This is a genomic window from Serratia sp. PAMC26656, from assembly GCF_016469055.2.
Taxonomy (GTDB): Bacteria; Pseudomonadota; Gammaproteobacteria; order Enterobacterales; family Enterobacteriaceae; genus Serratia; species Serratia plymuthica.
On record NZ_CP150486.1, the window covers coordinates 3,529,846 to 3,586,927 of the forward strand.

Genomic DNA, 57,082 nt, shown 5'->3' on the forward strand with positions numbered 1-57,082 from the left:
GGCCGGCTGGAAGCTTCACAGCCAGTCAGGCAACAGCTACTGGAACGCCAGGGTGTATCGGCTTGCCGACCCCTTAACGACATCCGCCTGAATGGCTGCCAACAAATAGCCATAGCAGCCTTGGGGCCACAGGTACAACACCTGCTACGGTTTTTGCTATCTCACCGCCAGCGGCAACGTGCCTTCCCCCTTCAATACCCGCGCCTTGCCGCTCAGGGCAAAGGCCGAGATCAGGGTAAACAGCAACGCAATGCAGCCAAGGATCAGGTAAGAGGTTTTGAAGCCGTAATTGACGTACATCATCCCCGCCGCATAGGACATGCCGATGGCCGACAGTTGCTTGAAGAAGCAAAAGCCCCACAGGTAAATCGACGCGGAGAGATTAACGTTAAACTGGGTGGTGATGTATTTGAAGATGCCCACCAGCAGGAACGGCACCTCAAACATATGCAGGGTCTTGAGGAAAATCACCGCGGTCACCGAGTCCGCCTGCGATGAGCCGATGATCCGCACCGACATAATCACCCCGGCAATCAGCAGCGCATTCTTGCCGCCGATGCGGTTGATGATCAACGGCGCAAAGAACATGATAAAAGCGTTAAGAAACTCGCCCAACGTGGTGACATAGCCAAATGCCTGGGTGCCGGCATGCCGATCGCGGAAAAACGAGGTGAAGAAGTTGGCGAACTGCTGGTCGAACACGTCGTACACGCAGGCCACCCCGACAATATACATCACCAGACACCAGAATTTGCGCATCTTCAGCAGCCCCAACGCCGCTTTCAGCTTGATGGGTTTGTGGTTCAGCGCCAAGCCGTCCGCCACCGCCAGCGTGTTGTTCTCTTCCGGTTTGAACAGGTAAAGCAAGCCCGCCAACACCAGCGCGAAGCTCGAGGCCAGCCAAAACGCGAATTGATTGTTAATGGTAAACATGTAGCCGACGATCGAGGCGCAGATCGCCCAGCCGATACAGCCAAACAGCCTGGCACGGCCATATTCGAACTGGCTGCGGCGGCTCACTTTTTCGATATAGGCTTCAATCGCCGGCGAACCGCCGCTGCACACCAAGCCGAGATAAATGCCACACAGCAGTGCGCCCAGCAAAAAGTTGCTTTGCAGCAGCGGCGAGAACACATAGATAAACAGCGGCGCCAGAAACAGCAGCAGGAAGATAATCATCCACAGCAGGTGTTTCTTCAGGCCAAACTTGTCGGTGACGAAGCCAAAAATCGGCTGGAACACCAGGGCAAACAGCGCCATGCCGGCGAACACCAGCCCGGTTTGTTGCTGATCGAGATGATTGACGTCATGCAGCCAGATAGGAAAGAACGGCAGCACCGCGCCCATAATAAAGAAATAGAAAAAACAGAAGGCACCGAAGATCCAAAAGTTCTTGTTTTTCAAATAAAACATGGCTCACCATCCCATTTTTAACGGCGCGGGAAGCCCCGCGCCTTGTGCGTTTTGAGGAGGTATCGGGGTAATGCGGCGATTAATGGTAGGCGGGAAGCCAGTTGCCGTGCGCTTCAATCAGTTCGTCGCACAGCTTGCGGATATCATCGATAGAAAGCTCGGCGGAGGTGTGCGGATCCAGCAGCGCCGCATGGTAGATAGCCTCGCGTTTGTGCGTGACCGCCGCTTCAATGGTCAACAATTGGGTATTGATATTCGTGCGGTTCAGCGCCGCCAATTGCTCCGGCAAGTTGCCGACGTAGCATGGCGTGATCCCCTGCCCATCCACCAGACAAGGCACTTCGACGCAGGCCTCCGCAGGCAGGTTGGTGATCAACCCGGTGTTGAGCACGTTGCCGCCAATCTTGTAGGGCCGATCGGTCTCCATCGCTTCGATGATGTAAGAAGCATATTCATGAGTGCGGCAATGAGTCAGGCTGGCGTCATGGGTCAGCGCCACTTTCTGTTGCTGCCACTGTTCAATTTGCTCAATACACCGGCGCGGGTATTCATCCAGCGGAATATTGAAGCGCTCAATCAGTTCCGGATAATTGCGTTTGATCCAATAAGGCATGTATTCGGCATTGTGCTCTGAAGATTCGGTCACGTAATAGCCGAAGGTTTTCATGATTTCATGGCGCACCATGTCATCATGCTTGCCCTGCAAGGCATTGGCGCGACGCTTGATTTCCGGGTACAGGTCTTCGCCGTGACGACGAACGTCCAGCAGCCAGGCCATATGGTTGATGCCCGCGATGTGGAACTGCACGTCGTCGGTCGGCATATCCACGCTTTTCAGCAGCGTCTCGGCGCAGACCTGAACGCTGTGGCACAACCCCACCGTTTTCACTTCGGTATGGCGCAGCATGGCGCCGGTTATTGCCGCCATCGGATTGGTATAGTTCAGCAGCCAGGCGTCCGGGCAGACCGCTTCGATATCCCGGGCGAAATCAAACAACACCGGAATGGTGCGCAGCGCACGGAAGATACCGCCAATACCCAAGGTATCGGCAATGGTCTGCTGCAAGCCGTATTTTCTGGCAATGGTGAAATCGGTGATGGTGCAAGGATCGTAGCCGCCGACCTGGATGGCATTCACCACGTAATTGGCGTTTTTCAATGCCGCGCGGCGGTTTTCTACGCCGAGGTAAGGGGTAATCTTCGCCCTGCCCGCATTGGTATTGCGGTTGATATTGCTCAACATGGCGAAGGATTCGTTGAGACGGGCACTGTCGATGTCGTACAGCGCAATATCCACCTCTTTCAATGCCGGCGTCGCCATGATGTCGCCGAGTACGTTCTTGGCGAAAATGGTGCTACCCGCGCCCATAAATGTCACTTTAATCATCGTATTTCTCCGCTGCTGCCGTTGTCGATAAGCTGAAATTACCCTGCAACGTCCGCACGAGATATGGATGAATGTGACCTTATTATGGCGAAAAATGACGCACCGCAAAAAGTGTGAGCCAGGTCGGGATCTGACCTCATCCCGGCAGCTCCGCCGCAACTACGCTGATAGAGTGGGGAGAAAATGGAGGCCGTGACGGATGCATAAGAGTTTCACCCTCAATCGCACCGACAATATTGAGCTGAACCTGTACCAATACGGGGAGGAAAATTGTGACAAAGGCCACAGTTTTGGCCCCGCCGTGCGCCAACACTATCTATTCCATTATGTGATAAGCGGGACCGGCGTGCTGCACAGCGAATACGGCTCTTTTCCCGTCGTGGCAGGGGAAGGTTTTCTGATCCACCCGCACGACGTGACCACTTATTGTGCCGACAAAAGAGATCCCTGGCATTATATGTGGCTGGAAGTCGATGGGCTTATCGCCGGCAAGATTTTCGAAGAGTGCCATCTGAGCCGTCAATTCCCAATTTATCGGCCCAACCTACAGGACGATAACGCCGGTGCCCTGGGCTACCTGCGACAGATCGTTGCCCAGGGCGATGAGCATCGGCTGAAGGTGCTCGGGCTGAGCTACCTGTTCTTTTCCGCATTAATCGGCAATAAGCTGCAGGGCACGGCTGCACATCCCGATGACAAGGCGCAGCATCTGCGTAAAGCGGTCAAACAAATTGAAAACCGCTACCATGAACATTTGACGATTGAGAGCCTGGCCGCCTACTGCAATATCAACCGAAGCTACCTGTGCCGGCTGTTCAAAAACGCCTACGGCATCGGCCCCAAGGAGTATTTGCTTAATTTTCGCATGAGTATCGCCGTCAGCCTGTTGAGCAATGGCCCTACGGCGATCAAAGTGGTGGGTATTTCTGTAGGCTATGAAAATCAACTGCACTTTTCCAAAGCCTTCAAGCAGGTGCACGGCGTATCGCCGGCCAAATGGCGGCAGGAAAACCTTCGGGCACCGCAGCCTGACAGGTGACGTTCAGCCCCCCGTTCGTCTGGCGCGGGGGATTGCCTTTTCCGCAACTTCTGCCCGTTTTATACGCGGGTATTTCCACAACCAACGTCCGCTGACCATGCGCCAGTAGAAGAGCGCACCGCGCACCGCCCAATCCATAAACATGCCGAGCCAAACGCCGACCACGCCCATGCCCAACACAATGCCCAGCGTGTAACCCGCCACCACGCGGCAGCCCCACATGCCCAGCATCGACACCCACATGGCAAAGCGGGCGTCGCGCGCACCTTTCAACCCGGCGGGCAGCACCCAGGAGGCGGCCCAGATCGGCATAAAGGCGGCGTTGAGCCAGATAAGCACTTTCACCACCTCTTTAACATCGTCCTGCTGGCTATAAAACGAGGCGAACACCCCGGCCAGCGGCGCCGTTCCCCAGGCGATAACCGTCAGTCCAATCGTCGCCAGCCAGAAAATATGGCGCAGTTGCCGCTCCGCCTGGGCTATCTGCCCCTTCCCCAACCGTTTTCCCACGATAATGGTCGACGCCGATCCCAGGGCGTTGCCCGGCAGGTTAATTAACGAGGCGATGGAAAAGGCGATAAAATTACCGGCAATGACGTTGGTCCCCATGCCGGCGACAAACATCTGGGTCAGCAATTTGCCGCCGTTGAACAACACCGATTCGATGCTGGCGGGGATGCCGATCCCCAGCACTTCCCAGAGGATATTCAGCTTTAACGGCGTAAAGTAGCTTTTCAGCGTGATGTGCAGCGCCGGGGTAAACCCAATCATCAGCACGTAAATAATGGCGATGGCACCGATATAGCGGGAAATGGTCAGCCCCAGCCCAGCGCCGACAAAGCCCAGTCCATGCCAGCCCAGCATGCCGTAGATCAGAATGCTGCTGATGATGATGTTAAGGATATTCATGCCGCCGTTGATCAGCAGCGGGATCTTGGTATTGCCCGCCCCGCGCAGCGCGCCGCTGCCGATCAGCGCAATGGCGGCGGCTGGGTAGCTCCACACCGTGGTTTGCAGATAAGAAAGCGCCAATGCCTTGACCTCCGGGGTGGCGGCGCCGGCGATCACGTCAATAATCTGCTCGCCCGCCAGATGGATGCCCACCGCCAACACCAGGGCAACCAGAGTCATCAACACCAACGACTGGCGCGCCGCCGATCGCGCTCTTTTGCGATCGCGCTTGCCGAGACTGAAGGCCACCACCACCGTGGTGCCCAGGTCCACTGCCGCGAAGAAAGCGATAATCACCATATTGAAGCTGTCCGCCAGCCCCACGCCGGCCATGGCTTCCTTACCGATCCAGCTCACCAGGAAGGTGCTTAGCACCCCCATCAGCAAGACGCAGGCATTCTCCATAAAGATCGGCACCGCCAGCGGCGTGATCTCACGCCAGAACAGGACACGGTAGCTTTTTCGTTTGGCATACCAGGGCGTTTTTTCCACGCGCTGACGCAGGGCGGCAAGTAAATTCAAGATGAACTCGGATGAAAGTGAAACAACATTTCAAAGGATGAATGACAGATCGTTATCCTGCAAAGAATTTTTTGTAAGAGAGGTTTTGAAAAATACGCGGCGGATCAGAGGGGGTTTTATCGCTGCCGTAACCGTCGTATCATGATGGCCGAAAGCCAGGGAGGTTCAATGAAAGTGGTTAATCTTCTACGGGATGCGCCGCATCTGGCCTTAAACCTGAGACGGGTTGTCCTGCCGGGTAAAACTGCGGTTAGCATATCAAGAGCATCAAACCCATGCTAAGTCCTACCTTAATGCGGTACTTTCTGGCCCTGTGCTTAATCATAGCGACCCTCAATCATGTTATCGCCGACGTGAAGTTTGGTTTTCTCTGGGATTATGGCTACGGTGAGCAGGCTTTCCTGGCCAGCCGCCTTTTTTGGGGCAGCCTGACACTTTTGGATCCGCTGGTGGCGTATTTTCTGATCGTCAATCCAAGGATTGGCCTGCCGGCCACATTAGCCCTCATCACCGTTGACGTCATCCACAACGGCTATTACGTTTATCTCAATAACCAATGGCTTGCCCCCTTTTTTCTGTTCCAGTGCGCCTTCCTTGTCATCGCCTGGGCATTTTCATTCAGGATAAAAAAAGGCTGTCCGATCCAGGCAAAATGAGGTCATAACGCGCAAAGCCGCTAAGTATCCGGGGCATTGCGCCCCGCCCAGCGATTTGTTGCCGCCGGTTGGGTTGCAATCAGCCATGGCTCCATTATCTTCACCAATGCTTCGCCTTACAGCAATAATAAGCCGCCAAACTGATTCCGTTTGAGCCGATATACCGTTCTGACTGACCTGCACATTTCCGCTCGCGTTAGACATACTCTTTCTTTCATTATTATTATCCACAAACATTAAATACGTTCATCATTTAAAATAATCGCTATTTTTACATGTGAAAGTTAACGATATTCACTTTGTAAACCCGACCGGCGCCCGATTTCATTCTGAAAAACGTATATATCCCCCTATTGTGTTGTTCATCAAGAAACTATCGTGGTGAAACACGTGACGTTACCCGATGCATAAAGCCACAGGTTACCCAGCTTGGTCATACTGAAATTTGAGATTCAATCGCCGTTATTTCAATACCGCATCATTTTCTCTTGATTAATATGCGTTTAATACCTAATTTGCCTATTGATCATTGTGTCAAACAAGACGATTGGGAAGAAAAATGCCGGATATGTCGCGTGAGGTGGCAGAACGTTTGATCTGTGAAAGAGGCTGGTTGTCTCATATGCCCGAGCCATTCAGGATCCGATTGCTGCAAAATGCAGTGCTTTTGAAATTTGAAGCTGGGCAGGTGATCTTTAGAAGAGGTGAGCCGGCTGGTGGGATCTACGGGTTGGTCACAGGCACAGTGATTGTCAATTCGGCGCCCCCTGATTCCACCCCACGGTTGATTCACATCGCTCGCCCCGGAGGCTGGACAGGCGAAGACAGTTTTATGACAGGCCAACCGCGACGGATTGAATTGGTCACGCAGAGTGATACCTGGGTCATGCACGTACCGATTAAAACAATGGAACAAATGGTGGCATTAAACCCCAATGATATTCGCGCTTTTGGTACGATCTCTATTCTGGCATCGGATTCACTGCTCAGGATTGTGCATGATCTACAGAAAAAAGATGTCAGCGCCAGGATCGCCTCCGCATTACACCGTATGTCCTGGGCGACAGATTCCCCGGTGACTGTTTCTCAGGAAAACCTCAGTATCATCACCAATACCTCCCGTAAACAGGTTAACAGCGTTATTCAACGTTTTGTCGAAGAGGGTTGGGTGGAGACGAGTTATCGCGCCATCACGGTCACCAACCCTGCCGCTTTACGGCAATACTCGGAAAAAAGGTAACGGAATAATTTATAGCGAACGGGACAATAGCCGAAACCTCGTTTACCGCTAGCGAACGTGAAGCAAGATAAGTTTATATGGGGCACCTTGGGGATAAATCATGGGACAGATGTCGCGAAAAAACGCAGAAAGCATAATGAGTCAACGAGGCTGGCTGTCTCACATGCCCGAATCCTTCAGGCACAGACTTTTTCAGCATGCGTTGTTGGTGAAATGCGCCCCCGGGCAAGTCATCTTCAGCCCGGGCGATCCTGCGGAGGGGATCTACGGTTTTATCAAAGGAATGGTAATCATCAAGACAGCTCCTCGCGACTCAACGCCGCGGCTGATTGACCTTGCCGTGCCAGGTGACTGGACGGGTGACGACGGTTTTATGACCGGACAGCCGCGGAGGTTTCAACTTGTTGCGCAGAGTGGGTCCTGGATGATGCATGTTCCCCTGGTTGCAATGGAACAGATGGCCGCGCAAAACCCCAATGACATGCGTGCCTTCGGCGTGATTTCTATTCTGGGGTCAGACTCACTGCTCAGAGTCGTGAATGACTTGCAGAAAAAAGATGTCAGCGCCAGGGTTGCATCGGTGCTGCACCGCATGTCCTGGGCAACAAACTCTCCGGTTAGCCTTTCTCAGGAAAATATCAGCATTATTGCCAATACCTCCCGCAAACAGGTCAACAACGTTATTCAACGCTTTGTGGAGGAAGGGTGGATCGGGGCGGGTTACCGTTCCATCACTGTCACCAACCCTGTGGCGTTACGGCAACACGCAGAGCAGGACATCGATGACTGAAAGGAGCTGAACGGGCGCTCGTTTGACCAATTTCATTCGTATTGCCCTGTACCGTTCTATAGTTGAAGCAAGGGGGTTTTCCTCCCTCACCCGCAACTTGTCACTCCGGCAAATATCGGCGACACGACTTAATACCTGCGGAAACCTGCTGCAGAACGTTCAAATCTCCGGGTTTAGTTCACAAAATGAATAACTTAATTGCAAAACACTATCCGATAGTGCTGCCGGGGTTATAATGCGTGAGGAGAGAGAGTCGTCCAGAGGTAAGCTAAGTCAAACGCAAGCGAGCCTGAGCCTGATGGCATATCGAATAACATACCGGAAAAGTGAATATCATAATAATCACTTTTAAATCAAAAAATTGAAATAATTAAGTGGCGGAGAGAGGGGGATTTGAACCCCCGGTAGAGTTGCCCCTACTCCAGTTTTCGAGACTGGTCCGTTCAGCCGCTCCGGCATCTCTCCTGATAGTGCTTGTCATCATGCCCCTTTTTGCGGCATTTTTACAGAGTTAGCCTCCAGCCGAATGTTCAAGTGACCACTTTACGAGCAACGCGATGATTAAATGGCCGTGGAAAACGCATCAACCGCAGGCGGAAACGCTTGCTCAGTGGCAGGACGCGCTGGCAATCCCCCTGCTCTCTCCGCTGGATGAGCAGGAACAACAGCGCCTGATCGTCGTTGCCGGGCAGATTTTGCAGCAAAAGCGCATCGTGCCGCTGCAGGGGCTTGAGTTGACGTCGCAAATGCAGGCACGCATCGCCCTGCTGTTCGCCCTGCCGGTGCTGGAACTGGGGGCGGAATGCCTGGACGGCTTCAATGAGATCCTGCTCTACCCTTCGCCGTTCGTGGTGGAGGATGAATGGCAGGACGACATCGGCCTGGTCCACTCCGGGCCGGTGGTTCAGTCCGGACAGAGCTGGGAACAAGGGCCGATTGTGCTCAACTGGCAGGACGTGCAGGACTCTTTCGATCTCTCCGGCTTTAACCTGGTGATCCACGAAGCGGTACACAAGCTGGATATGCGCAATGGCGGCAGCGCCACCGGGATACCGCCGATCCCGCTGCGCGATATTGCCGCCTGGGAGCATGACCTGCACGCCGCAATGGAAAACCTGCAAGACGAGATCGACATGGTCGGCGAAGAGGCCGCCAGCATGGACGCCTATGCCGCCACCGATCCCGCCGAGTGCTTTGCCGTGCTGTCGGAGTATTTTTTCAGCGCCCCCGAATTGCTGGCCAACCGTTTTCCACTGTTGTACCAGCATTTTTGCCATTTCTATAAACAAGATACGTTGGCGCGCTTGCAGCGTTGGCAAGCCGAAGGCGGCGTAGAAACGCCATAGCCGACCGCGCATTGCTCGCATACTGAGCAGTCGCACCGAATCGGCGAATTTAGCGTTGACACACTCTGGGTGGCTGGATATGATGTGCCCCGTTCACACGATTCCTCTGTAGTTCAGTCGGTAGAACGGCGGACTGTTAATCCGTATGTCACTGGTTCGAGTCCAGTCAGAGGAGCCATATTAGAAAAGCCCGCTTAAGGAAACTTAAGCGGGCTTTTTGCTTTTGTGGCACTAATAACCAAGTCTGGGTGCATGAGGTACCGCACGCAAGAACATCGCGCAGGGCATTGCCACGTTCTTAACGATTATGCCCCATCACAGACTTGCACCCTGGTTGTTAACTGAAAGGGTTTACTCCTGCATCTTGACGACAACTTTTCCCTTCGCATGCCCTTGGTCAAGGTAGGCAAGCGCATCCTCTGTGTCTACAAAGGCGAAGACCTTGTCGATCACGGGTTTGATTTTTTCAGTTTCCAGCAGTTTGCCTATTTGGCTGAGTTGATCACCCTCAGGGCGGACAAACAGAAATGAATAGGTGATACCTCGCTTTTTCGAAAGACGCATAATCTTGCGGCTCATCAACCCAAAGACAAAAGTCAGAAAGAAGTTTAACCGCCGAACCCGTGCAAACGCGGCATCTAACGGCCCGATGAGAGAAACGATCATTCCTCCGGGCTTAAGAATTTTGGTGGATTTTTCAATCGCATCGCCTCTGATAGTGCCAAGTACGATATCGTAGCCACTCAGCACGTTTTCGAATTCCTGCTTTTTATAGTCAACCACTTCGTCTGCGCCAAGATGGCTGACCCATTCGACATTGCCCGTACTCGTGGTCGTTCCCACCGTTGCGCCAAGGTACTTCGCCAGTTGAATCGCAAACGTGCCAATCCCCCCCGACCCTGCGGGAATGAAAACCTTCTGGCCAGGCCGAAGCTCGGCACGCTCTTTCAACGCTTGCCAGGACGTGAGGCTCACCATCGGGAGAGATGCCGCTTGCACGAAATCCAGGTTCGCGGGTTTCATTGCAGCGGCGTTCTCAGGCACCACTGCAAATTCGGCAAGCGATCCCCTACCCATATCGAAAATGCTGGCGAAGATGGCATCGCCGGGCTTGAAACGTGTCACGCGACTTCCCACCGCGGTGACGACGCCAGACAGGTCACTGCCAAGGGTGGCAGGTAACTGAAAATTGAGGACCGGCTTAAATATTCCTGTTGGGATCATATTGTCGATAGGGTTCAGACCCGCAGCGTAAACCTTTACAAGGATTTCATTAGCGTTGAGTGAAGGAAAATCCACGTCATCGAAACCTAAGTCAGGCGACTTGCCATAGCGTTTGAAAGTGAAGGCTTTCATCGTCTTCTTGTTCATTTGTTGTTTACCCTATCGTGTTTGTCGATAAAACGTTCATTTAGCCGCCCTATTGGTCAGAAAAAGGCCACGCCCAGGAGGACCTCGATAGATACGGCAAACAGGATCTGCCCATTAAAAAAACAAGATAGAAGCCAAAATAGCCAATCGAGAAAATTTCATTCTTTTTATTCTTTCGTATCAAGCTGAAGATTGTTGCGTACCACCTTATCCAGGAGTTTTGCCGGCGCAAATCTGAGCAAAAAATTCAATCTGCCAGCCAATTTCCCCGCCGTGTAGCGCAACTTTGGATGTAAAGTCTGAGCCGCTTTAACGACCACATCCGCCACCACTTCCGGACTTTCCGCTTCAGCCATCGCCTTGCTCACCACTTTCGCCAGCTTGGCCCGAATAATCTCATACTCTTCCAGCTTGGCATCCGGCTCTATATTATTGGCTTCAAACTGCGTTTTTGTGTAGGCAGGTTCGATAACAGAGACTCTGATGCCCTGCGTGCGCAGTTCATGATCCAGCGATCCCGAATACCCTTCAATCGCATGCTTACTGGCAGCATAAAGTGCCACATACGGCAACGGAACGATGCCCAGTATCGAACCGATGTTGATGATACGGCCGCTGCCCTGACGGCGCATGTGAGGCACGACCGCCCGGGTTAACCGGACTACACCGAGAAAATTCGTGTCGAAAATGTCCTTGGCCTGTTTGATTGAGCTCTCTTCCGCCGCCGCCGGAGCAACACCAAAGCCTGCATTATTCACCAGAATATCGATCCGCCCCTCCAACCTCAGCAACTCATCAATGGCGGCCTGAACAGAAGCGTCGTCCGTCACATCAAGCGCCAACAAAGGAAAGGGATGTTTACCCGCCAGGGCGCCACGGCGGCTTGTGCCGTAGACCGTAAATCCTGCGGCCAACAGTTTGTTGGCCGATGCCTCGCCAATACCTGATGAGGCACCCGTCACGAGCGCTACACGTTTATTTGTCATGCTGAAATAAGACCTTCATAAGCGGTCACCCATGGTGCGATGACAAGCGATACGGAATATATTTGGGGTTAACGCTCTGCAGGAGGGGGCGAAAGATCGTTATCCGTCTCCTGCAGAGCGTCACTCATCGACTAAACGTTTTTATATCGCTCTGCGGCTTCAGCTTGTTTGATGTCCGAAAGCAGAGCCTGTCGCGCGGTATCCAGGGTGTCCCAGCGTGCCGCATTATGCAGTGGCGGAATGGTGACGAGTTCACGGCGATCGAAGCCAACCAGTGCCGCATCAACCAGTTCGCCCACTTCCATCATTTTGGACGAGGTGCTGATGTCGATACCTGCGCGTTCCCAAATTTCGGTGTAAGTTCCGGCAGGAAGTACCGCCTGAACGTAAATGCCCTTGGGCGACAGCTCCAGATTCATACCCTGAGACAAGAAAAGGACAAAGGCTTTGGTTGCGCCATAAACCGACATCATAAATTCAGGGGCCAGGCCAACGATGGAGCTGATGTTGACGATCGATCCTTCACCCGCTTGGACAAATCGGGGAGTCGCCGCACTGGCAAGACGCGTCAGGGCAGTGATGTTAAGCGCAATGAGTCGCTCAATAGAATCAGGCGTCTGCTCAACGAAGCTGCCCGACTGCGCGATACCCGCGTTATTAATAAGAACACCTATCCGCAAGTCGTCGCGAAGACGAGCTTCGACAGTGGCCAAATCACTCGATTGCGTGAGATCCGCCGGCAGAACATCGACAGAAATAGCATTTTCTTGTCGCAGACGTTCTGCAAGGAGATCAAGTTTTGTCTTGTCGCGAGCGACCAGCACAAGGTCGTGGCCCCGGCGCGCGAACCGCTCGGCGTAAACCGCGCCAATACCCGTAGAAGCGCCTGTAATGAGGACTGAAGATTTGGTCATAGGTTGATCTCCTTTATTAATGAGTCAATAGAATCCGCAATGTGCGATATATAGAGAACCGAGCCACCCACAGATCTACTGGCCGCTCGCGGAAAGCGGCGGGTAATCGGTGTACCCTTCTGCACCGCCGCCATAAAGCGTTTCAGGGACAAGCGTGGCCAGAGGCGCTTGCGTTTTCAGTCTTTCGACCAGATCGGGGTTGGCGATGAACGGACGTCCGAAAGCGAAAAGATCCGCTTTACCTTCAGCAAGCTGGTTGGAGGCTAACGCCAGGTCATAGCCGTTGTTGCCAATATAGGTATTTTTAAAGCGCCGACGCAGAGAGCCATAATCGAACGGCGATACGTCACGGGGGCCCCCCGTAGCGCCCTCCACAACATGGAGGTATACGATGCCTAATGCGTCGAGTTGTTCAACGAGATAGTCATATTGTGGCTGTGGATCACTGCTCGAAATCGCATTAGCGGGAGAAACCGGTGAAATGCGGACGCCAGTGCGCTCAACCCCGATCTCATCTTTAACGGCAGCCACGACGTCTAACAGCAGCCGTGCGCGATTCTCGATAGAACCACCGTATTCGTCGGTACGCTGATTGGCACCATCTTTGAGAAACTGTTCCAGCAGATAGCCATTCGCGCCATGGATCTCAACACCATCAAATCCAGCGGCAATGGCGTTGGCGGATGCCTTTCTGAAATCGTCGATAATGTCCTTTATTTCGTCCAGTTCGAGCGCACGAGGCTCAGAGACGTCAGCAAAACCGTTGTTCACAAAGGTTTTCGTCTCGGCACGGATGGCCGAAGGGGCAACGGGCGCTGCGCCGCCAGGCTGTAAGTCGACGTGGGATATACGTCCTACATGCCACAACTGCACAAAGATATGCCCGCCTTTTGCATGCACTGCGTCAGTCACTTTGCGCCAGCCATCAACCTGCGCTGGAGTATAGATCCCCGGGGTATCCTGGTAACCCTGAGCTTGCGCCGAGATCTGCGTGGCTTCAGTAATCAACAGCCCCGCAGTCGCGCGCTGTGCGTAATACGTCGCCGCCAGTTCGCTGGGTACCAGACCCGCTCCGGCACGATTACGCGTTAACGGCGCCATCACAATATGGTTGGTGAGCGAGATTGGCCCAAGATTATAGGGTTGAAATAAAGGTGGGTTCGCCATGCTTGTACCCCTGCTAAGTGATGTGTGAAGCGATGAACACAATGATGATGATCATAATCTAAAAAGTCAAACGGTTTGATTATGATCATCATCAATGTATACTTGCGGCATGCATTTTTAAGAGAGGATCCGGAAACAATGAAAGTTTCGAAAGAGCAAGTACGCGAAAATCGCATGCGCATCGTCGAAACTGCCTCAGTGCTGTTTCGTGAACGGGGCTATGACGGCGTGGGTATCGCTGAGCTCATGTCAGCCGCAGGGTTAACGCATGGCGGGTTTTACAAGCACTTTGGTTCCAAGGCAGATTTGATGTCGGAGGCAATGAGCTGCGGTTTTTCGCACTCTGTAGAAAATACCCTGGGTATGGATATGGCTGGCTTTGTAGAGCAATACCTCTCACGCAAGCACCGTGATGCTATGGGAAATGGCTGCGTGATGTCGGCACTGGGTGTCGATGCCGCGCGCCAGTCGGCGTCAATTAAAGAAAGCTTTGCGGCTGGCATTGAAAGCCAGCTGGCCACATTAGAAAATGAGAATGGATCGGGAGACGAAGCCCGCGCCGAAAGAATCAGCACCATTGCACATCTTGTCGGTGCCCTGGTGCTATCGCGCGCCTGTCCAGATGGCTCTACCCTTGCCGATGAGATTCTGGAGGTTTGCCGCTCCCGTATTCTCGGTCAGGAAATCCATGAGCATTGAATATCCGGGGACTATCGCGGCGGTAACCCCTCCGCAACCATGCCCGTATTAACTCACCGCGTTTTCGGGGCCGGCCTGAGGAACGCCATGTTCCTGGGAGGATGCCCATTCGATTCGGTTCCTGCCCCAATACTTTGCCTGATAGAGCGCGATGTCCACACGCTTGAGCAAGCTTTCCTGGCTTTCATTTTCTCTTTTATTTCCGGCACCTATGCTGACAGTAAGGCGAACCTCATCATTAACCACCAATTCTCTGGCGCGGGTTAATATTTTCTCTGCCATTGACTGCGCCTCTTCAAATACCGACGTTTGCACTATTACGGCAAACTCTTCGCCGCCGATTCTGGCGGTAATGACATTATTTTTATACAGCTCGCCCAGCATCTGCCCAAAAACTCTGAGGACTTCATCGCCAATATCGTGCCCGTATTTGTCATTTATCTTTTTGAACAAGTCGATATCAATAAAAAACACATAATAATTCACGGTCTGCAAATCCAGCAGCACACGTCTAAAATAACGCCGGTTGGGCAAACTCGTCAGTTCGTCTCGATAAGAGTCGATGCTGGCATCGGCATATTTATCATTAACATAGTGCACGATGAAATACACGCCAACGGCGACGCAGAGCATCCCGATGAGCCTGGTGACGTCCTCGATGTAATAGCCTAACCACTGGGGCTGACGGATGATTTCGTCCATAAAATCACACGCCGCGGAGAGGATCCAGACAAGCAGGCCCACGTTAATCCACCGGCGCTGACTGGCTTTTACCGTTAGCCGGTTAAAACTCCATAAGATAAAGTTAAGTATTAACAGCTGAAATAAATCAAATAACCAGCCTGAATTTTGTATCCAGGAATGCCCGATTTCTTTTTCTGGGAAGTACGCCAGGTGAATGATCATCACCAAAATACACAGCGCCCCGGATAATACCAGCGGCATATACAGGGTTTTTCGCGATTCGTTTTTGGTAAAAAGTCCGTTCTCATATTTCACGAATGGCATATTAGCCCCCTGACACGAACTGAAATAAAAATCATTCTCATGTGGATTTAGTGGTCTACCCCTCTCTTAATTTACACGCCTGTGGCGGCGCCGGAAAGAAATCCAATGCGTCTGGCTGAAAACGTTATTTCGGTTGGATGCCACGCTGCGGGCATGGCCGGAGAAAGTCCGCACGGCGTTTGTGATGGCGCAGATTCGTGGGCTGACTTACGCGGAGATCGCTACCTGACTATGAGCATGAGCAAACCGAAGACGATGTGTTTGGATGAACCGGCGAACCCGTTGGCGGATGCTCGCCGCCATTCACAAGCCGGCAATGCAGGCGTCCCCCCCAGGAGCCTGCATTGCCGGACGAAACAACCGCATCACGCCGACCAGCGCCTGATGCTGTGGGGAGGATTCGCAGCCTCAGAATCTGCCGTTCATCCCCAATATCGGTCCCTGCTGCACCACGTCATACACAAAGCCGTTATGCCGATAATCGACCCCCATGGCCCGGTATCCCGCCACGGCAGAGAAACCGGGGGTAAACTCCCAACTCAACAGCGCCGCCGCATCCCAGTCCAATCGGGACTGCCCGCCACCGGCCAATCCCCAGGCCGAAAGCCTGACGGTTGGCGTCAGTGCATACTGGCCACGCAGCCCCGCAACGCCATCCACCCAGGTTGCACGGTCACTGCCCGACGCTCCATCGATAATCCCTCCCTGAAAATGCAAGCTGGTGCTGCTGTACCACACCCGAACGCCACCGGTGGCATCAAGACGAGCGCCGCCTTCCTCCAGCAGGGTATATCCGCCACCGAGGAACCCGGATACTGTCCGGCTATCCACTTTCAGGCGTGATGCCGGTGCCCCATCCGGCAGCCCGTTCCGCGTCGTGGTGTCGATGAACATCAGGTCCACCAGCAGGCTGTAAGGCCCTTTACGGGCTTCCCCCATCCCCATCACCGCCACATCGAGGTCACGGGCAATGGCAGAGAAATCCGTTTTCATAAACTGCGTGCCCGTTGACCGATGGCCGACATCTCCGCGAATGCCTGCCGCCCAGAGATAAGGAGAGACGGTGAACTGCCACTCCTCCGCCGGCTGATAGGCCGGTGGTGTCACTTGAGCCGCCTCTGCCGGGAGACTCAAAACGCCCGACGCTAAAAGCGCCGCAGGCAGAACCCGCCAGGCGAGCCTGTTTTGCAGATTGTCACAATTCATCATCGCCATGATCTTCTCAGTGCATACTCAAAGAGAGTGCAACACGTTCAGCCGCGCAGTCCTCGGTGGGTTTCAGGTTCGCGTTGGTGGCGTCCTGCACTTCACGCTTGGCGGCGGCCAAATCTGCCAGGAAAGCCGGGTTATCATGCAGCACGGCGACCGTGGCAGCCCCCATGATGCGCCCTGCATCCACGTCGCTCTGCCAATGCGCATTGCAGACCACACGGCTCTGACCAAACGCCAAGCCGCGTGCCAGCAGCTCGGTCGCCCGTGCCGGCTGCACCTCGGCCAGCACCAATCCCCAGGCCCAGCCTGCCGCCGAGTGGCCCGACGGCCAGGAGCCGTCGGTACGCAGCACCGGCTCCATGTCTTTGCGACAGGTTCCCTCGTCATGCCGCACAAATGGGCGAGTACGGTTATAGGCGTTCTTTCCTGCATAGGTTGAACCACCCGCATCCGTCAGTACGTGCTGCATCATGGCGTAAAGGTGCGGCGTCTTTTTCTCGTTGATATCGGTGCCCAGCGCGCACGAGAACGATTTTGCCGGTGCAGGGAAGGTCAACTCGGCATCCGTTGCGGCCAGTTTTTCACGGGCAGACCCGCGTAACGCCAGTGCCGCCCGCCGCGCCTCTTCATCGCGTGCGAATGCCGCAGAATCCGGCTTCGGCGGTGCCCCGAGCAAGGCTAAACGCACCGGCAGGCTGGCCGGTTCAAGGTAACCCGGCGCCAGCTTAAAATGCGGGTCCGTTACCGTCGGCCCGGTATCGCTCGCCGCCGCCAGGCCGGAACACAACAGACCGGCCAACGGCGCTATCAGGTACAGAGGGTGGCATGATTTTTTCATTAATGATGATCTCCAGAGTCGATTGATGCCGCAGAGGGCAAAGCGCTATCGAAGCACTCAGAATTGGTACACCGCATTCAGGTAGAAGCCCGCCCCCACCGTTTTATCCGTCAGCGGGCTGCGACGCGCATCCGCCGTCAAGGCGTACAGCTTCATCCCACCCTGCAGGGCAATATGAGGCTGTAACTGGACGGTCAGGCCGGTTTTTAACGTCACATTCCGCATGCCGCCGCCGGCATGATATTCGCTGAAGCCGCTACGATCGGCCTGCTCCCCCGTCACACCGAAACGCGCCATCATGTCGTCTCTGTCGCTCCAGGTCCCGTACAGCGCGGAATCCAGCGTCAATGAGGAAGACAGCGGCAGCGAGTAGTCGGCACCGGCTTCAAGGTATGCGGTGTGCCCCAGATCCTCACCGCCGTATTCGCGGCTGCGGGTAGCCTGCCAGCCACGGACGAACAGTCGGCCGGCCGGCAGACGCCAATAGGCTTCCGCACCGATCATCGCGCTGCCGTCCAGATCGCCCATTCCCTTCAGGTGGTTATTGCTGCCTCCCAGGGTACGGATTTTTTCCTTGCGGCCCATGTCATATCCAGCCAGCAGCGCCAGCCCCACGGAAGAAGCCCCCGGCAAGTCCCAGCGCAGACCGTCAGGAAAGCCTGCAGTGAAGGTTCCCCAACTCTGCGTCGGCATCACCGCCTTCGCCACCAGAGAAGGGAAGGCTTCATAACGCGAGGAGCCTTCATACAGCGGGCTCACCGCCACTCCACCGCCCAGCGTTATACTCTGGCCCGTATCGGAGGCGGCCTGAACGGACAACGGCAGTGCCGCCATCAACGCAAAGGCAAGAAGCCCGAACGATTTATGAATCCCATTTTTCTTGCTTGTCATGTCCTTGTTCCTTTCTGTCTATTTTCTTTTCGTTTTTATTCTGATTCATCAGCATGTTTAACCGCTATCCGGGATATATTCCCTTCATCCATTCCCTTGACCGGAAATAGGTTTTGGCTAATTACTTTTTATTTTTTTCAGTCATGGCATAGCCAATCCTATGCCTGTGGATAATCCTCCTGCCCGGAAAAGGGCGCAAAAAACCCCGGTGCGCGAGAGCCTGCTTAAAAGCGCCTGCACAGCTGGAAAAAAGTATTATGTCTTTACGCCGCTTGCCGAAAAGTGTAATTCGACAGGCCAAAGCGTTGATTGAAACAAAAGAGAGAGTGAAAATACGCCCTCACTTCCCGCCCCCACCATGACCGAACGTCATGCCCAAAGACGGCGTTATCCTTGTTGTCCATCCCTATTTCTCCCTGACGTATTTTTAATACAGATTTTTCTTATCCCTAATTGTGTCAAACGGCACAATCAAGGGAGAAAAAGCAAAAAAACAGGTTCAGGAAAATACCCGGCGAATCACTGTGGCTCAGGGAAATGCCATTGACCATTCAGGATTTCGTCACCAGGTTGATAAAGCCTGACCGTGTAGTTCCAACCGGGCATGGTCGGCAGACAATTCGCAATCTTGCCGTCGCAACCCCCAAATTGGATCACAATCGAACCATCATCGCTTTTTTGGGCGGTGAGGTTATTTAGCGAATAGGCGTCATACGGGTTCTTCTCGAAGTAACCGTCGGCGTTATAAACGCTCACGGACCAAAAACTCTTCACCGGAACATGCCCGACCTTGAGCCGATAAATGGTTTTCCCGTCATTCTTCGGCATCACGCCGCCGAGATAAATCGCATCCTTGCTCGGATTTCCTCCCCATCCGGATGCCGTCGCGATCAGATGCTGAATAGGATCGACGGTGCTCTTGGTGCCAAATGCCTGGTTGTAGTTGGGGAGCGTATCCCCGAGAACCAGCAGAGCATCGCGCATCTTTTTCTGACTCGCCGGATCCCATTTCGGTACCACGAACTCCCCTGCCTGAGCCTGGCTAATCTTGATGGCATCTTGTAGCGCATGCACCTGCTCAACGTCTTTGCGATCGGCAGGATCGACGAGCGTACGGATAGCGACAAAGACATAACGCGTGCCGACCTCCTCCTTCGACAACGTATGGCGGCCGGCGCCATAAAAGACGGCGGGAACGTAGTGGTCTTCATTGACCACCTGCATCGACATGAATCGCTTACCGGCCTCCGGCAAAGTGATCGTAACCGGGCCGGCATCGAGATCGAACACCGCACTCGAGTAGAGCGTGTCCCGATTCATGCGGATGACGCTCTGAGCGTCAATGGCAATCGGTTCGCGGCTATGCACAAACCGCCCCAATCCGCCGTCCGCTACCATATTGCCCATGTAAAGATCGGACTCGGCACGGACAAAATTATCGACACCAACCGATATCGTCTCACCGGAAGATGATTGCGCACTGGCGCACCCCAACGCAGCCAACGTCAGTGCGACGATGCGGGCCGTGGATGAATATGACATGTAACCCCCTGATCCTGTTAAAATTACCCCTCACAGCGTCACACTTTCTTGTGCGGATCGCGTCCTTGCGCCGCTAGCGGGGCCTTGGCATTGCCTTTGCAGACGGCAACTGTGGTAGTAAACCAACCTGTCGAACTTCACGCCCACAGACGGTTTTATCCCTGTTATCCATCGCTATTTTTCCTGAACCACTTTTAATACAGATTTTTCTTATATGAAATTGTGTCAAATCACACTATTGGGTGAGAAAAAGTGACACGCATGCCCCGTGCAAACCCCAGACATAGCCTCTGTCAACGCGGCTGGCTGGGTTGATATCGGCTATTGCGCCATCACCGCCGTCGGCCCTTGCGCAGTGCGACAATTTGCCGGGCAGGAGTGACCGGCGTTCCATTGCCCCTTCATTTATTGACGGCCATCAATGGCCGAAGCAGAATGCTACCTGGGTGTCCGTTGGCCCCCTCCCATTGAGGTGGCTATCAATGACAAGGATGAAATGTCTATGTTAAAACTACGAAATTTATTATTTCTTATCCCCTTTTCTTCCGGTGTTCTCCTTTCCCTACCGCAATCCAGTCAGGCCAGAACCTCGGTCGCCATTCAACTCTCCGCCTGCGAAAGCCAAAACGGTCAAAACGGGCAAGCCAACTCCCCTAACGGTCAGAACGGTAAAAATGGCATCCCAGGATCGGGCTGTCTGAACGGGGGAAATGGCGGTAACGGTGCCTCCGGCGACGGCATGGGTGGCATTGGCGGCAACGATGCAAATGGTGGAAACGGAGGAAATGGCGGAAATGGCGGCAATGGCGGCGATGGTGGCAACGGCGGTGATGGTGGAAACGGAGGAAATGGCGGTAACGGTGGCAACGGTGGCAACGGTGGCAATGGCGCTTGAGCAGTGCCTGGCTCGCATCACAAACATCACAAACACATGAACACCAGCGCCGACGAGGAGAGGACGGTTCACCGGGTATAAGCGCCCTTCTTCAGATTCACTCAAAACCCCAGGCGCCTTGTTACACCTGTATCTGTTACAGGTGTCTCATCGCACGCCGGTGACAGGTAACACCTTTCACAGAAATAAATCAACTCACTGAAATAACATCACTTTTCCCTGCATCGTCATATTGGCACGGTTTTCGCAATCTCCTGCGTTGAGTCTCTGCCCCGGCCACCGACGTATCGGCCGCCGGGACAGGTTTATGGTTAATTTCAAGGGGAAGATGATGAAAGCAGCTCGTTGGTATCAGGCGCGCGACATCCGTATTGATGATATTGAAGAACCTCAGGTTTCCGCCGGTAAGGTGAAAATCAAGGTAGCCTGGACCGGAATTTGCGGCAGCGACCTGCACGAATACCTCGCCGGACCGATTTTTGTCCCGGTAGGCAAACCTCACAAGCTAAGCCATGACATCGCGCCTATAGTCATGGGCCATGAGTTTTCCGGTGAAGTGGTGGAAGTGGGTCGCGGCGTAACGCGATTCAAAGCTGGCGACCGCGTGGTCGTAGAGCCTATCCTGGCTTGTCGGCAGTGCGAAGCCTGCCGCGAAGGCAAATATAACCTGTGCGCCGATCTGGGTTTCCACGGTCTGTCCGGCGGTGGCGGCGGCTTCTCTTCCTTTACCATGGTGGACGAGCATATGGTACACCGCATGCCTGATGCGCTGAGCTATGAGCAAGGTGCGTTGGTAGAGCCTGCGGCGGTAGCCCTTCATGCGGTGCGGATGAGCAAGTTGAAAGCCGGGGATAAAGCGGCCGTCTTCGGTGCCGGCCCCATCGGCCTGCTGGTGATTGAAGCACTGCGCGCAGCCGGTGCGGCAGAGATTTATGTGGTCGAGCTGTCACCTCAGCGGGCAGAAAAAGCGCGTGAACTGGGAGCGAAAGTGGTTATCGACCCCAGCAAAGACGATGCCGTCGCCACAATACGCGAGCTGAGCGCGGGTGGCGTTGACGTGGCGTTTGAAGTGACCGGCGTACCGGTGGTGCTAAAACAGTGTATCGACAGCACTCGCTACGAAGGCGAGACGATTATCGTCTCCATCTGGGAAGGGGAAGCGGCATTCCATCCGAACAAAGTGGTGCTCAGCGAACGTTCAGTCAAAGGGATTATCGCTTATCGCCATATTTTCCCGGCGGTGATGGATCTGATGACCCAGGGCTACTTCCAGGCCGACAAGCTGGTGACCAAGCGCATCGAACTGGCTGATTTGGTGGAGCAGGGTTTTGAAGCGCTGGTGAAAGAAAAACAACAGGTTAAAATCCTGGTGCGTCCACCGCAGTAAAATGTCCCGCAGGTATGACGAGATGGCGGACCCTCGGTCCGCCATCTAAGATCAATATGCAATTCCGAACGCCCCGCAAGGTTACCGCGGTGCCGGGGAACGCAGGATCGCCGCCCGCAGCGCATCGACTATCTCGTCGCGTAAATCGTGGGTAGCGTCCGGTGCCATTTGCGCCACGCTAACGGTTTTCTCCGCTTGATAATACCGCCCGCTGTCCAATGCCGCCTCAAACTGATTGGCATAACGGTGCGCCGCCGCCAAATCACAATCCACCAACAGCACCGCATGGGCCAGCACCACATGCCGCCGCGCCTCGTCGGCAGGTTGATCCGCCACCGGTCGCCAATATTGGGCGGTACCGGCGATTTTACGCGCCGCCTCCCCGTCGCCGCAGGCAAGATTGAAGCGCCCGTCGCAGAACGATCCTTCCACCGCCTGCCAATGGGCCACCACGCCCCGTTCGGCCAGCGCACTGCGGAGAATGGCGCACAGATGCTCATACACCTCTTCTGCCGCTTCACCCAGGGTGCGCGCTATCGGGTACGCCAGGCTGATATTCACGATGCCAGGCCCCTGCGGCACCAGCCCGCCGCCGGACTTACGCAAAAACACCGGGCACCCGTCGGCGGCAAACTGTTGGCGCGCCGATTCCAGCGCGGCAAAACGCTTATAGCTGCCCGGCACCACCAGCGACAGCGGCGAGTGCCACAGCTGTGCCACCGCCTCTCCGGCGGCAGCGCGGGCAAACAGGCCGGCTTCGGCCTGCGTAGGGTCCGGGAAAAACATCAGCCGCGATGGCTGCAGTGAGAACTGGCCGCCGTTAACGGCGGCACCCAGGGAAACATCCTTCATCATCTACCTTTGTCCACCACTCATAGAAGGCGGGGTTAGTCATGCACCGGCGACTGAATGCCAAAGCGCTGCATACGGCGATAGAGCGTCATCCGGCTGATGCCCATTTGCCGAGCAACGGCGCTGTGGTTCCAGCGGGCGGCACGCAGATACTGGACCAACAGCCATGCTTCCGGCGGCAGTGACGCATCGGCTTCGGCGTTAACCACCGGCAGTGGGCTGGCGGGGATCGCCGCCGTCACCCCTTCCGGCAGATCGGTGACCTCGATGCGGCCCCCATCGCAGAGTGCGGCGGCGTAATCCAGCGCATTGCTCAGTTCACGCAGGTTGCCCGGCCAGCGATGCTGATGCAGGCGGCGACGCGCGGCGGCGGTGAGCTGCGCCTTACCGGCCAGCAGTTTATCCACCAGCCAGTCGAGATCGCTGCGCTGACGTAACGCAGGCAGCGAGATACGCGCCCCCTGTAAACGGTAGAACAGATCGGCACGAAAACGCCCTTCCTGCACCAGTTGATCCAGCGCGTGGTGCGACGCGGAGATCACGCGGATATCCACCGATACCGGACGCGTGCCCCCCACCGGCAGCACCTCCTGCTCCGCCAACACCCGCAGCAACCGAGTCTGCATCTCCAGCGGCATGTCGCCTATCTCATCAAGGAACAGCGTGCCGCCGTCAGCTTCCTGGATCAGCCCGCGCCGCCCTTTGCTGCCCGCGCCGGAGAAACTGCCGGGCAGATGGCCGAACAGTTCGCTCTCAATCAGCGCCGCCGGGATCGCCGCGCAGTTCACCGCCACAAATGCCCGATGGCGGCGGTTGCTTGCCTGGTGAAAGGCTTTGGCAAAAAACTCTTTCCCGCAGCCGGTTTCACCGTGAACCATCAGGTGCAGCGGTGCCTCCAGCAGCCGGGCGGCGCGCTGGAGCTGGAGCTGCAACGCAGCGTCGCCGCCGTTCAGTGCGGCCAGCGCCGGAGGTAACGCGCCGTGGCTGACTGCGGCCTTACGTGGCGCACGCCGAACGGGCTGCACGGCGGTAACGTACAGTTTCTCCCCGCTGCGGACGCGTTCGAGCGTCCCTTGCTGCCCACTGGCGCTGGCCAGCCAATCGGGAAGACTATCGATGGAAGTATTAAACAGTTGCTCAATCGGCCGGCCGAGCAGCGTGCTGCGGCAGTGCACCGGCGGCGCGGCGATGCCCAGCTCGTGTTCCAGCATGCGCTGGGCGCGGTGGTTATGCCCCACCACTTTGCCAGCGGCATCAAAGGCAATCAGGAAATCCGGGCTGACCTCAACAAACGACGATGCCGGGCTGAGTTTCAGCACCCAATCGCCGCGATGCCGATGCTCAAACCAGGCATTTTCAATCTGATGCGCATAAATTTTAGCGAGCTGTAACGCCAACTGCTGGCTGGATTTTGGTTGCGGCGAGCTGAGCGCGGAAATATCAAGAATGGCGTTTAACTGGCCCTGCGGATCGAACAGGGGAACGGCGGTGCAGGTCAGCGGGATATGGGTGGCGTCGAAATGATCGGCCTGATGCACGGTCAGCGCCTTGCCGGTGGCCAGCGCGGTGCCCACGGCGCAGGTGCCTGCGCAGGCTTCCGTCCACTGCGCCCCGAGGAACAGCCCGGCACGACGCAGGCTGATTTCGGCATTGACGTCCCCCAGGTAATCCACGGTGATACCGCGCGCATCGGTCAACAGCACCACGTAGCCGGCGGCGGCAATCTGCTGATACAACACCGTCAGGCCGTGATGGGCAATGTGGCGAAACTCTTCCATTTCCTGGCGGTGTTCCCGCAGTTCATGCCACGGCAAGATACGCGCTTCCTGCATGCGGCTGGGATCGAGACCATGATGTTCCACGCAGCGCTGCCAGGAATCGCGAATAGTCTGTTCATGGAAACGCGGGGCCAGCAAATGCGCCTTGTTGCTGAGGCTGGCCATTACCGTGGCAATGTGTTCGCGCTGGCTCTGATTCACGAGTCGTTCTCCTGTGGCGGCACGGTGGGAATAACCGATGCTGATGCGGGCCCTCATCATACACTGGGTTGGCTGCCCGGTGCAGGGGCATGGCCGGCAGGTTTCAGCGCACCGGTTATCAACGGCTGGTTATATCAGACTAAATACCGGGGAGAACTTTTCACCGCGTCCGGGTGCAATTTGTGATCGGCCACACAGCGCGGCCGCATTATTTGCCGAAAAAGAAACGTGCACGGGGATCGGGCTGAACCGCTCCGCTCTCAGCCGCCGCGAATGGTGCTGCGCCAAATAAAGTCGGCATGGTACATCCGCGTTTCGCCCGGCATTTCCTGCCCCAGCGCCGGTGCCATGTTCTCTTCGTTCTCCTCTTCCGTCACCAGCCATGCCACCGCTTCCCGAGCGAACTGCTCCACCGGTTGGGTAAATGTGGTGAGGTTGTAGGATGACCAGCCCGCCTGCGGGATATCATCGAACCCGGCCACGCAAAGATCTTCCGGAATGCGCAACGCAAAACGATGGCGCGCCTCATCCATAAAACCGCAGGCCAGCAGATCGGTGACGCAAAACACCGCATCAGGCCGCTCCCGACGGGTTAACAGCCGGTGCGCCAGAATTTGCCCGCTCTCATACGACGTGGTGCCAAAACGCTCGACGCTCACCGCCAGCCCCGCAGCTTCCGCGGCCTGGAGAAAACCGCGTTCGCGGGCCATCAGGCTTGGCGTGCCTGCCAGCGAATTGGCAAAGGCGATCCGCCGGCAACCGGCGCGGACAAACGCCATCATCACCGTGCCGGCCGCTTCTTCGTTATCCAGGTTGATGCTGAGCGAACCCGGTAGCGCATCATTGCGGTTAATCAGCACCAGCCGCTGGCCGTGCCGGTGGCACAGGCGGGCGATGGCGCTGTCCGGCATGCCGGAGAGGACAAAAGACGCATCGGCGCGGAAGTTAATCGCCTGCTGCAACGCCTGGGACACGCTGTCGTCGGAACGATCGGTGTTAATCAACATGGCGATCTTTCCCGCCGCCTGCAAATGCTGGGTCAGCAATCGCACCAGGCTGGCCCGGTAAGGGGTCGCCAGTTCGGAAACGATCAGGCAGACAATGCCGCTGCGATTGCGCACCAATCCCCGCGCCAAATGATTAACGTGGTAGCCCAGCTGTTCCGCCGCCCACATCACCCTTTCGCGGGTTGCCGCCGAGACGCTGGCGCCGGGCGTATAAGTACGCGACACCGCCGATCGGGACACGCCGGCCAGCTCCGCTACGTCTTTGGCACTGATCATTGCCTTGTCTACCGCCATGGTTACATCCATCCGTTACCCATTCCGATAAAGTTTGCCGCACTTTGCAAAGCTGTGCAAATTTTTCTCAGAAAATTTGTTTCATTTTTGTGATGAATAGGTTGAATTGTTCTATATCGCAATTGACAGCACAATTTTTATCCTCTAGTTATTTGCACACACGTGCAAAAAAAATGGCGACAACGTATCGCCACCCTACACAAACCAGGAGAACACCATGCATCGAGTCACCCTGATGGCGGTCCTCGCCGCCGGCTCCGCGCTCTCGGCCCTGCCGGCTCACGCCGCCGGAAAACTGAATATGATCTGCTCCGCCGATGTCGTGGTCTGCGAGCAAATGACCACGCTCTTCGAGAAACAGCACCCGGATGTCAACGTCAGCATGGTGCGTCTGTCCGCCGGAGAAGCCTATGCACGCATCCGAACCGAAGCGCGTAACCCGCGCACCGATATTTGGTGGGCTGGCACTGGCGATCCCCATATGCAGGCCGCCAACGAAGGCTTAACCCAGCCCTATAAATCGCCGCTGCTTGACCAACAACACGACTGGGCGCGCAAGCAGGCGGAGAGTGCCGACTACCGCACCGTAGGCGTTTACGCCGGTGCGCTGGGCTGGGGCTACAACACCAAGCTGCTGGCAGAGAAAAAACTCAAAGTCCCCGCCTGCTGGGCCGACCTGCTGGATCCGGCCTACAAGGGCGAGATCCAGATGGCCAACCCGAACTCCTCCGGCACCGCCTACAACACCCTCGCCACGCTGGTGCAGATCATGGGTGAAGATAAGGCTTTCGATTACCTGAAAAAACTCAACGCCAATATTTCGCAGTACACCAAATCGGGTTCCGCGCCGGTGAAAGCGGCAGCCCGCGGCGAAACGACGGTAGGCATCGTCTTTATGCACGATGCGGTGGCGATGCAGGTCGATGGTTTCCCGGTGAAGGCCATCGCGCCCTGTGAGGGGACCGGGTTTGAAATTGGCTCCATGTCGATTGTCAAAGGCGCGCGTAACCTTGCCAATGCCAAGCTGTGGTACGACTGGGCGCTCGGTGCCGAAGCACAATCGCACATGAAAGACGCAAAATCCTTCCAATTGCCGTCAAACCGCGAAGCGGCGATCTCCGAGTATGCGCCGCGCTTCGAGAACATCAAACTGATCGACTACGACTTTAAAACCTACGGCGCCACGGAAAAACGCAAAGAGCTGCTCAGCCGCTGGGATAAAGAGATCGGCTCCGGCGCGCAGTAATTCCCGTCCATTCCCTCTCGCACTTTCTGCCGTTGCCGATGAACCGGGCGTGGCACGCCGCGCCTGCACGGCTAGCAGAAAAGGAATAATGAACGATCGAGGTTACGATGAATGCTCAAAACCGCCGCTTAGACGTGGCTCTTGTGCTGGGCGCGCTCGCATTGCTGCTGCTGCCCTGGTACAGCCAGGAAGCCGGATTCTTCGACTTCAGCTGGTTGAATACGCTGTGGCAGGATCGGGAAAGCGCTCCCGCGCTGTGGCAAATCCTGGTTTTTCAACGCCCGTGGCTGGCTATTGCGCTGCTGTTGCTGCTGGTTTGCTCGCTGGGGCGCCTGCTGCAGGTGGGCCGGTTGCGCTCGCAGCTACTGATGTCTGCCGCCGCCACCGGCATCGTCTTCCTGCTGTTTGAAGGTCACGCCATCGGTTACAGCGGCTGGAACTGGCAATGGAGCGAGCAGCTGTTTGGTGCGCTCGGCGACGGCCAACCCGCCTTTGGCGCCGGCGCTATTGCGTTGCTCACCGCGTTTTTGCTGCTGTTCTCTTTTGGGTTGGCCGAGCGTGGCGTGCTGAAAGGGGATGCCTTTGTGGTGTCCTCGATCGTGCTGCTCGTCGCGTTGGTCAGCACCTTCGTGCTTTATCCGGTACTGAGCATGTTTGTCGCTTCGGTGCAGGACGCTGACGGCGCGTTTAAACCGGACGGCCTGCTCGCCAATATGCAGGATCCGGCGATCTGGAGCCTCGGTTGCCTGAACGGCGGCAGTTGCGGCACCGCCTGGCGCACCCTGTGGCTGGCACTGATGACCGCCAGCGGATCGACGCTGCTCGGCCTGGCCTTTGCGCTGGCCGCTACCCGCACGCCACTGCCGTTCAAGAAAGGGCTGCGCCTGCTCAGCGTGCTGCCGATCATCACGCCGCCGTTCGTCATTGGCCTGGCGCTGATGCTGCTGTTTGGTCGTTCAGGCATCGTCACCGAGCTGCTTTCCACCCTGTTCGGCATCGAGCCGGGGCGTTGGCTGTACGGCCTGACCGGGATCTGGATTGCCCAGGTGCTTTCTTTCACCCCAATCGCCTTTTTGGTGCTGATTGGCGTGGTGGAAGGCGTCAGCCCTTCGCTGGAAGAAGCCTCGCAAACGCTGCGCGCCAACCGCTGGCGCACCTTCCGTTACGTTTCGCTGCCGCTGATGGCGCCCGGCCTGGCCAATGCTTTCCTGATCAGTTTTATCGAAAGCATGGCGGATTTCGGCAACCCGATGGTGCTCGGCGGCAGCCACGGCGTGCTCTCGACCGAAATTTTCTTCTCGGTGGTGGGGGCGCAAAACGATCCGAGCCGCGCGGCGGTGCTGGCGATCATCCTGCTGTGCTTTACCCTCAGCGCCTTTGTGTTGCAACGCCTGTGGTTGGCGGGAAAAAGCTTCGCCACCGTGACCGGCAAAGGCGATTCCGGCATGCACTGCGGCCTGCCGCGCGGGCTGCGCTATGGCGTCTACGGGCTGGTGATCCCCTGGGGTCTGTTCACGCTGGTGGTGTACGGCATGATTTTAATCGGCGGTTTCGTTCAGTCGTGGGGGCTGGACAGCAGCCTGACCCTGGCGCATTACACCCGCGCATTCGGCTTCCAGTGGAACGGTGGCCAGATCCTCTGGACCGGCGTCGCCTGGAACTCGTTCTGGACCACCCTGGAAATCGCGCTGATCGCCGCGCCGCTCACGGCCATCGTCGGCCTGCTCACCGCTTGGCTTATCGTGCGGCAGAAGTTTGCCGGACGCCAGACCTTCGAGTTTATGTTGATGCTCAGCTTTGCCATTCCCGGCACGGTGATCGGCGTCAGTTACATCATGGCTTATAACCTGCCGCCGCTGGAAATCACCGGCACCGCCCTGATCCTGGTCGCCTGTTTTGTGTTCCGCAACATGCCGGTGGGCGTGCGCGGCGGCATCGCGGCCATGAGCCAATTGGACCGCAGTCTGGATGAAGCGTCGCTGACGCTGCGGGCCAACAGCTTCCGCACCCTGCGCAAAGTGATTTTACCGCTGTTGAAACCCGCCATCAGCGCAGCCCTGGTCTATGCCTTCGTGCGGGCGATTACCTCCATCAGCGCGGTGATTTTTCTGGTCAGCGCCCAATACAACATGGCCACCTCCTACATCGTCGGGCTGGTCGAAAACGGGGAATACGGCGTGGCTATCGCCTACTCCTCCGTGCTTATCGTGGTGATGCTGGCGGTGATCCTCACTTTCCAGCTGCTGGTCGGCGAACGTCGCCTGCGCCGCGTATCCCGTATCGCCACACCGCCGGTGGCATCGCCGCCGGCCTTACAACAGGAGACTGCCGTATGACTGCCATTCGTTCCGGCTCGGTGGTGTTTGAAAACGTCACCAAACAGTTTGCCGATTTCACCGCCCTGCCCGGCCTCTCGCTCACCGTCGAGCCTGGCACGCTGGTGACGCTGCTCGGCCCCTCGGGCTGCGGCAAAACCACCACCCTGCGCCTGCTGGCCGGCCTGGAGCACCCGACCACCGGGCGCATCCTGATTGGCGGCAAAGAGGTGACCCATTTGCCCGCCAACGAGCGCGACGTGGCGATGGTGTTTCAGTCCTACGCGCTGTTCCCGCACATGAACGCGCTGGACAATGTCATGTACGGCCTGCTCGCCAGCAAGCTGTCGCGCAAAGAGGCGCTGGATCGGGCGCATGAAGGGCTGAAGCTGGTCGGGCTGGAAAACATGGGCAAGCGCCTGCCCGCCGAGCTGTCCGGCGGCCAGCAGCAACGCATCGCCGTGGCGCGCGCGCTGGTGCTGGAGCCGCAGGTGCTGCTGCTCGATGAGCCCTTATCCAATCTTGACGAGCGGCTGCGGCGCCGCGTGCGCACCGAGATCCGCGATTTGCAACAGCGCCTCGGGTTCACTGCGGTGTACGTGACCCACGATCAGGAAGAGGCGCTGGCGGTGTCCGATAAGATTATCGTCATGAAAGAAGGGCATATTGCCCAGCAGGGTGCGCCGCAGGAGCTTTATCATTCGCCCGCGTCGGTGTTTATCGCCGATTTTATGGGCGAGGCCAATATCCTGCCCTGCGACATTGAGCGGGTGGACGATGGCGAAGCGCTGATCAGCCTGGGTCGCCGCCAGTATCGGGTGCCGGGTGCCAAAGCGCGCCCCGGCGCCGCGCAACTGTCCGTGCGACCGCAGTTTATTACTCTGCATGCGGAGCAGTCCGGCGCATTGAACGGCGAGGTGACCCACAGCATATGGCTCGGAGACCATATCGAGTATGAAGTGAAGACCGACCTCGGCGCTCTGTTTATCGTCGATGTGCAGATGGAACGCCAACTGGCGCCGGCCACGCGCGTGGCCATTGATTTCAAACCTCAGGGGCTGGCGCTGATTGCCCAGTGACGGCCCACAACTTTAAGGATCTGTTATGAATGAACACATTTCCCGGCGCCTGGCGCTGGCTGAACGAGTGGCGCGTGAGGCGGGCGCCAAGGCGCTGGACTATTTCAACCGTCGCGAAAGCCTGGTGATCGAAACCAAACGCGATGCGCAGGACGTGGTATCGATTGCCGATCGTGAGGTCGAGCTGCTGATCCGCGGACAGATCGCCCAAGCGTTTCCGGACGACGGTTTTCTCGGTGAAGAGTTCGGCCTGCAACCCGGGAATTCAGGCTATCACTGGGTGGTCGATCCGATTGACGGCACCAGCCCCTTCGTCAACGGCATGCCGAACTGGTGCGTGTCCATTGCCGTCATTTATCAGGGCGAGCCGGTAATCGGCGTGATCATGGCGCCCTGCCAACAGGAATGTTTCGTCGCGGCGCAAGGTGCGGGCGCCACGCTCAATGGTAAACCGCTGCATGTGGATCCGGCACGCACCTTGCAGAACCACATCACCGGGTTTGGCGCCAACAGCTATGTGGCGCCTGAGCGCGTCGGTGAAATCGCCGCCGAGATCACGGAGGTCGGCGGCAATTTCTTCCGCAACGGCTCCGGCGCCATGATGCTGGCATGGGTCGCCGCCGGGCGGCTGGTCGGTTATTACGAACCTTATATGCACGCCTGGGATTGTCTGGCGGGTTATTGCCTAGTGAACGAAGCCGGCGGCTGGACGCATCCGTTTAACGCACAAGGGGAACAGCTGTTGCGCGGTGCGCCGGTGCTGGCGGTGGCCCCTGGGGCCAAAGACGAGTTAATGCGTATCGCGCGGTTATGATACTGCGCTGAAAAAATCGTCCCCTAAAGGGACGATTTCTGGCGTCTGACATGGCGGGCGCAGCATGCTGCGCCCCTGCTCGGGTAACCGACTACAATCCGCGTTTTTCCATCAGCAACGCGAGATCGACCAACCGGTTAGAGAAGCCCCATTCGTTGTCGTACCAGGCGAGGATCTTGACCAGTTTGCCGCCGATGACCAAGGTAGACAGCCCGTCGATAATGGACGAACGCGGATCGCCTTTATAATCGCTCGACACCAAAGGTTCGTCGCTGTAGCCAAGGATCCCCTTGAGCGGCCCCGACTCCGCCGCCTGGCGGAAGGCAGCGTTGATTTCGTCGATCGTCGCTTCGCGTTTCAACGTGACCGTTAAATCAACGATAGAGACCACAGGGACCGGCACCCGCAACGAGTAGCCGGTCAGACGGCCATCCAGCTCCGGGATCACCTTGCCGAGCGCTTTGGCCGCGCCGCTGGAGTAAGGCACAATCGACTGAGCGGCGGCGCGCGCGCCACGTAAATCTTTTTCCGGCTGATCGTGCAGCGCCTGGCTATTGGTGTAGGCGTGGGTGGTGTTCATCAGGCCGTATTCAATGCCGAAGGTGTGATGCAGCACCTGCGCGGCAGGCGCCAGCCCGTTGGTGGTGCAACTGCCGTTACTGACTACCCGATGCCTGGCCGGATCGTAATCCTGATGGTTAACGCCCATCACGATGGTGATGTCATCGTTCTTGGCCGGCGCCGAGATGATAACGCGCTTGGCGCCGCCTTTCGTGATGTGCACCTCGGCCTGGCTTTTGTCGGTAAAAAAGCCCGTCGCTTCGATCACGATGTCGACGCCGACGCTGTTCCACGGGATTGCGCCAGGATCTCTTTCAGAGAAAACATGAATCGGCCTGCCATCCAGCAGCAGCTGGTTTTCACCGGCCTCGACGCTGGCGGCCAAGGTGCCCGAAAGCGAATCGTATTTCAGCAGATGCGCCAGGGTTTTGCTGTCGGTCAAATCGTTGATCGCGACAACCTGAAAGTCACTGCGCCCTAACGCCGCACGTAAAACATTGCGCCCGATTCTGCCGAAACCGTTAATGCCTACTTTGACCATGATCTACTCCTTCGTTATTGTCTCTGCCTGTCAATCTAGCCGGGAGAGAGATATGGCGTAAATGACGTTTATAGATCAATTTACGCCAAACTACGGGAGTGAAAACGATCGCGGTACTCGGTCGGCGTAAGCTGCAGGTTTCTTTCGAACACGCGCCGCAGGTTGAGGCCATTGCCAAAACCGGTGGTCACGGCGATATGCTCGATGCCTTCCGCACTCTGCTCCAGACGCTGCCTGGCGGTATGCAAACGCCCTTCTTCGACGAATTTAGCGGGGGATATGCCGGTCTCGCGGGTGAAGACGCGCGTAAAGTTTCGTGGGCTCATGGCGACCCTCTCGGCCAGTTTCTCAACGGAAAGATCGCCGTCCAGGTTTTCCAGGATCCAGGACTGGAGATCGCGGATCGGGCCAGGCGTTTTGGCCTGATTCAACGGATAGCGGCTGAACTGCAACTGCCCGCCGGGGCGGCGAAGAAACATCACCAGATCTTGCGCCACTTCACGCGCCTGAATAAAACCGTAATCGTCTTCAACCAGCGCCAGGGTGAGATCGAAACCGGAGCTGACGCCGCCGGAGGTCCAGACGGGACCATCCTGAACGTAGATCGGCCCGTTTTCGACCTTCACCTTCGGGAAACGAGATTGCAGGGTATCCAGCAAGCGCCAGTGCGTCGTCGCCCGGCGTCCTTCGAGCAAACCGGCTTCGGCAAGCAGCAAGGCCCCGCCGCAAACGGAAGCGATACGGCGTACGTTGGGGGCGGCGCGACGGAGCCAGCCTGCGACAAACGCGCCTTCTTCCTCGGTCGCCCCTTTTCCGGTGACAATGACAGTGTCACGTTCCTGTTCAGGGTCGAGATCGGAAAGACGGTGATCGGCCAGCAAATTCAACCCGGACGACCCATGCACCACCCGATGAGATTGCGTGGTGGCGACCTCAATCCGATAGAGCGGAGCGTCGTTGGGCCTCAAGCGGTTGGCCTGCATCAGGATGTCGGCGATACCCGCAGACTCAAACAGCATGCCCCCTTCGGGGACGATAATCAGGAATGTATGCATGACCTTAAAATACAATTTGAGCAAAATAAGTCAATAAGGCACATGCCACGCCACCCTGGCCTCCACCGGTTTTCCGCTCAGGATATCGCCAGCGCAACGCCCGTCACGCGTTCAAGTTCCGCCAACAGCGCATCCTGAAAAACCGGATCGCGCGCGGCGGCATGCGGCTCCAGGCGGCGCTGGTGATGCCAATAACCGCCGGAAACACCGGCCTGCGCATCTGTGCTGGTGACCAACCATTCCTGCGTCAGGTGCCCCAGGCGCAGATCGTCGGGGGCGTTTTCGCCACCCATCTTGGTCGGCACCCAGCCAGGATCGACCGTGCTACTGACCACGCCCGGCCAACGCCGGGCCACGGCGGCGGCGAGCGCCGTCACAAATAGCTTGCTGTCCGAATAGGAGACGGCGGCCTGCCCGCGCCAGTCCACCTTTTCCAACGCGGCGCGACCGTCAAAATGCATGCTGCTGCTCAAATACACCAAACGCGCCGGGCGAGCGATAAGCGCCGTCAGCAGATAAGGCGCAATCACGTTGACCGCCAGCACCTGCGACCCGGTGAAGACACCGGCATTGTGAATGACCGCATCCGGACGCCCGAGGCGGTTCACCTGTTCGGCCACCTCTCGGGTCTGCTGCAAATCAGACAAATCGCCGGTAACCGCCAGCGCACCGCGGTCCAGCAAATCGCGCACGCCGTGGAGCCGGCCTGGCTTACGCACGTGAACGATCACCTGATGCCCTTCGCCCAGCAGGGTTTCCGCCGCCGCGCGCCCCAGCCCGTCCGCCGAGCCGGTAATGAAAATACGAGACATGGCCAGCTTCCTTTTATTTTTAAGACATCAACGCCAGCCCAGCGCCGGGGCGACATGGGTGAGGATCGACTCAATCACGTGCGCGTTGTAATCGACGCCCAACTGGTTAGGCACGGTTAACAGCAAGGTGTCCGCTTCGGCAATGGCTTCGTCCTGCGCCAGCTGTTTGATCAGCTCTTCCGGCTCGGCGGCGTAGCTGCGGCCGAAAATCGCCCGGGTTTGCTGGTCGATATACCCGACCTGATCGCCTTCCTTGCCGCTGCCGCCGAAGTAGCTGCGGTCCTGCTGGTTCATCAGCGCAAAGATGCTGCGGCTTACCGACACGCGCGGTTCGCGCGGGTGGCCCGCTTCTTTCCATGCCGCGCGGTAAGCGCGGATCTGGTTGGCCTGCTGAATGTGGAAGGGTTCGCCGGTTTCGTCGTTTTTCAGCGTCGAGCTTTGCAGGTTCATCCCCAACTTTGCCGCCCATACCGCCGTGGCGTTGGAGCTGGCGCCCCACCAGATGCGATCGCGCAAGCCGGCGGAGAAAGGTTCGATGCGCAGCAGCCCCGGCGGATTAGGGAACATCGGCTGCGGGTTCGGCTCGGCAAACCCCTCTCCGCGCAGCGCATCGAGCAGTACCTCGGTGTGGCGACGGGCCATATCGGCCTCGGTCTCGCCTTCTGCGGGCGTATAGCCAAAATAGCGCCAGCCTTCGATAACCTGCTCGGGCGAGCCGCGGCTGATGCCGAGTTGCAGCCGCCCGCCTGAAATCAGATCGGCGGCTCCGGCGTCTTCCACCATATAAAGCGGGTTTTCATAGCGCATATCAATCACGCCGGTGCCGATCTCAATGCGTTGGGTTTTGGCGCCGACGGCGGCCAACAGCGGGAACGGGGAACTGAGCTGGCGGGCAAAGTGATGCACGCGGAAATAGGCGCCATCCGCCCCGAGTTCCTCTGCGGCGACCGCAAGATCGATGGATTGCAGCAGCGCATCCGCCGCCGAACGGGTGCCGGACTGTGCCGAAGGCGTCCAGTGACCAAAAGAAAGAAAGCCGATCTTCTTCATGGGAGTGTTCCTCAGAGTCAACATTACCGGATTACAGTGCAAAAATGCCGCCGCCGGTGCCAGAAAAATCGTCGCGAACCGCACTAAACGAACCGATTGCCACCCCCGCCGTTCCCCCTCGTCCGAGCATTGTAATCAAAAAGCAAATATCGTATAACAGGCTCCTCCGAGGGGTGTCCTGTTACGGGCTGAGATGGCGCAAGCCGAACCCTTTGAACCTGATCTGGGTCATGCCAGCGAAGGGACGGGTCGGCAATCACTCTCTCGGTCATTGCCTGTTCATACCTCAGCGCGCCCGGATCTCCACTCACTTTTGGAGGTCCCATGTTTACTCCCCTTTTCGATAACGGTCTTTACGGACGGCTGCGCCAACAGGCAGGCGCGGACTGGCAGGACTACGTTGCTCATCCTTTTATTCGGCAACTGGCCGCCGGCACGCTGCCTGAATCCGCGTTCCGCCGCTATCTGACCCAGGATTATCTGTTCCTGATCCACTTCGCCCGCGCCTACGCCCTGCTGGTGAGCAAGCTGCGCACGCTGCCGGAGATGCGCGCGGCCACCGCTTCGCTCAATGCCATCGTCGCCGAGCTGCCTTTGCATCTGGCTTACTGCGCCGGTTGGGGGCTGGGCGAACCCGAGATTGCCGCCGAACCCGAGGCGGCGGAAACCCTGAACTACACCCGCTATGTGCTCGATATCGGCCACTCCGGCGATGCGCTGGATCTGCTGGCGGCGCTGATGCCCTGCGTCGCAGGCTATGCCGAGATTGGTCTGCGCCTGCTTGACGACCCGGCGACGGTGATGGAGGGCAATCCTTACGCTTCGTGGATCCGTAACTATGGCGATAAAAACTATCTGGCCGGCGTGCAGGCAGCCCTCGATCTGCTGGAGCGCGTGGGCCACCAGCGTGGCGCAGAAAGCCGCTTTACCGAGCTTGCGGGGATTTTCACCACCGCCACCCGGCTGGAGTCCGCCTTCTGGCAGATGGGGTTGAACGCCTCATGAGTGACCGCATCGCGCCGCCCGGCATTCAGGTGCGGGATCTCAGCCTGTGCTTTGGCCGGCAGGTGATTTTCGATCGGCTGAGTTTTGAGATTGCCGGCGGCAGCGTTGTCGCCCTGCTCGGCGCCAGCGGCGCGGGCAAAACCAGCCTGCTGAAGATTATCGCCGGGCTGATGCTGCCCACCGCCGGAGAAGTGACCGGCAGCGATGGCCTGCCGATAACCGGCCGTATCGCCTATATGGGGCAAAAAGACCTGCTCTATCCGTGGCTGACCGTCGCCGAAAATATCAGTCTCGGTGCGCGGCTGCGCGGTGAAAAAACCGACCGGGAATGGGCCGAACATCTGCTCGAGCGCGTGGGGCTGAGCGGTTACGCCAAAGCCCTGCCCTCGGCGTTGTCCGGCGGCATGCGCCAGCGCGCCGCCATCGCGCGCACGCTGTATGAACGCCAGCCGATTGTGCTGATGGACGAACCCTTCTCGGCACTGGACGCCATTACCCGCGCCATGATCCAAACCCTGGCGGCCGAGCTGTTGGCGCAGCATACCGTGCTGTTGATTACCCATGATCCGATGGAAGCCTGCCGCCTGAGCCATCGCCTGCTGGTGCTCTCCCGCTACCCCGACGGCATTGACGATACGCATGCCATCAGCGGCCTGCCGCCGCGCGCGCCGGACGATCCCCATCTGCTGAAAAGCCAGGGCGAGCTGTTGCAGCAACTGATGAGGGCCGCCGAATGAAGCTACGGGTTGAAAACCGCCTGTTGCAGGTGCGCCGCAGCCTGACGGTGTTCGCCGGTTTACTGCTGCTGTGGTGGCTCATCACGTTGGGCGATATTCCCGCCTTTTTGCTGCCCTCACCCTCTGCGGTAGCGCAGGCGCTGTGGAGCGGGCGCGCCTATCTCGCTTATCACACGCTGATCACTGCCTCGGAAATTGCCTGCGGGCTGGGGATTGGAGTGCTGCTCGGCGTCGCGCTGGCGCTGTGCATGATCTATTCGCCCCGGCTGCAACGCTGGCTGATGCCGCTGGTGCTGACCAGCCAGGCGATACCGGTATTTGCGCTGGCGCCGCTGCTGGTGCTGTGGTTCGGCTTTGGCATGAGCGCCAAAGTGGCGATGGCGGTGCTGGTGATCTTCTTCCCGGTCACCTCCGCGTTCTTTGACGGGCTGCGCCGGGTCAATAACGATTATCTCGATCTGGCCCGTACCATGAGCGCTTCCCCTTGGGCGCAACTGCGCCATGTGCGGCTGATGGCGGCGCTGCCGGCCTTTGGTTCCGGGTTGCGCATGGCCGCCGCCGTCGCGCCCATCGGCGCCATTATCGGCGAATGGGTCGGCTCGGCGGAAGGGTTGGGCTACGTGATGCTGAACGCCAACGCACGCATGCAGACCGACGTCTGCTTTGCCGCGCTGTTTATTCTGGTGCTGATGACCGTCTTGCTGTGGATGACGGTGGATGCGCTGCTGCTGCGCCTGATCGACTGGGCGCCGGAAAACGACTGATAACTTTTTAACGACTGGGGTAAGAAATGATCAAGCAAACCTTCTGCGGGCTGATGCTCAGCGCCGCTCTGGCCGGCAATGCTGCCGCCGCCGAAAAACTGACGCTGGTGCTCGACTGGTATATCAATCCCGATCACGCACCCATCATGGCGGCCGAGCAAATTGGCGCCTTCAAGGCCGAAGGCCTTGAGGTCAAGATTGTGCCCCCTTCCGATCCGGCGCTGCCGCCGCGCCTGGTGGCGGCAAAACAGGCCGACCTCGCCATCACCTATCAGCCGCAATTGCACTTCTTCGCCGATCAGGGCCTGCCGTTGGTGCGCGTGGGCACCCTGATTAACTCGCCGCTCAATACCCTGATGACGCTGGATAAAAGCATCACCTCGCCGGCGGATCTCAAGGGCAAAAAAATCGGCTATTCCGTCAGCGGCATCGAGCAGGCCACGCTGGCCACCATGGTCAAACATTCGCATATCAACCCGAACGACATGAAGCTGATTAACGTCAATTTCCAACTGACCAGCGCCCTGCTGGCGGGCCAGGTCGACGCGGTGATCGGCGGCTATCGCAACATTGAAGCGCTGGAGTTGAAACTGCAGGGGAAAAATCCGGTGGTGTTCAACGTCGAAGACTACGGCGTGCCGGCCTATGACGAACTGATCATCGTCGCCAACCGCGACGCGGTAGCCGAACCGAAGATCAAGAAATTCCTCGCCGCGCTGAAAAAAGGCAACGATTACCTGCAGGCTCACCCACAGGAAACCTGGCTGGCATTCGCCAAAACCCATCCTGAGCTGAACACCGAACTGAACAAGCAGGCGTGGCAGGCAACCTTGCCGCTGTTCGCCACCGATCCGGCCAGGCTGGACACCACGCGCTACCAGGCTTACGAACAATTCCTGTTCGACAACAAGCTGATCAAGAAAATCACCCCGGTGGAACAATACGCCGTGGAACTGCATTAAGGGGTATCCGCAAGGGCGCTGTATGCAGCGCCCCTACCCTCGAACCACAAAAGCCGTTGCCGACCGCCTCACGCCGTAGGGGCCACCGTCACATCGCCCTGACCACTGCGCTTCAGCGCCTGCTGCACCAACCCGCTGGCTTTGCATCTTTCCACAAAACAGCGCACATAGGCTGCCCCCTGCTCTTTACCGCGCGGCACCGCCATCGCCTGGTGAATCGCGGTAAAATGCCCGTCCAGCACCCGGTAGCCCGGGTTCGCCGCAGCGGCGGCAAGCAGCGGTTGACGCACGCCCGCAGCGGCGTCCAATCCCTGCTCGAAGAATAAGGTTATCGCGGCAGGCGAAGTCTCTGCCCGCACCAGTTCCGCCTGCTTTAAAGTACGCGACAGATACAGGTCATAGGCCGCGCCCTGACCCACCGCAATGCGCATGCCAGGCCTGTCGAGCTCGGCCACTTGTCGATAAGGCGCCTCCTGCGCCACCAGATAGGTGCCCTCAATAATGACGTAAGGGGCACTGAAGGCAATTTGCTCAGCCCGCACCGGTTCGATGGCCATAAAGGCGACATCCCAGGCGGCGGTTTCCAGCGCGGCGAAAACCTTGCCCGCCGCATCATAGGTCACCAGCTCCAGCGCCACGCCCAGCTCATGCGCCAGCGCGCCGGCCAGCGTGACCGACACGCCTTGCGGTTCCCCATCCGGCCCCCATTGTGCCAACACCGGATTGCCTAAATTGATCGCCGCGCGCAGTACGCCCTGCGGCGCCAAGTCATCCAGTACGGTGGTGGAAATGCTCTGCATGTTTTCTCCTGAACAGGTTAATGCGCCTCGCCGGTCTGCAATCAGCGCCATTCATTAATGGTAGAGCCAAATGCCCGGCGAGCAATATTTCAGCGCCCCACGTCTCTCAGTAGTGACTATGGTCACAATATTGTCACAAAATTGTTCATTCACGCCTGGCGGCCACCCCGCTGTGCAAACGCGCATTGACCCTGGCGCGTTCAATGCGCTATACCCTTCCTCTTTCGCGCTGCGACAGGTTCAGCAGCCTTTGCCAGGGCAGTTAAGATTTTCTTTTTAATCAGACAGGGTACGGTGGATGGTTTCAGCATTAGTCTCGTTTGCACTTTTTTTAGCCTCAATTTTGATCTACCGGAACAAGGCCGCCGCCAACCGCTGGTGGCTTTCCATTTTGCTGATCCTGCTGGGCAGCTATCTGATCCTCAACGTTATTCTGATCGCCAGTAACTATTTTACCGGCGACGGCATCACCGATGCGGTGATCTACACCCTCACCAGCAGCATGAAAGGGGCCGGCGTCAGCAAGTACGTGCTGCCGTTTATCGGCCTGCTGGCGGTGCTGGCGCTGATTTTCGCCGTGCTGGCCTGGAGCCTGATGCGGCACAAAGCGAAAAGCAGCAGCGTGGTTTACAGCGTGCTCGCCGTGCTGCTGGCGCTGTTCTCCGTCGGCACCACCCCGGCTTTTCAGGATATTTCGCTGCTACTCAGAAGCCAGATTACCGGCGACACCGCCGATTTTTACACCTACTACAAAGCGCCGAAAAAGAGCCTGCAGGGCAAAGCGCCGAACCTGGTGTACATCTATGCCGAAAGCCTTGAGCGCACCTATTTCGACCCGGAAATCTTTCCCGATCTCGCCGACGAGCTGAATCGGCACCGTGAAAACGGCATCGACTTCAGCAATACCCAACAGTTGCCGGGCACCGGCTATACCATTGCCGGCATGGTGGCTTCACAGTGCGGCATTCCGCTGTTCGCCCCGTTCGACGGCAACGCCTCCAGCGCCGTTTCCACCTTCTACCCGGAAAACGTCTGCCTGGGCGACGTGCTGAAAGCCGCCGGCTACGACAATTATTTCTATCAGGGTGCCGAACTGGCCTTCGCCGGAAAAGACACTTTCCTGAAATCGCACGGCTTTGACCACGCCTACGGCTACAAGGAATTGCGCGAACAGGTCCGCGATCCGGGCTACAAAAATGACTGGGGCTGGTACGACGATACCGTGCTGGACGTGGTTTTCGACAAGTTCGTCGCGCTGTCGCAGCAGAACAAAAAGTTCTCGCTGTTTGCGCTGACCGTGGACACCCATCACCCAGACGGGTTTATCTCTGCGAGCTGCAGTAAAAAATCCTACAGCTGGCAGAACAAAGAGAACCGTTCGCTGAGCGCGGTGGCCTGTAGCCAGCAGCATATCGCGGCCCTGATCGACAAAATCAAAGGGTCCGAATATTTCAAAAACACCGTGATCGTGGTGTCTTCCGATCATCTGGCGATGAACAACACCGCCTACGACATTCTGACCAAACAAAAGCGCCGCAACCTGTTCTTTATTATCGACGGCAGGCAGCCGCAAAGCGCGCAGCATAACGAAAAACGCAGCACGCTGGACAACGGCGCCACGGTGCTGGACGTGATGGGCGGCGACAACTATATCGGCCTCGGCCGCAGCAGCCTGTCCAGCCCCACGCTGGCTACCGTCTTCTTGAATATCGAAGAAAAAATCAACGGCTGGAAACCGGCGGTGGTGAAGCAATGGGGCTTCCCGAACAGCATTTCCGACTACCAGTTGGATACCCAGCGCAACAGCTTCACCTTCTCCGGCATCAGCTTTAAGGTGCCGTTTATCCTCAAGGTGACGGACAATAAAATCGAACCCATGTTTAATGTCTATCTTTCCACACCGCTGAAAAAGCAGCTCGCCGGCCTGGGGGCGGGTGAAAAGTTTGTCTGGGTGGATAAATGCTATGAGATTGGCCGGGTGTGGGCGCCCGAACTGGCGCTGAGCACCGACACCTGCGTGGCTTCCGGCAATCTGGCCGCCCCGCCGCATATCGTGCAGGCCAAGGGCGGCAGCTACCGCGGCAAAGTCAGCTTTACCGAGCCCGCAGCGGACAGCGTTGCCGTCTACCAGAACGCCGTCGACAAACTGAAGGTGGACGACGCCGCCGTTAAATATCAGGCGGACGCCATCGCCTTTATGCTGCCGGGCATGCCGCAACAGGTGAAGGCCATCACCGGCGTATCCAGCGTCGAGGACTGGGGCCGCTGGTCGGACGCCAACCTCGCGCCGGCGGTCAACATCGACTATGTCGCCCCGCTGCCGCCGACCTTCGATCTGGTGCTGCGCGCCCGTGCCTACGGCAAAAACGTCGGTACGCCGATCTCGGTACGCGTGGGCGACGAAGAACAGTTCGTGTCGCTCGGCGAGCAGGACACCACCGTCACCCTGCGCTTCAACAACCCCGGCGGCGTGCAAAACATCAGCATCACGCCACCGGCCCCGACCGAACCGCAGGAGGGAGCCAGCGGCGGCTTTACCCCGAAAAAACGCGGCATCGGCCTGGTCTCGCTGAAGGTGGAACAGGCAGAGCCGGCCTCCTGATCTCAACGCCGCAGCGGCAGCCCTGCCGCTGCGCTTTACTTCTTCCCCGGTTCTATTTCGGCAAAGCTTTTGCGCCCAGCTTCAGCTAACCTGTTGTGATAAATTGCTATAACCAAATGAGTTGGCGTTACCTCAAGGCAGCAAGAACTTACTCAAGCCAGTGACTGGGATGCATGCTCGCCGCTAACGCAGAGGTAACGTCAAGGATGAAGGGTATATCGGCATGCCTCCCGCCGCAGGGACGGGAGAACCAAGGAGAGAGAATGAGTAGTCACCAATCCGGCACCGGCCTTACCCCCGCTCAGGCGATCGACCAGTTGGAAGCGCTGTATGACGCCTCGGTTACCGCGCTGCGCCAGGCGGTGGGCGATTTTATCAGCCACGGCAGTGTGCCCGACATACAGGCCCGCGCCGCTGGGCTGTTCGTTTACCCAGAGCTGCGCGTAAGCTGGGACGGGCAAAAATCCGGCCAGAGCAAAACCCGCGCCTTCGGCCGTTTTACCCATACCGGCCGCTACACCACCACCATTACCCGCCCGCAGCTGTTTCGCAGCTATTTGGCCGAGCAACTGGCGATGCTGGCGCACGACTACGACGCCCATATCGAAGTGGCACCTTCACAGCAGGAGATCCCTTTTCCTTATGTGATTGACGGCTCGAACCTGATGCTGGATCGCTCGATGAGCGCCAGCCTCGCGCAGCATTTCCCCACCACCGAGCTGGCGCAAATCGGCGACGAAACCGCCGACGGCCTGTTCAACGCCACCAGCACCTTTCCGCTATCGCACTTCGACGCGCTGCGGGCCGATTTCTCGCTGGCGCGGCTGCGGCACTATACCGGCACCCCGGTGGAGCATTTCCAGCCCTTCGTGCTGTTCACCAACTACACCCGCTATGTGGATGAATTTGTCCGCTGGGCCTGCGCCGAGATAGCCAACCCGGACAGCCCTTATATTGCGCTGTCCAGCGCCGGCGGCATTTACATCACGCCGGAAACCACCGCGCCGGAACAGGCGGTGTCCGATCTGGCCTGGAAAAACCACCAGATGCCGGCCTACCACCTGATTTCGCGCAACGGCCAGGGCATTACGCTGATCAACATCGGCGTCGGCCCGTCCAATGCCAAAACCATTTGCGACCATCTGGCGGTGCTGCGCCCCAGCGCCTGGCTGATGATTGGCCACTGCGGCGGGCTGCGCGAAAGCCAGTCGATTGGCGACTACGTGCTGGCCCACGCCTACCTGCGTGACGATCACGTGCTGGACGCGGTGCTGCCGCCGGATATCCCGATCCCGAGCATCGCCGAAGTGCAGCGCGCGCTGTATGACGCCACCAAAATGGTCAGCGGCATGCCGGGCGAAGAGGTGAAACAGCGCCTGCGTACCGGCACCGTGGTGACCACGGACGATCGCAACTGGGAACTGCGCTACTCCGCCTCGGCGCTGCGCTTTAACCTCAGCCGCGCGGTGGCGGTGGATATGGAAAGCGCCACCATCGCGGCGCAAGGTTACCGCTTCCGGGTGCCTTACGGCACGCTGCTGTGCGTTTCCGACAAGCCGCTGCACGGTGAGATCAAGCTGCCGGGCCAGGCTAACCGCTTCTATGAGGGGGCGATCTCGGAACATCTGCAGATCGGCATCTGCGCCATCGATCTGTTGCGCGCCGAAGGCGACAAGCTGCATTCGCGCAAGCTGCGCACCTTCAACGAACCCCCGTTCCGCTAACCTGCCCTTCAGGCCCACCGCGCGTGGGCCTCTTTAAATCCCTATTGCACCAGCGCCAGCGTGCGTTTTTCCTGGCTGCGGCTAACGGCAATCGACAGCAAGATATCCTTCACCACCAACGCCGGTGCGGAAAGCGATTGCTGGCTGGAAATGCACAGTGAAAGCGGCACGCTCAGCGCCGGGGCGGCGATACGCGCCATCCACGCCTTGGCCGGGCCAATCATCGCCCGCGCAACGGATTCCGGCAGAATGGTCGCGCCTAGGCCGCTGGCGATAGCCGCGCTCAGCGTGCCGGGGGATTCGATTTCGCCAATCACGTTGGCGGCCAGCTTGCGCAGCGCCATTGCTTCGTCGACCTGCGTGCGCACCACATCGCCTTCGCGCGGCAGGAACAGATTCAGCCGCGCCACGTCCAACAGATCGACGCTGCTACCGGGGCTTGGCACCGCACGCGTCGCCACCAGATACAGATCTTCCTTCATCAACGCCGTGGCTTGCAGGCCCTCAGGCATTTTTGCGCCGTAGATCACCGCCATATCCAGGCTCTGGCTGGCCACCTGCCCGGCTAGCATCGAACCGATGTTCTCATTCAGGCTGAGTAAAATCCCCGGATGACGATCACGCACCGCCTGCAACAACGGCAGCGCCAGTTGTGCAGCCATACTGCCCGGCGCCAGCCCGACGGAAACCTGCCCACTCACCGCCTGGCCTGCGCCGATGACCGCGCTCTGTGCCTGTTCGCACTGGCGCAGAATGGTTTGGGCGTGGGCATAGAGAATGTTGCCGGCTTCGGTGGGCTGCACGCCGCGCTTGGTGCGGATCAGCAATTGTTGCTTCAGCTCCCCTTCCAGCGTCGCCAACTGTTGGCTGAGTGCGGGCTGCGCGATATGCAGCACCTCCGCCGCCTGGGTCAGGCTGCCGATATCGACGATTTTCACGAAATATTTTAGACGTCTGAGATTCATATTGCCTCCGTCGAGCCGCTGAACTGCGTATGGCAAAGCCATGTTGACAACAGAATTGCAAAATCCGGGCCAGCGTAACGGAATAAGAGAAAGTGCTAACTAATCGACGGAAAAATAAGAAAAAATGATATTTGCGCGACCTGACACCGACACGCAACCGGCGGCCAGTGACGCAGGCTTGCACCACCATAAGGCATCTCGCGGCCCGCCGTGGGCCGTTGTGCAGCGCTGCACCAATAAAAGCGATAAAAAGCAGCAGGTTGAATAATCTTGCAGCAAACGGAACGGCGAGACGTTTTCACGCTTTACAAGCCCGAGCCACGCCGCTATTATTCGCCCCGTTCACACGATTCCTCTGTAGTTCAGTCGGTAGAACGGCGGACTGTTAATCCGTATGTCACTGGTTCGAGTCCAGTCAGAGGAGCCATATTAGAGAAGCCCGCTCAGGGAAACCTGAGCGGGCTTTTTGCTTTTTGGCGTTTTTGACCGGCGGTTATGAGCTAGGAGCGGATATTTGCCTCCAGGAGGAGGCAGGAAGACCTCTAAAAGCGAAAGGTCTGTTTTGTCAGGATACTTACAGTGGGGCATGACCCTCCCCAAAAATCCTGCCCCATTCAGAAACAGAATTCCGGCATGATAAATGCCCCCCGAAACGGATGTAGGGCCGATGAAAAAGTCACGATTTACCGAAGAACAGATTTTCTTTGCCCTGAAGCAGGTCGAGCTGGATACGGCGGTGCCGGAGTTCTGCCATAAGCTGTGGCAGGTCAGAACACTGAGTTTTATTTTCCCATGTCAAAGACCGAAAAATACTGAGTAGTATCGATTCTGTAGACGCAACATAAATCTGAGGATCACTCTGGAGTGGAGAGTGACGGAATACGTTATTGTAATTACTGGCGGCATGCGGCGGCAAAAACCGATGCCTAGGGGCATCCAAGCACTCTGTAGATCTCAGAAATCACCTGCATCGTAGCGTCTTCGAGAGTTCCTTCATTACGGCATAAAACCCAGCCGTGATTTGCAATTTCTCGCTCGAATGCCTTGGTACAAGCAACATGCTCTTCCAGCTTATAAATCACAGTACTACTTAGCCCACGCGGTCGGGCCGCGGCCCTCGCCCATGAAATATCAGGCGCAGTAACAACCCCGACATGCAGGTCTGGCGTTCGCACGTTTCGCTCAATGTTAAGCTGTAAAATATCTGCAAATGGGACCATCCGGCGAAACGCGGCATCCGACGGGTACCAGCGATCCATCAAGATAATGCTGTCCGGTGGCTGTTTAGTCAGCACGTGCCGGGAAATCCAGGCACGACTCTCAGCAAAGCGCTCACACACTTCCAATTCCAAAGCCCGGGAGGGATTTCTGGCGAGCTTGTTAACGAGAGCCATTGTTTCCCCCCTGTAAGGATCGCTTTTTTTCTCGCAAAGCCGGACTACCTTCTTGTTGTCTGCCCTTAGTACTTTCGTAATGGCCTCCAACAGTGTGGTTTTACCGGCTCCCTTGGGCCCATCCAGAGAAACAAACAGTTGACGACTCATTCTTGAAATGACGATTGATATACGGTTTTTGTAAAGCTCAAATCTGGCAAAAGCATCTTACTTCCTTCGTATGAACAGCTACCCCCTCTCTTCGCTCGTCGGTGCCGCTCAGCACGTCAGCGCGAACCAAATGGAAGGCTCAAACAGACACTGATGAACATTCTAGCAATGGCTCTAACTCACGGGTTTAAAAGCCCAGGATTACAGCCGTTTAGGGTCATTGCTCATATGTTGTGATCTGCGCGGTGTAGTTTAAGGGATCCGCTTAGAAAACGGAAAACATCCCACGCCAAACCTGTTTTTTACGCAGATAGGCGTTGACGGGCAGCTTTGAGCGAGGAGCGGAAGTTCGCATTTGTCATGACCGCCGGGATGCAGGACTAACATTGACGTGTGATAATCAACGGGGGGCAGGTCACATAATCCTGCTTCAAACAAGCTTTCCGTTCGTTTAGCTCAGCTGGTATCCCTTGCAAACAAAGTGTGAAAACACCCCAGAGGCCATTCAGTGAAATTTTAGGCCGTATAACAGCCACATCAAGTATCTACATTCCAGACAAAGAGTGTTGGAGACGACTTACCCGGCTGAAGCCAAGACAGCTGTCCTGCCGTCATCTCTGCTTTTCCCTTGAACCAGGCTTGCCGTTCGCATCGAAATAATACACAAAGCAACGATATTTTATCGTCCTCCTAATTAATGGGAGAGTTTTTAATATGCACTCATAATATCAACATCAGGATTTTAATTTTTTTTTAAAATATACCCGCCTCTAAGCTAAACTCATGCTAAAAATTTAATTGTTACAACCAAAATTCGATCCAATAAAACAAAGTATCCTTATTTTTTTAAATTAACCTATGTGTTAATCGTGGGAGGTGTTATGAATAAAACCAAACTTACTATTACATTTATATTGACTACGGTTATTTCCGGATGTGCTGAGACACAAGAACCGGGTATCGTAGCTAAAGAATGGGCAAGAAATACCCGCCAGTTAAACATATTTCCTATATTCCCCCCCAGAGAGCGATTTTATCCTGGGGATGTATATATTTTTCCATTCGTCTCCCCCAATATGGTAGATAAAGTTCCCTCTAGGTTTTACACAATAAAACCGATCCGATTTACGAGGTTTGATGTTTCAGACCTGCTTGAAGAAGAACAAGCTATACCAACGTTGCCCCAGACCCAGGACTGGGACACATTAGGAAATGCTAATTCACGGATAGGTGCATTTGTTAGCTACCCTTCGAGTGAAGCCAGACAGAATGGTGTGATTGCGTTTCCTGGCTACTCTTTTGCTTCAGTGAGTGATGTAAGTTTAGGTCTGGGGACAGTGACAAGTGCTCTCGCGCAAACATTTTCTTTCGCCAGTAGTTCTAAACGTAATATCACCTTCAGTGTACCGTATGCAGAAGTCATTAGTCTGGACTTCAGCTCTGCCATGGATAGATTCTTATTGTATAAGGCTAGCGTTGATAAAAATGAGACATCGAAATTACAGTATCTGGATAGGCAAATGCAGCTATTAATCGATAATTTACTTGACAATTCAAATAATAATTACGGTATAACTCCTGGTATTGTTTTCGTTACAGACGTTTATTACGCGAGGTCAATAAATGTCACTATAACTTCAACAGACGGGGTTAGTGCTTCGGAGTCTGCAACGTTGGCAAAACTAACTGCTTTAACATCTCAAAGACAATCACTAGTCACTAAATTAAATGAATTAAAAGCTCAAAACAAAGCATTAAACGTCAAGCCTGGAAGTAATGAGGCAGCAGAAGGCGATCCATCAAAACCGGCTCAAAATTCATTAGGAGTCGCAGCTTCAGGTAATCAAAACTCAACACCAGAGATGGATTCGTTAGCAAGTCAAGTCAACGAATTAGATTTGAAGCTGAAAGTACTTTCTCAATCTATTGCGCCTGATACCTTAGGTCTTACGGGAAATATAACCAGAGTCTCCGGAAACAGTGTTACATTGAATCAGGTTTTTAAATATCCGGTTGCTATTGGTTATAATGGTATAACTATGCCTGCAAAGGATTTTATTGAGATGAAATTGGATATTAAACCATCTCCAGCAAGACCTTTTAATAATGAAGTCACCCAGCAATTAGATTCATCCACAAATACAAAAGAAACTACAAAAACCAAAAAAAAACCTGTGGTAACGGTCACAACTGATTGGGGTGATTTATCAAATGGTCCCGGACAGCCTTTGAAACTACAGATTAAACCTTCGAAGAATTTTGATACTTTGTTAGATGATGAAAAGAAAAATTAATAGAACTAATGAAATCATAGGGCGTTTAAAATTTCAAGGGGGCATTAACTTATAGCCCCTCTTCATATTAAAGAAAACTAGTTAATTCCATTTATTGATCTCCAATGTTGACGCGGGCGTACTCAATTACTTCCCTTAACCATGAACGATCAAACTTCATCGGGGAGGTCGTAGCGGGCCATAGTTCAACATGTAGTGGAATTAGACAGTTACTATAGATGGGACACCGCCTAGCGACGTCCGCTCCTGGCACGAAGCGGCCAGTCCAGCTGGCTGTCAGGTCCGCTCTGAGCAAGGAGTAGACATTGCTAATAGCATTCTTCGTGAATCAACGGGGAACAGGTCATTTGGTTTCGGTACAGATGCTCCTCTTCGCACTGGGTCTGAACCTCAACGGAACGTCCGGTAGGGAGGCAGCAGTTAGTTGATGGACCTGGCAGGTTCCCTGTCTAAGCGTGAGAACTGGAGAAAGCGGTCGGACAACAGAGGCTGACTGACGTCCTCCTCCTGGATTAATGCAGCGCGTAATGTTGATGACTTCCGCTGTTGTTGGTTTACGTAGCCAGGCTTGATAATCTTTAAGCTTGGTGTTGCGCCGCAACTGGGGATACGTTTCAGTCCTGATACTCATGATTTTAATGCCATGATGAAGAATTAGTTTTCCGTCGTAAATAAAGGGATGTTGATATGAATTCAGAACTGGATGAGCTCCCGTCTGTTGATGAAGAGTTAACCCATGAACTCAGGTATGCTCAGGCGCTTTCAGAAGGCCTGATCATGATTAGTCAGCAGCTTGCCGGTAAAATTCCTGTTGATGAAATTGAGCTTGGCCACATTTACTATAAAGACTCTCAAGAAGCTAGCCGTAACTGGCGTCAGCATGGAAAGCGCCAGGAGATTGATCTCGAGTGGTGGCGTGAGCGACGTAATCAGACCAAACGCATAGACGTTAGCATTCGCTGCCGTCATTTCCTGTGCGGATTGATGCTGGCCCGACGGTCTCGGCAGCGGCTCTGTGTAACCTTGCGATATCTTGAGGGAAACCCTAATGCTCACCCCCTGAAGGGTTTTGTCATGCCAATTGCGCTGATCATCGCTGAAAGCTTTGCAATGGAATATGACATCAGCCAAGTCAATATCAGCAGGCCGGCAAAGGAGTTGATCAAACGTTATCAGTCTTTTGGCTATGCGCTGGACGCTACTGATAAGAATCGCGTAAAGCGTAATAATAAGCCTCGTGCCAAGCTAATGATCAAGACGATTTGATCTGCACTTTCTGGGTGTTTTATGAACAGATATGTTAAAGTAATAATCAGCAACTGATGAGGAGGAGCCCATGAGAGTAAGAAAAACCAGCGTGCCTAATAGCACAGTGAAATCTCCCGCAGCCCATAAACGAGTGCTGAAAATCCTCAGCTCAGACACGGTACGCTCTGAGTATCAGGATGCTTTGAAGTTTGCAGTGTGGTTCAACACACGCAGATGTAAAAGTGGCGGAGGCATCCTTCCCGCAAATATTGTTAAAACAGTTGAAAAAGCTTCCCGGGATTATATTCTGGCTGGTCAGGCTAGGAACCAAACTCCTGATGAACTTAAACGCAAGGTATTGTCGGCGGGCCGTAAAAGCCGGAAGCAAACCGTCTGGACTCCTGATGTGGATCTGGAGGAGAAATACAGCTTGATGGCTGGCGTTCCCCGTAAAGTAAAAGGCTGAAAGATGAAGTAGTTAAACCCGCCAAAGCACTGAGTAATCCTCAGTAATGGGTGTGTAAAACAAGCCAAGCATAGAGGTGTGTGGTCTATTGATTATTCCACCATTTCAATAAGTTCATCTCTATGCATGCTCGCCAAGTATACCAGAAATTTTACGGGGTGCTTTTGTACCCGTTTCATCAGTACCGTCAGAACGTCCTGTTTATCCCACTACTGCTCTCATTCGTGGAGCGTCACTGACCCTTACCAGTATCGGACGATAAGTACCGGGTTCAGCACAGGTAAAGAGCAAGATAAAACGGATCGATCCTATCTTATGCCACACTGAACGTCCCACTGATATCCCATTGATATTCCGTCACTGCTGACACGACAACTTTCATTGTGTGCCATTGGGATTGACTGGAGTGGTTATCCTTTTCAGATGTTTCATATTTTGCATGATAGCCTTATTTACGATGGCCGTTCAATTTCTCTGATGAGACAGATTATTTCTTCATCTCAGTAGCAAAATGCCCTGATACAAAAACAGTTTCTGGATGTAACCTGCTCCCCAATAATGAATGCTGTTAGGAATTAGCTACTTCCGCTTTTGGCACTGAGCAGACTGTCAGATCTCTTTGTACATAGTTCCACTTAGGGCAGATTCTTCGATGTTCGTTCTAGTTACGCTTCCCTTTCCGGTAGTTGTCGGTGCTTAATTAACGCCGGACTTAAGCCTGGTGTAGAATTAGACATCGATAAACCCGTTCTTAGTCATCAGTGAGCCAACTTTATGTCTACCGGATTTACAGCAGAATCCCTGAGGGGAATCACCCATTTTGTTATCACGGCAAAATCGAACAGTTTTACTGAAGCGGCCGAACAGCTGGGCATTACAAAATCTGCCGTGGGCAAAAGCGTGGCGCGGCTTGAGGAACGACTGGGAACCCGTCTGTTTCATCGCTCCACGCGTAAACTCAGCCTGACCAGTGACGGAGAAGCTTATCTCACGAGTTGCTTGTCGGCGCTTGAAATTCTCGACTCTGCCGAAAACACCCTCAGCAGGCGTCAGGACAACCCGGCAGGCACGGTCCGTATCGATATGCCGGCCTCATTTGGCCGTAATCTTATGATGCCGGTACTGCTTGATATTACGCGTCGCTTTCCTGCCCTGCGTCTGGCCCTGACCTTTAACGATCGGCTGATTGACCCGGTCGAGGAAGGCGTTGATCTGGTTTTGCGCCTGGGAGAGCTGCAAAGCACAGATGAGCTGATTGCCCGTCGCCTGAGCCGTCAGCGGCTTTTGTTGTGCGCAACACCCGCCTACCTTGAGCAACATGGGATACCGACCGACACCGAGATGCTGAAAAAACACTGCTGTATTATGGGCTACAGGCGAGGGGCCCCTCTTGCCTGGCGGTTCAAGCCAGCCGATGAACGGGAAATACGCTTCATATCCGCCGCCGCACATCAGATCAGCGACGGCGACGCCATGCTAATGGCCTGCCTGGCAGGCGCGGGGATTGCGCAGTTTCCGGAGTCAATGGTGAACAACCACCTCGATGCAGGCACTCTGCTGACGTTGATGGCAGATCATACTCCCGTGCCGGTTGAACTGAACGTCGTCTGGCCCCGTACCAGGCACCTCATTCCCAAAGTTCGACTTATTGTTGACGAACTGCTCAGAAAAGCCGCAGAAGGATATTTCGGCCCATTGAAGTAGAATTTTTGTCAACACTGAGACGATATTCGGGATGTTTATCTCCTCTCAGTAAACAACTACCCTGTCCGAACTGCTGATATTGTGGTTTATGGGCCGGCTCTTTTATCGGTACCGGTTTACAGCCCAGAGCAGCTTAAACGTAAAAACACGCTTTTACTGACAGGATATAAGTTATGCCATTCGCTCTCTGGGCGCTGGCGATAGGTGCATTCGGTATCGGTACAACTGAATTCATCATCGCCGGCCTGCTTCCCGTTATTGCCGCTGATTTCAACATCACTATTCCCGTTGCCGGTAATCTGGCTACCGCCTACGCACTGGGTGTCTTCGTTGGTGCTCCCGCCCTTATTATTCTGGGGGCCAGGGTGCCGCGTAAGGCTATGTTGGTTTTTCTGATGTTACTGTTTATAGCCGGTAATCTCGTTACCGCCTTCGCCCCGACGCTGGGCATGGCGATTATGGGCAGAATTATCACATCCATGACCCACGGCGCATTTTTTGGAATCGGTTCGATCATCGCGGCTGACATGGTTACGCCGTCTAAACGCGTAAGGGCCATTGCGTTCATGTTTATGGGGCTGACAGTAGCCAACCTTATCGGCGTACCAGCCGGTACCTGGGTTGGACAGCATCTTTCATGGCGTGATGCCTTTATGGCCATAGCGGCAATTGGAGTCATTACAGTTATCAGTATCGGCATGCTAATTCCGCATCAGCCGCGCCCACAGAATCACGACTTCGCGCATGAGTTTAACGCCTTCAGAAACGTTAACGTGCTGCTGGCAATGGGCATTACCGTTTTCGGCCCCGGCGCTTTCTTCACGTCCATCACTTATATCGCCCCGATGATGACCGAGCTTGCCGGGTACAGCGAAAGCAGTCTTGCCTGGCTGATGCTGCTTTTCGGGTTGGGGCTTTTTGTGGGTAATCAGTTGGGCGGACGCTATGCAGACCGTGCCCTTATGCCAATGCTTTACATCACGCTTTCAGCACAGGCTTTAGTGTTGTTTATCTTTAACTTTACAGCGCACAGTCAGGTTATGTCAGCAGTCTGTATTTTCCTTATGGCCGCGTTCGGTTTTGCAACCGTATCCCCCATTCAGAAGTTGGTCATGGATAAAGCACGGGCTGCCGGCGCACCGACGCTTGCTGCAGCCGTCAATATTGGCCTTTTCAACCTCGGCAATGCTGTCGGTGCCTGGCTTGGCGGCGTGGTTATCACTGCCGGCTTTGGCCTTCAATCGCCTAACTGGGCTGGCGCGGTGCTTTCAGTTATTGCGCTGATATTGGCCATATTATCCGGTCTGACTGACAAGACCGGGCATGCGGCGGAAGTGCATTATTAGAAAAGCCCGCTCAGGGAAACCGGAGCGGGCTTTTTGCTTTTCCGTTTGGGAAAAGTGACATGTTTTTCAGCTTGGCGTTTCGGCTCGAAAGCCTGATGGCAGGCACCCGGCATCGTTTTCACGTTGTTCGTTCTGCGCGTGACAGGGCACGCTTACCGTCTTGCTCATTCCTTGCCAGCGGGAAACATGCATCCGCCATTGCGAACCAGCGCCTTCACCTCTTCGCTCACTTCCACGGGGTTTCGACTTAATCGATCAACCCACTCCTTGCGGTGCAATACGTACGACTTCGAATCGTGCTTCGCGCTCCAAAGGACGATGTTAAGCATGACAGGAATGAGGTCGAGGCCTTTCTCGGTCAGAGTGTATAAATCCTTGCGCCCGTCGTCGGGGCTGGGCGCTCTCGCAAGAACCCCCTGCTGCTCAAGAAAGGCAAGGCGGGAAGCCAAGACATTGGTCGCGATGCCCTCTTCCGATTTCATAAACTCGCCATAAGTTTTCTTACCGGTAAAAACGATGTCGCGAATGATCAAGAGCGACCACCGGTCGCCGAAGATCTCCACGCCGTAATTTACCGCGCAATGGGACCGAATTTCTTTATTCGTCGTTTTCATGGCGAGATCTTACATCGCTTGTCTATCGCAAGCAAACTCTCCTCTTTTTTTCACTTGTTTTTTACAAGTAATTTTACTTGTTTATTACAAGTGACAAGGCTAGCATGACCTTTACGTTGAGTCCGGTTGTGGGATCGCACCTGCAATCCAGGAATGATTAACCCCCTATCCGTAAGGAAATTGCACATGAGCACTATCAGCATCATCGGCTCCGGCGGCATGGCGGCGGCGATCGGCGGTCTTGCCACCAAGGCCGGACATCTCGTCGAGGTAATGAGTCGCGACGCTGCCAAGGCGCGGGCGCTGGCCGGGCAGATCGGAGCCGGTGCGACGGCAGGAACCTTCGGCACCATCCCGGCCGGAAACATCGTCATCCTGGCGGTTCCCTACTCCGCCGTTCTCGACGTGCTGAAGCAGTACGGCGAAAAGCTGGCGGGCAAGCTTCTTATCGACATCACCAACCCCATCAAACCTGATTTCTCGGGTTTCCTGACACCTGAAGGCAGTTTCGGCGCGCGGGAGATCGCCAGGGCCGCCCCTGCCGATGCGGATATCGTCAAGGCATTCAACACCCAGTTTTCCCACGTGCTGGCCGTGGGTTCAGTCAAAGGTCAGTTGCTGGACGTGTTCATCGCCGGGGACAACGCGCAGGCGAAGGCACGCGTCTCGGCGTTCATCGAGAGCCTCGGGCTGCGCCCGATGGATACCGGGCCGCTGTTCATGGCGCGGACGCTGGAGCACGCCTGCATGCTGTGTCTGGGCCTCATGACCCACTCCGTCAGGCACACCAACTTCTCGATCGGCGTCAGCCTTCTCGGTTGAGCGCACGACACCCCCACTCATATCGCACCTAAAAGGAAAATATCATGCACGTTTTAGTCACTGGCGGGACCGGCCATATCGGCTCGTACATCATTCCCGAACTTATCGCCGCCGGCCACGAGGTCACAGGCCTGGCCAGGTCGGATAAGTCCGCCGCGGCGGTGTCCGCGCTCGGCGCCAAGGTGCGTCGCGGGGATATTTCCGATCTGGATGGGCTCAAGGCGGCTGCGGCGGAGTCCGATGGCGTCATCCACGTCGCGCACAGGCAAGACCTGCTTCCCGTCGGCGGGATTGACGCCGTAGCCGCAGCAGAGCTCCAGATCATGCTCGCGTACGGCGAGGCATTGGCCGGAACCGGAAAACCGCTGGTCGTTTCGGGGAGCATTGGCTCGCCCACGAACCTGGGCTGGACGGCGCCCGGGGCCAGCTTCCTCGACCGACCGGTGACCGAAGAGGACCCGGCCCTTCCCGGCGGCGATGCGTACAAGGGCTCCCTGCGGGTTCGTAACGTCGTGGAACTCGCGGTAATCGGCCTTGCGGAGCGCGGCGTGCGATCCTCGATCGTGCGGATCCCGACTATCGCGCACAGCATGACCGACAATACCGGGTTCCTCCCGCTGCTGATTGGGCTCGCTAAGGAGAAGGGTGTCATCGGCTACCCTGGAGACGGCACAAACCTGTGGCCAGCCGTGCATGCCCGCGACCTCGCCTCGCTGTTCCGCCTGGCGCTGGAGAAGGGTCCGGCCGGCAAAACCTGGCATGGGCTCGAGAGCGAGGGCATCCCGTTCCGCGAGATCGCCGAGGCCATTGGCAGCCGTCTGGGCCTGCCTGCGGTGAGCATTCCCGTCGATACGCTCATGCTGCCGGGATACTTTGGGTTCCTCGCGAATCTGGTCACGCTGAACCTCCCGGCGTCCAACCTCATCACCCGCCAGACCCTCGGCTGGGAACCCGCCCAGCCCGGGCTGCTCGCCGATTTGGACAACGGCCATTACTTCCCTGCCAGTTGAGTTGAGCGGGGACAGGGATTCGGGTCGCAACGAACCTGGCAGACGGCGATGTCGCGATGCCCTGCCCCGTTCGGGCAAAGACTTTGCCGACCCGGCGATGGCATCAGGGATGACGCGGGAGGCTCGACGTACACGACATATCAACCGGGGAGACCCGTTTAGCGATTACGGGCAATCCCCCAACTCACGAGGAATCAGCATATGAGCACTATCAGCATCATAGGATCAGGAGGCATGGCCACGGCCATCACCAAGCGTACCGCCAAGGCTGGACATACCCTTGAGGTGATCGGCCGCGACACTGCCAAGGCCCAGGCGCTGGCCGACCAGCTGGCAGCCGGAGCGACCATAGGGACGTACGGCGCTGCGCCGGCGGGCGACATCGTCATTCTCGCCGTGCCGTACAGCAGCGTTGCGGTGGTGGTGGCCGACTTTGGCGAAGCGCTCGACAACAAGGTGATCATCGACATCACTAACCCGGTTGCCCCCGACCTCTCAGGCCTCGTCACTCCCCACGGTAGTTCCGCTGCGCAGGAGACCGCCAAGCTCCTCCCCGCCGACGCGCATGTCGTGAAGGCGTTCAATACCCTCTTCGGCCACGTACTGGCCAAGGCCG

51 protein-coding genes, 3 tRNA genes and 1 riboswitch (2 of these 55 running past the window's edge) are annotated in these 57,082 nt (G+C 56.3%); of the genes, 30 read left to right on the forward strand and 24 right to left on the reverse strand.

What is annotated here, in order from left to right:
* Nucleotides 1-91: the final stretch of a phosphoglycerate mutase gene (locus JEM67_RS17740; protein ID WP_199634742.1), read on the forward strand. 482 nt of this gene lie to the left of the window's left edge; 91 of the gene's 573 nt are visible here — the last part of the coding sequence; its start codon lies off the left edge, out of view; its stop codon occupies nucleotides 89-91.
* Nucleotides 92-156: 65 nt separating this feature from the next.
* Here JEM67_RS17740 and JEM67_RS17745 read toward each other — a convergent pair whose 3' ends face one another.
* Together JEM67_RS17745 and JEM67_RS17750 are read right to left on the reverse strand one after the other, a co-directional pair.
* Nucleotides 157-1,413, reverse strand: a complete 1,257-nt coding sequence (locus tag JEM67_RS17745) for an MFS transporter (protein ID WP_013813602.1) — start codon at nucleotides 1,411-1,413, stop codon at nucleotides 157-159.
* A gap of 79 nt (nucleotides 1,414-1,492) precedes the next feature.
* Entirely contained in the window at nucleotides 1,493-2,800 is a 1,308-nt protein-coding gene (locus tag JEM67_RS17750; RefSeq protein ID WP_006319306.1) for an alpha-glucosidase/alpha-galactosidase, read from the reverse strand.
* Nucleotides 2,801-2,999: 199 nt separating this feature from the next.
* Here JEM67_RS17750 and JEM67_RS17755 point away from each other — a divergent pair, with 199 nt between their 5' ends.
* Nucleotides 3,000-3,839 carry an AraC family transcriptional regulator gene (locus JEM67_RS17755; RefSeq protein WP_199634741.1) on the forward strand — a complete coding sequence of 280 codons (840 nt, stop codon included), beginning with the start codon at nucleotides 3,000-3,002 and terminating at the stop codon, nucleotides 3,837-3,839.
* A gap of 3 nt (nucleotides 3,840-3,842) precedes the next feature.
* Here the strand turns inward: JEM67_RS17755 and JEM67_RS17760 are convergent, their stop codons facing one another.
* Entirely contained in the window at nucleotides 3,843-5,312 is a 1,470-nt protein-coding gene (locus JEM67_RS17760; protein ID WP_199634740.1) for an EmmdR/YeeO family multidrug/toxin efflux MATE transporter, read from the reverse strand.
* 275 nt (nucleotides 5,313-5,587) lie between these two features.
* Here JEM67_RS17760 and JEM67_RS17765 point away from each other — a divergent pair, with 275 nt between their 5' ends.
* The 3 genes from JEM67_RS17765 to JEM67_RS17775 all read left to right on the forward strand — a co-directional run bounded on the left by JEM67_RS17765 (nucleotide 5,588) and on the right by JEM67_RS17775 (nucleotide 7,998).
* Nucleotides 5,588-5,968: a hypothetical protein gene (locus JEM67_RS17765; protein WP_199634739.1), complete on the forward strand. Its 381-nt coding sequence runs from the start codon at nucleotides 5,588-5,590 to the stop codon at nucleotides 5,966-5,968.
* A gap of 559 nt (nucleotides 5,969-6,527) precedes the next feature.
* Complete coding sequence (locus JEM67_RS17770; RefSeq protein WP_013813607.1) at nucleotides 6,528-7,208, forward strand: Crp/Fnr family transcriptional regulator; 681 nt, start codon at nucleotides 6,528-6,530, stop codon at nucleotides 7,206-7,208.
* Between the two features lie 136 nt (nucleotides 7,209-7,344).
* Entirely contained in the window at nucleotides 7,345-7,998 is a 654-nt protein-coding gene (locus JEM67_RS17775) for a Crp/Fnr family transcriptional regulator (protein WP_233527534.1), read from the forward strand.
* 375 nt (nucleotides 7,999-8,373) lie between these two features.
* Here JEM67_RS17775 and JEM67_RS17780 read toward each other — a convergent pair.
* A tRNA-Ser gene (locus JEM67_RS17780) sits at nucleotides 8,374-8,463 on the reverse strand.
* A 92-nt stretch (nucleotides 8,464-8,555) separates the two neighbouring features.
* On the opposite strand from JEM67_RS17780, the gene mtfA reads away from it, so the two are divergent.
* Nucleotides 8,556-9,344 carry a DgsA anti-repressor MtfA gene (gene mtfA, locus JEM67_RS17785; protein WP_013813609.1) on the forward strand — a complete coding sequence of 263 codons (789 nt, stop codon included), beginning with the start codon at nucleotides 8,556-8,558 and terminating at the stop codon, nucleotides 9,342-9,344.
* Between the two features lie 102 nt (nucleotides 9,345-9,446).
* Nucleotides 9,447-9,522: transfer RNA gene (locus JEM67_RS17790), tRNA-Asn, on the forward strand.
* A gap of 173 nt (nucleotides 9,523-9,695) precedes the next feature.
* Here JEM67_RS17790 and JEM67_RS17795 read toward each other — a convergent pair.
* The 4 genes from JEM67_RS17795 to JEM67_RS17810 form a co-directional block, all read right to left on the reverse strand.
* Nucleotides 9,696-10,715: an NADP-dependent oxidoreductase gene (locus JEM67_RS17795; protein WP_199634738.1), complete on the reverse strand. Its 1,020-nt coding sequence runs from the start codon at nucleotides 10,713-10,715 to the stop codon at nucleotides 9,696-9,698.
* 167 nt (nucleotides 10,716-10,882) lie between these two features.
* The gene (locus tag JEM67_RS17800; RefSeq protein ID WP_199634737.1) at nucleotides 10,883-11,701 is read right to left on the reverse strand and encodes an oxidoreductase; all 819 of its coding nucleotides are present in this window, start codon (nucleotides 11,699-11,701) and stop codon (nucleotides 10,883-10,885) included.
* A gap of 131 nt (nucleotides 11,702-11,832) precedes the next feature.
* Entirely contained in the window at nucleotides 11,833-12,615 is a 783-nt protein-coding gene (locus JEM67_RS17805; protein WP_199634736.1) for an SDR family NAD(P)-dependent oxidoreductase, read from the reverse strand.
* Between the two features lie 75 nt (nucleotides 12,616-12,690).
* Entirely contained in the window at nucleotides 12,691-13,782 is a 1,092-nt protein-coding gene (locus JEM67_RS17810; RefSeq protein ID WP_199634735.1) for an alkene reductase, read from the reverse strand.
* Nucleotides 13,783-13,920: 138 nt separating this feature from the next.
* Between JEM67_RS17810 and JEM67_RS17815 the strand changes: the two genes are divergently transcribed.
* Nucleotides 13,921-14,481, forward strand: coding sequence for a TetR/AcrR family transcriptional regulator (locus JEM67_RS17815; RefSeq protein WP_013813614.1), 561 nt, complete (start codon nucleotides 13,921-13,923; stop codon nucleotides 14,479-14,481).
* A 48-nt stretch (nucleotides 14,482-14,529) separates the two neighbouring features.
* Here the strand turns inward: JEM67_RS17815 and JEM67_RS17820 are convergent, their stop codons facing one another.
* The 5 genes from JEM67_RS17820 to JEM67_RS17840 form a co-directional block, all read right to left on the reverse strand.
* Nucleotides 14,530-15,489, reverse strand: a complete 960-nt coding sequence (locus JEM67_RS17820; protein ID WP_199634734.1) for a GGDEF domain-containing protein — start codon at nucleotides 15,487-15,489, stop codon at nucleotides 14,530-14,532.
* A 408-nt stretch (nucleotides 15,490-15,897) separates the two neighbouring features.
* Entirely contained in the window at nucleotides 15,898-16,596 is a 699-nt protein-coding gene (locus JEM67_RS17825; RefSeq protein ID WP_370576125.1) for a hypothetical protein, read from the reverse strand.
* Nucleotides 16,597-16,711: 115 nt separating this feature from the next.
* Nucleotides 16,712-17,539, reverse strand: coding sequence for an acid phosphatase (locus tag JEM67_RS17830; protein ID WP_199634732.1), 828 nt, complete (start codon nucleotides 17,537-17,539; stop codon nucleotides 16,712-16,714).
* A 57-nt stretch (nucleotides 17,540-17,596) separates the two neighbouring features.
* Nucleotides 17,597-18,430, reverse strand: a complete 834-nt coding sequence (locus tag JEM67_RS17835) for a MipA/OmpV family protein (RefSeq protein WP_199634731.1) — start codon at nucleotides 18,428-18,430, stop codon at nucleotides 17,597-17,599.
* A 519-nt stretch (nucleotides 18,431-18,949) separates the two neighbouring features.
* Nucleotides 18,950-19,972: a DUF1254 domain-containing protein gene (locus tag JEM67_RS17840; RefSeq protein WP_013813620.1), complete on the reverse strand. Its 1,023-nt coding sequence runs from the start codon at nucleotides 19,970-19,972 to the stop codon at nucleotides 18,950-18,952.
* Between the two features lie 502 nt (nucleotides 19,973-20,474).
* On the opposite strand from JEM67_RS17840, the gene JEM67_RS17845 reads away from it, so the two are divergent.
* Nucleotides 20,475-20,867: a hypothetical protein gene (locus JEM67_RS17845; RefSeq protein WP_233527570.1), complete on the forward strand. Its 393-nt coding sequence runs from the start codon at nucleotides 20,475-20,477 to the stop codon at nucleotides 20,865-20,867.
* Nucleotides 20,868-21,198: 331 nt separating this feature from the next.
* Nucleotides 21,199-22,254 (forward strand): 2,3-butanediol dehydrogenase, encoded by a 1,056-nt coding sequence (locus JEM67_RS17850; RefSeq protein WP_041416189.1) that lies wholly within the window; start codon nucleotides 21,199-21,201, stop codon nucleotides 22,252-22,254.
* Between the two features lie 81 nt (nucleotides 22,255-22,335).
* Here JEM67_RS17850 and JEM67_RS17855 read toward each other — a convergent pair whose 3' ends face one another.
* The 3 genes from JEM67_RS17855 to JEM67_RS17865 form a co-directional block, all read right to left on the reverse strand.
* On the reverse strand, nucleotides 22,336-23,109 hold the full coding sequence (locus JEM67_RS17855) for a lipoyl protein ligase domain-containing protein (RefSeq protein WP_199634729.1): 774 nt from the start codon (nucleotides 23,107-23,109) through the stop codon (nucleotides 22,336-22,338).
* A gap of 32 nt (nucleotides 23,110-23,141) precedes the next feature.
* Nucleotides 23,142-25,085 (reverse strand): sigma-54-dependent Fis family transcriptional regulator, encoded by a 1,944-nt coding sequence (locus JEM67_RS17860; protein ID WP_199634728.1) that lies wholly within the window; start codon nucleotides 25,083-25,085, stop codon nucleotides 23,142-23,144.
* A gap of 260 nt (nucleotides 25,086-25,345) precedes the next feature.
* Nucleotides 25,346-26,386: a LacI family DNA-binding transcriptional regulator gene (locus JEM67_RS17865; RefSeq protein ID WP_199634953.1), complete on the reverse strand. Its 1,041-nt coding sequence runs from the start codon at nucleotides 26,384-26,386 to the stop codon at nucleotides 25,346-25,348.
* Between the two features lie 217 nt (nucleotides 26,387-26,603).
* On the opposite strand from JEM67_RS17865, the gene JEM67_RS17870 reads away from it, so the two are divergent.
* From JEM67_RS17870 to JEM67_RS17885, 4 genes are all read left to right on the forward strand, one after another.
* On the forward strand, nucleotides 26,604-27,632 hold the full coding sequence (locus JEM67_RS17870) for an ABC transporter substrate-binding protein (RefSeq protein WP_013813626.1): 1,029 nt from the start codon (nucleotides 26,604-26,606) through the stop codon (nucleotides 27,630-27,632).
* 107 nt (nucleotides 27,633-27,739) lie between these two features.
* The gene (locus JEM67_RS17875; RefSeq protein ID WP_199634727.1) at nucleotides 27,740-29,968 is read left to right on the forward strand and encodes an ABC transporter permease; all 2,229 of its coding nucleotides are present in this window, start codon (nucleotides 27,740-27,742) and stop codon (nucleotides 29,966-29,968) included.
* Nucleotides 29,965-31,026: an ABC transporter ATP-binding protein gene (locus JEM67_RS17880; RefSeq protein WP_199634726.1), complete on the forward strand. Its 1,062-nt coding sequence runs from the start codon at nucleotides 29,965-29,967 to the stop codon at nucleotides 31,024-31,026. The genes JEM67_RS17875 and JEM67_RS17880 overlap by 4 nt, the downstream gene beginning before the upstream one ends.
* Before the next feature lie 25 nt (nucleotides 31,027-31,051).
* Nucleotides 31,052-31,840 (forward strand): inositol monophosphatase family protein, encoded by a 789-nt coding sequence (locus JEM67_RS17885; RefSeq protein ID WP_199634725.1) that lies wholly within the window; start codon nucleotides 31,052-31,054, stop codon nucleotides 31,838-31,840.
* Nucleotides 31,841-31,931: 91 nt separating this feature from the next.
* On the opposite strand, the gene gap is transcribed toward JEM67_RS17885, so the two are convergent.
* The 4 genes from gap to JEM67_RS17905 all read right to left on the reverse strand — a co-directional run bounded on the left by gap (nucleotide 31,932) and on the right by JEM67_RS17905 (nucleotide 35,859).
* Nucleotides 31,932-32,942, reverse strand: coding sequence for a type I glyceraldehyde-3-phosphate dehydrogenase (gene gap, locus JEM67_RS17890; protein WP_006319352.1), 1,011 nt, complete (start codon nucleotides 32,940-32,942; stop codon nucleotides 31,932-31,934).
* A gap of 80 nt (nucleotides 32,943-33,022) precedes the next feature.
* A complete protein-coding gene (locus tag JEM67_RS17895; protein ID WP_199634724.1) occupies nucleotides 33,023-33,997 on the reverse strand; it encodes a GlxA family transcriptional regulator in 975 nt (324 codons plus the stop codon).
* A 77-nt stretch (nucleotides 33,998-34,074) separates the two neighbouring features.
* Entirely contained in the window at nucleotides 34,075-34,809 is a 735-nt protein-coding gene (locus JEM67_RS17900; RefSeq protein WP_199634723.1) for an SDR family NAD(P)-dependent oxidoreductase, read from the reverse strand.
* A gap of 27 nt (nucleotides 34,810-34,836) precedes the next feature.
* Complete coding sequence (locus JEM67_RS17905; RefSeq protein WP_013813633.1) at nucleotides 34,837-35,859, reverse strand: LLM class flavin-dependent oxidoreductase; 1,023 nt, start codon at nucleotides 35,857-35,859, stop codon at nucleotides 34,837-34,839.
* A 159-nt stretch (nucleotides 35,860-36,018) separates the two neighbouring features.
* Nucleotides 36,019-36,121: riboswitch (TPP riboswitch) on the forward strand.
* Nucleotides 36,122-36,183: 62 nt separating this feature from the next.
* Between JEM67_RS17905 and JEM67_RS17910 the strand changes: the two genes are divergently transcribed.
* Genes JEM67_RS17910 through JEM67_RS17925 form a run of 4 tightly spaced genes read left to right on the forward strand, consistent with a single transcriptional unit; the run spans nucleotide 36,184 to nucleotide 39,327 of the window.
* Nucleotides 36,184-36,864, forward strand: coding sequence for a TenA family protein (locus tag JEM67_RS17910; RefSeq protein WP_199634722.1), 681 nt, complete (start codon nucleotides 36,184-36,186; stop codon nucleotides 36,862-36,864).
* Nucleotides 36,861-37,601, forward strand: a complete 741-nt coding sequence (locus JEM67_RS17915; RefSeq protein ID WP_199634721.1) for an ABC transporter ATP-binding protein — start codon at nucleotides 36,861-36,863, stop codon at nucleotides 37,599-37,601. The genes JEM67_RS17910 and JEM67_RS17915 overlap by 4 nt, the downstream gene beginning before the upstream one ends.
* The gene (locus tag JEM67_RS17920) at nucleotides 37,598-38,365 is read left to right on the forward strand and encodes an ABC transporter permease (protein ID WP_199634720.1); all 768 of its coding nucleotides are present in this window, start codon (nucleotides 37,598-37,600) and stop codon (nucleotides 38,363-38,365) included. The genes JEM67_RS17915 and JEM67_RS17920 overlap by 4 nt, the downstream gene beginning before the upstream one ends.
* Before the next feature lie 26 nt (nucleotides 38,366-38,391).
* The gene (locus tag JEM67_RS17925; protein WP_199634719.1) at nucleotides 38,392-39,327 is read left to right on the forward strand and encodes an ABC transporter substrate-binding protein; all 936 of its coding nucleotides are present in this window, start codon (nucleotides 38,392-38,394) and stop codon (nucleotides 39,325-39,327) included.
* A 68-nt stretch (nucleotides 39,328-39,395) separates the two neighbouring features.
* On the opposite strand, the gene JEM67_RS17930 is transcribed toward JEM67_RS17925, so the two are convergent.
* Nucleotides 39,396-40,127 (reverse strand): ABC transporter substrate-binding protein, encoded by a 732-nt coding sequence (locus JEM67_RS17930; protein ID WP_199634718.1) that lies wholly within the window; start codon nucleotides 40,125-40,127, stop codon nucleotides 39,396-39,398.
* 298 nt (nucleotides 40,128-40,425) lie between these two features.
* Here JEM67_RS17930 and opgB point away from each other — a divergent pair, with 298 nt between their 5' ends.
* Nucleotides 40,426-42,729, forward strand: a complete 2,304-nt coding sequence (gene opgB, locus JEM67_RS17935; RefSeq protein WP_199634717.1) for a phosphatidylglycerol--membrane-oligosaccharide glycerophosphotransferase — start codon at nucleotides 40,426-40,428, stop codon at nucleotides 42,727-42,729.
* Between the two features lie 263 nt (nucleotides 42,730-42,992).
* Nucleotides 42,993-44,453: an AMP nucleosidase gene (locus tag JEM67_RS17940; protein ID WP_199634716.1), complete on the forward strand. Its 1,461-nt coding sequence runs from the start codon at nucleotides 42,993-42,995 to the stop codon at nucleotides 44,451-44,453.
* A gap of 41 nt (nucleotides 44,454-44,494) precedes the next feature.
* On the opposite strand, the gene nac is transcribed toward JEM67_RS17940, so the two are convergent.
* Nucleotides 44,495-45,418: a nitrogen assimilation transcriptional regulator NAC gene (gene nac / locus JEM67_RS17945; protein ID WP_013813641.1), complete on the reverse strand. Its 924-nt coding sequence runs from the start codon at nucleotides 45,416-45,418 to the stop codon at nucleotides 44,495-44,497.
* Nucleotides 45,419-45,769: 351 nt separating this feature from the next.
* On the opposite strand from nac, the gene JEM67_RS17950 reads away from it, so the two are divergent.
* Nucleotides 45,770-45,845: transfer RNA gene (locus JEM67_RS17950), tRNA-Asn, on the forward strand.
* 240 nt (nucleotides 45,846-46,085) lie between these two features.
* Complete coding sequence (locus tag JEM67_RS17955; RefSeq protein WP_199634715.1) at nucleotides 46,086-46,238, forward strand: hypothetical protein; 153 nt, start codon at nucleotides 46,086-46,088, stop codon at nucleotides 46,236-46,238.
* Nucleotides 46,239-46,344: 106 nt separating this feature from the next.
* Here the strand turns inward: JEM67_RS17955 and JEM67_RS17960 are convergent, their stop codons facing one another.
* On the reverse strand, nucleotides 46,345-46,962 hold the full coding sequence (locus JEM67_RS17960) for a dTMP kinase (protein WP_199634714.1): 618 nt from the start codon (nucleotides 46,960-46,962) through the stop codon (nucleotides 46,345-46,347).
* Between the two features lie 881 nt (nucleotides 46,963-47,843).
* Here JEM67_RS17960 and JEM67_RS17965 point away from each other — a divergent pair.
* From JEM67_RS17965 to JEM67_RS17985, 5 genes are all read left to right on the forward strand, one after another.
* Nucleotides 47,844-49,256: a hypothetical protein gene (locus tag JEM67_RS17965; protein ID WP_199634713.1), complete on the forward strand. Its 1,413-nt coding sequence runs from the start codon at nucleotides 47,844-47,846 to the stop codon at nucleotides 49,254-49,256.
* A gap of 687 nt (nucleotides 49,257-49,943) precedes the next feature.
* A complete protein-coding gene (locus JEM67_RS17970; protein WP_199634712.1) occupies nucleotides 49,944-50,522 on the forward strand; it encodes a hypothetical protein in 579 nt (192 codons plus the stop codon).
* 70 nt (nucleotides 50,523-50,592) lie between these two features.
* A complete protein-coding gene (locus JEM67_RS17975) occupies nucleotides 50,593-50,970 on the forward strand; it encodes a hypothetical protein (protein ID WP_053141181.1) in 378 nt (125 codons plus the stop codon).
* Between the two features lie 774 nt (nucleotides 50,971-51,744).
* Nucleotides 51,745-52,674, forward strand: a complete 930-nt coding sequence (locus JEM67_RS17980) for a LysR family transcriptional regulator (protein ID WP_199634711.1) — start codon at nucleotides 51,745-51,747, stop codon at nucleotides 52,672-52,674.
* Between the two features lie 173 nt (nucleotides 52,675-52,847).
* Complete coding sequence (locus JEM67_RS17985) at nucleotides 52,848-54,020, forward strand: MFS transporter (protein WP_199634710.1); 1,173 nt, start codon at nucleotides 52,848-52,850, stop codon at nucleotides 54,018-54,020.
* A 164-nt stretch (nucleotides 54,021-54,184) separates the two neighbouring features.
* Here JEM67_RS17985 and JEM67_RS17990 read toward each other — a convergent pair whose 3' ends face one another.
* A complete protein-coding gene (locus JEM67_RS17990) occupies nucleotides 54,185-54,634 on the reverse strand; it encodes a winged helix-turn-helix transcriptional regulator (protein ID WP_013813648.1) in 450 nt (149 codons plus the stop codon).
* Nucleotides 54,635-54,820: 186 nt separating this feature from the next.
* On the opposite strand from JEM67_RS17990, the gene JEM67_RS17995 reads away from it, so the two are divergent.
* The 3 genes from JEM67_RS17995 to JEM67_RS18005 form a co-directional block, all read left to right on the forward strand.
* Nucleotides 54,821-55,456 (forward strand): NADPH-dependent F420 reductase, encoded by a 636-nt coding sequence (locus JEM67_RS17995; RefSeq protein WP_199634709.1) that lies wholly within the window; start codon nucleotides 54,821-54,823, stop codon nucleotides 55,454-55,456.
* 44 nt (nucleotides 55,457-55,500) lie between these two features.
* Nucleotides 55,501-56,466, forward strand: a complete 966-nt coding sequence (locus tag JEM67_RS18000; protein ID WP_199634708.1) for an SDR family oxidoreductase — start codon at nucleotides 55,501-55,503, stop codon at nucleotides 56,464-56,466.
* Nucleotides 56,467-56,667: 201 nt separating this feature from the next.
* Nucleotides 56,668-57,082, forward strand: partial view of an NADPH-dependent F420 reductase gene (locus JEM67_RS18005; RefSeq protein ID WP_199634707.1) — the 5' portion only. 206 nt of this gene lie beyond the right edge of the window; 415 of the gene's 621 nt are visible here — the first part of the coding sequence; the start codon lies at nucleotides 56,668-56,670; the stop codon falls past the right edge of the window.

Excerpts from the sequence above, each read along its gene's own strand:
- JEM67_RS17745 (WP_013813602.1), bottom strand. The coding sequence starts at position 1,413 with ATGTTTTATTTGAAAAACAAGAACTTTTGGATCTTCGGTGCCTTCTGT.
- JEM67_RS17750 (WP_006319306.1), bottom strand. The coding sequence starts at position 2,800 with ATGATTAAAGTGACATTTATGGGCGCGGGTAGCACCATTTTCGCCAAG.
- JEM67_RS17755 (WP_199634741.1), top strand. The coding sequence starts at position 3,000 with ATGCATAAGAGTTTCACCCTCAATCGCACCGACAATATTGAGCTGAAC.
- JEM67_RS17765 (WP_199634739.1), top strand. The coding sequence starts at position 5,588 with ATGCTAAGTCCTACCTTAATGCGGTACTTTCTGGCCCTGTGCTTAATC.
- JEM67_RS17770 (WP_013813607.1), top strand. The coding sequence starts at position 6,528 with ATGCCGGATATGTCGCGTGAGGTGGCAGAACGTTTGATCTGTGAAAGA.
- JEM67_RS17775 (WP_233527534.1), top strand. The coding sequence starts at position 7,345 with ATGAGTCAACGAGGCTGGCTGTCTCACATGCCCGAATCCTTCAGGCAC.
- mtfA (WP_013813609.1), top strand. The coding sequence starts at position 8,556 with ATGATTAAATGGCCGTGGAAAACGCATCAACCGCAGGCGGAAACGCTT.
- JEM67_RS17795 (WP_199634738.1), bottom strand. The coding sequence starts at position 10,715 with ATGAACAAGAAGACGATGAAAGCCTTCACTTTCAAACGCTATGGCAAG.
- JEM67_RS17800 (WP_199634737.1), bottom strand. The coding sequence starts at position 11,701 with ATGACAAATAAACGTGTAGCGCTCGTGACGGGTGCCTCATCAGGTATT.
- JEM67_RS17805 (WP_199634736.1), bottom strand. The coding sequence starts at position 12,615 with ATGACCAAATCTTCAGTCCTCATTACAGGCGCTTCTACGGGTATTGGC.
- JEM67_RS17810 (WP_199634735.1), bottom strand. The coding sequence starts at position 13,782 with ATGGCGAACCCACCTTTATTTCAACCCTATAATCTTGGGCCAATCTCG.
- JEM67_RS17815 (WP_013813614.1), top strand. The coding sequence starts at position 13,921 with ATGAAAGTTTCGAAAGAGCAAGTACGCGAAAATCGCATGCGCATCGTC.
- JEM67_RS17820 (WP_199634734.1), bottom strand. The coding sequence starts at position 15,489 with ATGCCATTCGTGAAATATGAGAACGGACTTTTTACCAAAAACGAATCG.
- JEM67_RS17830 (WP_199634732.1), bottom strand. The coding sequence starts at position 17,539 with ATGAAAAAATCATGCCACCCTCTGTACCTGATAGCGCCGTTGGCCGGT.
- JEM67_RS17835 (WP_199634731.1), bottom strand. The coding sequence starts at position 18,430 with ATGACAAGCAAGAAAAATGGGATTCATAAATCGTTCGGGCTTCTTGCC.
- JEM67_RS17840 (WP_013813620.1), bottom strand. The coding sequence starts at position 19,972 with ATGTCATATTCATCCACGGCCCGCATCGTCGCACTGACGTTGGCTGCG.
- JEM67_RS17845 (WP_233527570.1), top strand. The coding sequence starts at position 20,475 with ATGTTAAAACTACGAAATTTATTATTTCTTATCCCCTTTTCTTCCGGT.
- JEM67_RS17850 (WP_041416189.1), top strand. The coding sequence starts at position 21,199 with ATGAAAGCAGCTCGTTGGTATCAGGCGCGCGACATCCGTATTGATGAT.
- JEM67_RS17855 (WP_199634729.1), bottom strand. The coding sequence starts at position 23,109 with ATGATGAAGGATGTTTCCCTGGGTGCCGCCGTTAACGGCGGCCAGTTC.
- JEM67_RS17865 (WP_199634953.1), bottom strand. The coding sequence starts at position 26,386 with ATGGCGGTAGACAAGGCAATGATCAGTGCCAAAGACGTAGCGGAGCTG.
- JEM67_RS17870 (WP_013813626.1), top strand. The coding sequence starts at position 26,604 with ATGCATCGAGTCACCCTGATGGCGGTCCTCGCCGCCGGCTCCGCGCTC.
- JEM67_RS17875 (WP_199634727.1), top strand. The coding sequence starts at position 27,740 with ATGAATGCTCAAAACCGCCGCTTAGACGTGGCTCTTGTGCTGGGCGCG.
- JEM67_RS17880 (WP_199634726.1), top strand. The coding sequence starts at position 29,965 with ATGACTGCCATTCGTTCCGGCTCGGTGGTGTTTGAAAACGTCACCAAA.
- JEM67_RS17885 (WP_199634725.1), top strand. The coding sequence starts at position 31,052 with ATGAATGAACACATTTCCCGGCGCCTGGCGCTGGCTGAACGAGTGGCG.
- gap (WP_006319352.1), bottom strand. The coding sequence starts at position 32,942 with ATGGTCAAAGTAGGCATTAACGGTTTCGGCAGAATCGGGCGCAATGTT.
- JEM67_RS17895 (WP_199634724.1), bottom strand. The coding sequence starts at position 33,997 with ATGCATACATTCCTGATTATCGTCCCCGAAGGGGGCATGCTGTTTGAG.
- JEM67_RS17900 (WP_199634723.1), bottom strand. The coding sequence starts at position 34,809 with ATGTCTCGTATTTTCATTACCGGCTCGGCGGACGGGCTGGGGCGCGCG.
- JEM67_RS17905 (WP_013813633.1), bottom strand. The coding sequence starts at position 35,859 with ATGAAGAAGATCGGCTTTCTTTCTTTTGGTCACTGGACGCCTTCGGCA.
- JEM67_RS17910 (WP_199634722.1), top strand. The coding sequence starts at position 36,184 with ATGTTTACTCCCCTTTTCGATAACGGTCTTTACGGACGGCTGCGCCAA.
- JEM67_RS17915 (WP_199634721.1), top strand. The coding sequence starts at position 36,861 with ATGAGTGACCGCATCGCGCCGCCCGGCATTCAGGTGCGGGATCTCAGC.
- JEM67_RS17920 (WP_199634720.1), top strand. The coding sequence starts at position 37,598 with ATGAAGCTACGGGTTGAAAACCGCCTGTTGCAGGTGCGCCGCAGCCTG.
- JEM67_RS17925 (WP_199634719.1), top strand. The coding sequence starts at position 38,392 with ATGATCAAGCAAACCTTCTGCGGGCTGATGCTCAGCGCCGCTCTGGCC.
- JEM67_RS17930 (WP_199634718.1), bottom strand. The coding sequence starts at position 40,127 with ATGCAGAGCATTTCCACCACCGTACTGGATGACTTGGCGCCGCAGGGC.
- opgB (WP_199634717.1), top strand. The coding sequence starts at position 40,426 with ATGGTTTCAGCATTAGTCTCGTTTGCACTTTTTTTAGCCTCAATTTTG.
- JEM67_RS17940 (WP_199634716.1), top strand. The coding sequence starts at position 42,993 with ATGAGTAGTCACCAATCCGGCACCGGCCTTACCCCCGCTCAGGCGATC.
- nac (WP_013813641.1), bottom strand. The coding sequence starts at position 45,418 with ATGAATCTCAGACGTCTAAAATATTTCGTGAAAATCGTCGATATCGGC.
- JEM67_RS17955 (WP_199634715.1), top strand. The coding sequence starts at position 46,086 with ATGAAAAAGTCACGATTTACCGAAGAACAGATTTTCTTTGCCCTGAAG.
- JEM67_RS17960 (WP_199634714.1), bottom strand. The coding sequence starts at position 46,962 with ATGAGTCGTCAACTGTTTGTTTCTCTGGATGGGCCCAAGGGAGCCGGT.
- JEM67_RS17965 (WP_199634713.1), top strand. The coding sequence starts at position 47,844 with ATGAATAAAACCAAACTTACTATTACATTTATATTGACTACGGTTATT.
- JEM67_RS17970 (WP_199634712.1), top strand. The coding sequence starts at position 49,944 with ATGAATTCAGAACTGGATGAGCTCCCGTCTGTTGATGAAGAGTTAACC.
- JEM67_RS17975 (WP_053141181.1), top strand. The coding sequence starts at position 50,593 with ATGAGAGTAAGAAAAACCAGCGTGCCTAATAGCACAGTGAAATCTCCC.
- JEM67_RS17980 (WP_199634711.1), top strand. The coding sequence starts at position 51,745 with ATGTCTACCGGATTTACAGCAGAATCCCTGAGGGGAATCACCCATTTT.
- JEM67_RS17985 (WP_199634710.1), top strand. The coding sequence starts at position 52,848 with ATGCCATTCGCTCTCTGGGCGCTGGCGATAGGTGCATTCGGTATCGGT.
- JEM67_RS17990 (WP_013813648.1), bottom strand. The coding sequence starts at position 54,634 with ATGAAAACGACGAATAAAGAAATTCGGTCCCATTGCGCGGTAAATTAC.
- JEM67_RS17995 (WP_199634709.1), top strand. The coding sequence starts at position 54,821 with ATGAGCACTATCAGCATCATCGGCTCCGGCGGCATGGCGGCGGCGATC.
- JEM67_RS18000 (WP_199634708.1), top strand. The coding sequence starts at position 55,501 with ATGCACGTTTTAGTCACTGGCGGGACCGGCCATATCGGCTCGTACATC.